This is a genomic window from Staphylococcus nepalensis, from assembly GCF_014635045.1.
GTDB lineage: Bacteria > Bacillota > Bacilli > Staphylococcales > Staphylococcaceae > Staphylococcus > Staphylococcus nepalensis.
The window spans coordinates 57,672-115,342 of the sequence record NZ_BMCF01000005.1; the positions used below are offsets into that span (position 1 = coordinate 57,672).

The 57,671-nt window shown below is 33.4% G+C and carries 61 protein-coding genes (1 of these 61 only partly in view); 18 read left to right on the forward strand and 43 right to left on the reverse strand.

Going from position 1 to position 57,671, the window contains the following annotated elements; translation table 11 throughout:
- Positions 1 to 22 precede the first annotated feature (22 nt).
- The 9 genes from IEU88_RS08595 to IEU88_RS08635 all read right to left on the reverse strand — a co-directional run bounded on the left by IEU88_RS08595 (position 23) and on the right by IEU88_RS08635 (position 8,486).
- Positions 23 to 910, reverse strand: coding sequence for an ABC transporter substrate-binding protein (locus tag IEU88_RS08595; RefSeq protein WP_103372862.1), 888 nt, complete (start codon positions 908 to 910; stop codon positions 23 to 25).
- Positions 911 to 986: 76 nt separating this feature from the next.
- Positions 987 to 1,622 (reverse strand): endonuclease III domain-containing protein, encoded by a 636-nt coding sequence (locus tag IEU88_RS08600; protein ID WP_103372861.1) that lies wholly within the window; start codon positions 1,620 to 1,622, stop codon positions 987 to 989.
- Positions 1,623 to 1,782: 160 nt separating this feature from the next.
- The gene (gene argS, locus IEU88_RS08605) at positions 1,783 to 3,450 is read right to left on the reverse strand and encodes an arginine--tRNA ligase (protein ID WP_103372860.1); all 1,668 of its coding nucleotides are present in this window, start codon (positions 3,448 to 3,450) and stop codon (positions 1,783 to 1,785) included.
- Positions 3,451 to 3,864, reverse strand: a complete 414-nt coding sequence (locus IEU88_RS08610) for a YwiB family protein (RefSeq protein WP_103372859.1) — start codon at positions 3,862 to 3,864, stop codon at positions 3,451 to 3,453.
- Between the two features lie 304 nt (positions 3,865 to 4,168).
- Positions 4,169 to 4,681 carry a YwhD family protein gene (locus tag IEU88_RS08615; RefSeq protein ID WP_096810826.1) on the reverse strand — a complete coding sequence of 171 codons (513 nt, stop codon included), beginning with the start codon at positions 4,679 to 4,681 and terminating at the stop codon, positions 4,169 to 4,171.
- Positions 4,682 to 4,837: 156 nt separating this feature from the next.
- Positions 4,838 to 6,154, reverse strand: coding sequence for an HD domain-containing protein (locus tag IEU88_RS08620; protein WP_174221772.1), 1,317 nt, complete (start codon positions 6,152 to 6,154; stop codon positions 4,838 to 4,840).
- 17 nt (positions 6,155 to 6,171) lie between these two features.
- The gene (locus IEU88_RS08625) at positions 6,172 to 6,651 is read right to left on the reverse strand and encodes a GNAT family N-acetyltransferase (protein WP_103372857.1); all 480 of its coding nucleotides are present in this window, start codon (positions 6,649 to 6,651) and stop codon (positions 6,172 to 6,174) included.
- A 132-nt stretch (positions 6,652 to 6,783) separates the two neighbouring features.
- Positions 6,784 to 7,329 (reverse strand): flavodoxin family protein, encoded by a 546-nt coding sequence (locus IEU88_RS08630; protein WP_096810829.1) that lies wholly within the window; start codon positions 7,327 to 7,329, stop codon positions 6,784 to 6,786.
- 221 nt (positions 7,330 to 7,550) lie between these two features.
- Positions 7,551 to 8,486 (reverse strand): aldo/keto reductase, encoded by a 936-nt coding sequence (locus IEU88_RS08635; protein WP_096810830.1) that lies wholly within the window; start codon positions 8,484 to 8,486, stop codon positions 7,551 to 7,553.
- Between the two features lie 852 nt (positions 8,487 to 9,338).
- Here IEU88_RS08635 and IEU88_RS08640 point away from each other — a divergent pair.
- Genes IEU88_RS08640 through IEU88_RS08650 form a run of 3 tightly spaced genes read left to right on the forward strand, consistent with a single transcriptional unit; the run spans position 9,339 to position 13,035 of the window.
- Positions 9,339 to 10,934, forward strand: a complete 1,596-nt coding sequence (locus IEU88_RS08640) for a xylulokinase (protein ID WP_103372856.1) — start codon at positions 9,339 to 9,341, stop codon at positions 10,932 to 10,934.
- A gap of 51 nt (positions 10,935 to 10,985) precedes the next feature.
- Positions 10,986 to 12,233 carry an MFS transporter gene (locus tag IEU88_RS08645; RefSeq protein ID WP_318270843.1) on the forward strand — a complete coding sequence of 416 codons (1,248 nt, stop codon included), beginning with the start codon at positions 10,986 to 10,988 and terminating at the stop codon, positions 12,231 to 12,233.
- 19 nt (positions 12,234 to 12,252) lie between these two features.
- Positions 12,253 to 13,035 carry a glucose 1-dehydrogenase gene (locus tag IEU88_RS08650; protein WP_103372855.1) on the forward strand — a complete coding sequence of 261 codons (783 nt, stop codon included), beginning with the start codon at positions 12,253 to 12,255 and terminating at the stop codon, positions 13,033 to 13,035.
- Between the two features lie 180 nt (positions 13,036 to 13,215).
- Here the strand turns inward: IEU88_RS08650 and IEU88_RS08655 are convergent, their stop codons facing one another.
- The 5 genes from IEU88_RS08655 to IEU88_RS08675 form a co-directional block, all read right to left on the reverse strand.
- The gene (locus IEU88_RS08655) at positions 13,216 to 13,554 is read right to left on the reverse strand and encodes a YuzB family protein (protein WP_096810833.1); all 339 of its coding nucleotides are present in this window, start codon (positions 13,552 to 13,554) and stop codon (positions 13,216 to 13,218) included.
- Between the two features lie 276 nt (positions 13,555 to 13,830).
- Positions 13,831 to 14,799 (reverse strand): sugar phosphate isomerase/epimerase family protein, encoded by a 969-nt coding sequence (locus IEU88_RS08660; RefSeq protein WP_096810834.1) that lies wholly within the window; start codon positions 14,797 to 14,799, stop codon positions 13,831 to 13,833.
- Positions 14,800 to 14,812: 13 nt separating this feature from the next.
- Entirely contained in the window at positions 14,813 to 15,859 is a 1,047-nt protein-coding gene (locus IEU88_RS08665; RefSeq protein ID WP_096810835.1) for a Gfo/Idh/MocA family protein, read from the reverse strand.
- Positions 15,860 to 15,874: 15 nt separating this feature from the next.
- The gene (locus IEU88_RS08670; RefSeq protein ID WP_103372854.1) at positions 15,875 to 16,588 is read right to left on the reverse strand and encodes a ThuA domain-containing protein; all 714 of its coding nucleotides are present in this window, start codon (positions 16,586 to 16,588) and stop codon (positions 15,875 to 15,877) included.
- A 12-nt stretch (positions 16,589 to 16,600) separates the two neighbouring features.
- Entirely contained in the window at positions 16,601 to 17,683 is a 1,083-nt protein-coding gene (locus IEU88_RS08675; protein WP_103372853.1) for a Gfo/Idh/MocA family protein, read from the reverse strand.
- Between the two features lie 162 nt (positions 17,684 to 17,845).
- On the opposite strand from IEU88_RS08675, the gene IEU88_RS08680 reads away from it, so the two are divergent.
- On the forward strand, positions 17,846 to 18,595 hold the full coding sequence (locus IEU88_RS08680) for a MurR/RpiR family transcriptional regulator (protein WP_096810838.1): 750 nt from the start codon (positions 17,846 to 17,848) through the stop codon (positions 18,593 to 18,595).
- 60 nt (positions 18,596 to 18,655) lie between these two features.
- On the opposite strand, the gene IEU88_RS08685 is transcribed toward IEU88_RS08680, so the two are convergent.
- From IEU88_RS08685 to pta, 6 genes are all read right to left on the reverse strand, one after another.
- A complete protein-coding gene (locus IEU88_RS08685; RefSeq protein ID WP_096810839.1) occupies positions 18,656 to 20,260 on the reverse strand; it encodes an alpha-glucoside-specific PTS transporter subunit IIBC in 1,605 nt (534 codons plus the stop codon).
- Between the two features lie 704 nt (positions 20,261 to 20,964).
- A complete protein-coding gene (locus IEU88_RS08690; RefSeq protein ID WP_103372758.1) occupies positions 20,965 to 22,041 on the reverse strand; it encodes a phosphomevalonate kinase in 1,077 nt (358 codons plus the stop codon).
- Positions 22,042 to 22,053: 12 nt separating this feature from the next.
- Complete coding sequence (gene mvaD / locus IEU88_RS08695; protein ID WP_103372757.1) at positions 22,054 to 23,037, reverse strand: diphosphomevalonate decarboxylase; 984 nt, start codon at positions 23,035 to 23,037, stop codon at positions 22,054 to 22,056.
- A 5-nt stretch (positions 23,038 to 23,042) separates the two neighbouring features.
- A complete protein-coding gene (gene mvk / locus IEU88_RS08700; protein WP_103372756.1) occupies positions 23,043 to 23,966 on the reverse strand; it encodes a mevalonate kinase in 924 nt (307 codons plus the stop codon).
- Positions 23,967 to 24,523: 557 nt separating this feature from the next.
- Positions 24,524 to 25,360, reverse strand: coding sequence for a lipoate--protein ligase family protein (locus IEU88_RS08705; protein ID WP_096810843.1), 837 nt, complete (start codon positions 25,358 to 25,360; stop codon positions 24,524 to 24,526).
- Complete coding sequence (pta, locus tag IEU88_RS08710; RefSeq protein WP_103372755.1) at positions 25,360 to 26,346, reverse strand: phosphate acetyltransferase; 987 nt, start codon at positions 26,344 to 26,346, stop codon at positions 25,360 to 25,362. The genes IEU88_RS08705 and pta overlap by 1 nt, the downstream gene beginning before the upstream one ends.
- 171 nt (positions 26,347 to 26,517) lie before the next feature.
- Here pta and hemQ point away from each other — a divergent pair, with 171 nt between their 5' ends.
- From hemQ to IEU88_RS08725, 3 genes are all read left to right on the forward strand, one after another.
- Positions 26,518 to 27,267, forward strand: a complete 750-nt coding sequence (hemQ, locus tag IEU88_RS08715) for a hydrogen peroxide-dependent heme synthase (RefSeq protein ID WP_103372754.1) — start codon at positions 26,518 to 26,520, stop codon at positions 27,265 to 27,267.
- Between the two features lie 568 nt (positions 27,268 to 27,835).
- Entirely contained in the window at positions 27,836 to 28,603 is a 768-nt protein-coding gene (locus tag IEU88_RS08720; protein ID WP_369967586.1) for a threonine/serine exporter family protein, read from the forward strand.
- A gap of 11 nt (positions 28,604 to 28,614) precedes the next feature.
- Positions 28,615 to 29,067 carry a threonine/serine exporter family protein gene (locus tag IEU88_RS08725; RefSeq protein WP_096810847.1) on the forward strand — a complete coding sequence of 151 codons (453 nt, stop codon included), beginning with the start codon at positions 28,615 to 28,617 and terminating at the stop codon, positions 29,065 to 29,067.
- Positions 29,068 to 29,118: 51 nt separating this feature from the next.
- Here IEU88_RS08725 and IEU88_RS08730 read toward each other — a convergent pair whose 3' ends face one another.
- The 7 genes from IEU88_RS08730 to IEU88_RS08760 all read right to left on the reverse strand — a co-directional run bounded on the left by IEU88_RS08730 (position 29,119) and on the right by IEU88_RS08760 (position 34,288).
- A complete protein-coding gene (locus IEU88_RS08730) occupies positions 29,119 to 29,316 on the reverse strand; it encodes a hypothetical protein (protein WP_103372752.1) in 198 nt (65 codons plus the stop codon).
- 305 nt (positions 29,317 to 29,621) lie between these two features.
- Positions 29,622 to 30,785, reverse strand: coding sequence for a chromate efflux transporter (gene chrA / locus IEU88_RS08735; protein WP_096810849.1), 1,164 nt, complete (start codon positions 30,783 to 30,785; stop codon positions 29,622 to 29,624).
- 11 nt (positions 30,786 to 30,796) lie between these two features.
- Positions 30,797 to 31,099 (reverse strand): PadR family transcriptional regulator, encoded by a 303-nt coding sequence (locus IEU88_RS08740; RefSeq protein ID WP_103372751.1) that lies wholly within the window; start codon positions 31,097 to 31,099, stop codon positions 30,797 to 30,799.
- 218 nt (positions 31,100 to 31,317) lie between these two features.
- Positions 31,318 to 32,805 (reverse strand): APC family permease, encoded by a 1,488-nt coding sequence (locus IEU88_RS08745; RefSeq protein WP_096810851.1) that lies wholly within the window; start codon positions 32,803 to 32,805, stop codon positions 31,318 to 31,320.
- A gap of 63 nt (positions 32,806 to 32,868) precedes the next feature.
- Positions 32,869 to 33,231 (reverse strand): DUF423 domain-containing protein, encoded by a 363-nt coding sequence (locus IEU88_RS08750; protein WP_096810852.1) that lies wholly within the window; start codon positions 33,229 to 33,231, stop codon positions 32,869 to 32,871.
- Positions 33,232 to 33,255: 24 nt separating this feature from the next.
- Positions 33,256 to 33,627: a DUF5327 family protein gene (locus tag IEU88_RS08755; protein ID WP_096810853.1), complete on the reverse strand. Its 372-nt coding sequence runs from the start codon at positions 33,625 to 33,627 to the stop codon at positions 33,256 to 33,258.
- Between the two features lie 4 nt (positions 33,628 to 33,631).
- Entirely contained in the window at positions 33,632 to 34,288 is a 657-nt protein-coding gene (locus IEU88_RS08760) for a uracil-DNA glycosylase (protein ID WP_096810854.1), read from the reverse strand.
- A 316-nt stretch (positions 34,289 to 34,604) separates the two neighbouring features.
- Between IEU88_RS08760 and thiD the strand changes: the two genes are divergently transcribed.
- Positions 34,605 to 35,435 carry a bifunctional hydroxymethylpyrimidine kinase/phosphomethylpyrimidine kinase gene (gene thiD, locus IEU88_RS08765; protein WP_103372750.1) on the forward strand — a complete coding sequence of 277 codons (831 nt, stop codon included), beginning with the start codon at positions 34,605 to 34,607 and terminating at the stop codon, positions 35,433 to 35,435.
- 387 nt (positions 35,436 to 35,822) lie between these two features.
- A complete protein-coding gene (gene vraX, locus IEU88_RS08770) occupies positions 35,823 to 35,993 on the forward strand; it encodes a C1q-binding complement inhibitor VraX (protein ID WP_096810856.1) in 171 nt (56 codons plus the stop codon).
- 254 nt (positions 35,994 to 36,247) lie between these two features.
- On the opposite strand, the gene IEU88_RS08775 is transcribed toward vraX, so the two are convergent.
- The 9 genes from IEU88_RS08775 to nagB all read right to left on the reverse strand — a co-directional run bounded on the left by IEU88_RS08775 (position 36,248) and on the right by nagB (position 44,241).
- Positions 36,248 to 36,688 (reverse strand): ASCH domain-containing protein, encoded by a 441-nt coding sequence (locus IEU88_RS08775; protein ID WP_103372749.1) that lies wholly within the window; start codon positions 36,686 to 36,688, stop codon positions 36,248 to 36,250.
- 222 nt (positions 36,689 to 36,910) lie between these two features.
- On the reverse strand, positions 36,911 to 38,323 hold the full coding sequence (locus tag IEU88_RS08780) for an MFS transporter (RefSeq protein ID WP_096810858.1): 1,413 nt from the start codon (positions 38,321 to 38,323) through the stop codon (positions 36,911 to 36,913).
- A gap of 169 nt (positions 38,324 to 38,492) precedes the next feature.
- On the reverse strand, positions 38,493 to 38,774 hold the full coding sequence (locus IEU88_RS08785; RefSeq protein WP_096810859.1) for a hypothetical protein: 282 nt from the start codon (positions 38,772 to 38,774) through the stop codon (positions 38,493 to 38,495).
- 1 nt (position 38,775) lies between these two features.
- On the reverse strand, positions 38,776 to 39,138 hold the full coding sequence (locus IEU88_RS08790; protein WP_096810860.1) for a VraC family protein: 363 nt from the start codon (positions 39,136 to 39,138) through the stop codon (positions 38,776 to 38,778).
- Positions 39,110 to 40,252 (reverse strand): thiolase family protein, encoded by a 1,143-nt coding sequence (locus IEU88_RS08795; protein ID WP_103373394.1) that lies wholly within the window; start codon positions 40,250 to 40,252, stop codon positions 39,110 to 39,112. The genes IEU88_RS08790 and IEU88_RS08795 overlap by 29 nt, the downstream gene beginning before the upstream one ends.
- Entirely contained in the window at positions 40,253 to 41,611 is a 1,359-nt protein-coding gene (locus IEU88_RS08800; protein ID WP_103373393.1) for an AMP-binding protein, read from the reverse strand.
- A 602-nt stretch (positions 41,612 to 42,213) separates the two neighbouring features.
- The gene (gene hxlB / locus IEU88_RS08805; RefSeq protein ID WP_096823941.1) at positions 42,214 to 42,762 is read right to left on the reverse strand and encodes a 6-phospho-3-hexuloisomerase; all 549 of its coding nucleotides are present in this window, start codon (positions 42,760 to 42,762) and stop codon (positions 42,214 to 42,216) included.
- 1 nt (position 42,763) lies between these two features.
- Positions 42,764 to 43,396, reverse strand: coding sequence for a 3-hexulose-6-phosphate synthase (gene hxlA / locus IEU88_RS08810; protein WP_096810864.1), 633 nt, complete (start codon positions 43,394 to 43,396; stop codon positions 42,764 to 42,766).
- Between the two features lie 116 nt (positions 43,397 to 43,512).
- Positions 43,513 to 44,241 (reverse strand): glucosamine-6-phosphate deaminase, encoded by a 729-nt coding sequence (nagB, locus tag IEU88_RS08815; protein ID WP_096810865.1) that lies wholly within the window; start codon positions 44,239 to 44,241, stop codon positions 43,513 to 43,515.
- Positions 44,242 to 44,601: 360 nt separating this feature from the next.
- Here nagB and IEU88_RS08820 point away from each other — a divergent pair, with 360 nt between their 5' ends.
- From IEU88_RS08820 to IEU88_RS08840, 5 genes are all read left to right on the forward strand, one after another.
- Positions 44,602 to 44,961 (forward strand): YojF family protein, encoded by a 360-nt coding sequence (locus tag IEU88_RS08820; RefSeq protein ID WP_103373392.1) that lies wholly within the window; start codon positions 44,602 to 44,604, stop codon positions 44,959 to 44,961.
- Positions 44,962 to 44,973: 12 nt separating this feature from the next.
- Positions 44,974 to 45,639, forward strand: a complete 666-nt coding sequence (gene bshB2 / locus IEU88_RS08825; RefSeq protein WP_103373391.1) for a bacillithiol biosynthesis deacetylase BshB2 — start codon at positions 44,974 to 44,976, stop codon at positions 45,637 to 45,639.
- Positions 45,640 to 45,653: 14 nt separating this feature from the next.
- Entirely contained in the window at positions 45,654 to 46,532 is an 879-nt protein-coding gene (gene folE2 / locus IEU88_RS08830) for a GTP cyclohydrolase FolE2 (RefSeq protein WP_103373390.1), read from the forward strand.
- 1,139 nt (positions 46,533 to 47,671) lie between these two features.
- Positions 47,672 to 48,172: a helix-turn-helix transcriptional regulator gene (locus IEU88_RS08835; protein WP_142758157.1), complete on the forward strand. Its 501-nt coding sequence runs from the start codon at positions 47,672 to 47,674 to the stop codon at positions 48,170 to 48,172.
- A gap of 27 nt (positions 48,173 to 48,199) precedes the next feature.
- Positions 48,200 to 48,538: a transcriptional regulator, SarA/Rot family gene (locus IEU88_RS08840; protein WP_096810870.1), complete on the forward strand. Its 339-nt coding sequence runs from the start codon at positions 48,200 to 48,202 to the stop codon at positions 48,536 to 48,538.
- Between the two features lie 166 nt (positions 48,539 to 48,704).
- Here IEU88_RS08840 and IEU88_RS08845 read toward each other — a convergent pair whose 3' ends face one another.
- The 3 genes from IEU88_RS08845 to tadA all read right to left on the reverse strand — a co-directional run bounded on the left by IEU88_RS08845 (position 48,705) and on the right by tadA (position 50,741).
- A complete protein-coding gene (locus tag IEU88_RS08845; RefSeq protein ID WP_096810871.1) occupies positions 48,705 to 49,271 on the reverse strand; it encodes an NADPH-dependent FMN reductase in 567 nt (188 codons plus the stop codon).
- Between the two features lie 18 nt (positions 49,272 to 49,289).
- Entirely contained in the window at positions 49,290 to 50,162 is an 873-nt protein-coding gene (locus IEU88_RS08850; protein WP_103373460.1) for a Cof-type HAD-IIB family hydrolase, read from the reverse strand.
- A gap of 69 nt (positions 50,163 to 50,231) precedes the next feature.
- Complete coding sequence (gene tadA / locus IEU88_RS08855; RefSeq protein ID WP_103373459.1) at positions 50,232 to 50,741, reverse strand: tRNA adenosine(34) deaminase TadA; 510 nt, start codon at positions 50,739 to 50,741, stop codon at positions 50,232 to 50,234.
- Between the two features lie 64 nt (positions 50,742 to 50,805).
- On the opposite strand from tadA, the gene IEU88_RS08860 reads away from it, so the two are divergent.
- Positions 50,806 to 51,423: a deoxynucleoside kinase gene (locus tag IEU88_RS08860; RefSeq protein ID WP_096810874.1), complete on the forward strand. Its 618-nt coding sequence runs from the start codon at positions 50,806 to 50,808 to the stop codon at positions 51,421 to 51,423.
- A complete protein-coding gene (locus IEU88_RS08865; protein ID WP_096810875.1) occupies positions 51,416 to 52,078 on the forward strand; it encodes a deoxynucleoside kinase in 663 nt (220 codons plus the stop codon). Before IEU88_RS08860 ends, IEU88_RS08865 begins: the two co-directional genes overlap by 8 nt.
- 452 nt (positions 52,079 to 52,530) lie before the next feature.
- Here IEU88_RS08865 and IEU88_RS08870 read toward each other — a convergent pair whose 3' ends face one another.
- Both IEU88_RS08870 and IEU88_RS08875 read right to left on the reverse strand, forming a co-directional pair.
- Entirely contained in the window at positions 52,531 to 52,920 is a 390-nt protein-coding gene (locus IEU88_RS08870; protein WP_103373458.1) for a UCP033725 family protein, read from the reverse strand.
- Between the two features lie 81 nt (positions 52,921 to 53,001).
- On the reverse strand, positions 53,002 to 53,691 hold the full coding sequence (locus tag IEU88_RS08875; protein WP_096810877.1) for an HAD family hydrolase: 690 nt from the start codon (positions 53,689 to 53,691) through the stop codon (positions 53,002 to 53,004).
- Between the two features lie 180 nt (positions 53,692 to 53,871).
- On the opposite strand from IEU88_RS08875, the gene IEU88_RS08880 reads away from it, so the two are divergent.
- Positions 53,872 to 54,375 (forward strand): cupin domain-containing protein, encoded by a 504-nt coding sequence (locus tag IEU88_RS08880; RefSeq protein ID WP_103373457.1) that lies wholly within the window; start codon positions 53,872 to 53,874, stop codon positions 54,373 to 54,375.
- A gap of 246 nt (positions 54,376 to 54,621) precedes the next feature.
- Here the strand turns inward: IEU88_RS08880 and IEU88_RS08885 are convergent, their stop codons facing one another.
- Both IEU88_RS08885 and IEU88_RS08890 read right to left on the reverse strand, forming a co-directional pair.
- Positions 54,622 to 55,698 (reverse strand): branched-chain amino acid aminotransferase, encoded by a 1,077-nt coding sequence (locus IEU88_RS08885; protein ID WP_096810879.1) that lies wholly within the window; start codon positions 55,696 to 55,698, stop codon positions 54,622 to 54,624.
- Between the two features lie 385 nt (positions 55,699 to 56,083).
- The gene (locus IEU88_RS08890; protein ID WP_103373456.1) at positions 56,084 to 57,040 is read right to left on the reverse strand and encodes an NAD-dependent epimerase/dehydratase family protein; all 957 of its coding nucleotides are present in this window, start codon (positions 57,038 to 57,040) and stop codon (positions 56,084 to 56,086) included.
- A 409-nt stretch (positions 57,041 to 57,449) separates the two neighbouring features.
- On the opposite strand from IEU88_RS08890, the gene IEU88_RS08895 reads away from it, so the two are divergent.
- Positions 57,450 to 57,671, forward strand: the beginning of a protein-coding gene (locus IEU88_RS08895; RefSeq protein WP_115359583.1) for a FusB/FusC family EF-G-binding protein. Its footprint extends 423 nt past the window's final position; the window shows 222 of its 645 coding nt (coding positions 1-222); its start codon is at positions 57,450 to 57,452; its stop codon lies beyond the right edge, outside the window.

Genomic DNA, 57,671 nt, shown 5'->3' on the forward strand with positions numbered 1-57,671 from the left:
TTAGTTGCCGATTGCTTACATTTTATTTGCCATATATAGCTTCTTTTAAAGCTTCCAAACCATTGTCTATACGCGGGCCGGGCCTTGAAATTTCATCTCCATTGACAGATTTCATCTTGTTGTTTTGTACGGCATTAATTTGGTTAAATCCGCCACGTTTATCGATTATCTGTTGGTATTCAGAAGTTGAAACACCCATCGTCGATATCATTATATCAGGATTTTGTTTAATAATGTCTTCTTTACTAACCTTTTGCCACCCGTCTAAATTAGAAAAACTATTTTCTGTCTTTAATTGGGTTAACATATCATCAAAGAACGTATTTTTTCCTGCAGTATATATTTCTGGTTCAGAGGAAATTTCCATAAATACTTTTTGTCCTTTAGCATCTTCCGGTACTGATTTTTTCACTTGATCGATATTATCTTTCGTTTCTTTTACAAGTGCATTAGCTTCTTTTTCTTTATTTGTCACTTTACCAATTTGTTTAAAAGTAGCATACATTTCATCAATAGATTGTGCATCTTTCACATAAATTACTTTTACGCCACTATCTTTTAAGCTTTTCAATACTTTATCGTTAGTGGCCTTTTGAGATTCATGGGCCAATATTAAATCTGGTTTAGCTTTCATCAGTGATTCTTTGTTAAGTTTCATCGCATCAAATTGTTGTTTATCTTTAACTGTCTTGGGATAATCGTCAACAGTTGAAACGCCTATGATATCATCACCTAAACCAAGTTCATACAATATTTCTGTATTGCTAGGCATAAGAGAAATAATGCGTTTATATGATGATTGGTTATCAGATTCTGTATCATTTTTAGGTTGCTCTGACTTAGTGCCACAAGCAGTTAATACAACAACAAAAATGAGTAAAAGATACACTAATTTATTCCATGTTTTCATGACTTTAACTCCTATCCTTTATTTGCTTTTATCTTATCAAAAATTCATCTACTTAACGACATCATTTTTATGAAATTTATATTTTAAAATACTTATCTAAAAATGTATATTTCTTTTCATTTTTACTACTAAAGTAATTTTTTCCGAAGTTATCTAATAAAGCATGAAATTCATTGGCATCCTTATTTGTAAAAAATGTAGGCAGTTGGACATGTTGCTTTAACTTTTCATAACTCTCTGTATGCTTGTAGCCTAACTTAGCATAAATCCTTCTAGTATAGCTATCTGGTATAAATGCCACTTCTTCGAAAACATACACTAACAAGACATCAGCAGTTTCACTCCCAATCCCTTTTATTTTTAATAAGGCGTTACGTAATTGAGATTCGTAATATAATTGTATTTCTTGGAAATCAAACTCAAATCTTTTTAACCAATTGAGCACAGTTAATATAGTCATGGCTTTATTTTTATAGAAACCGCTAGATTTTATTATTGTTTGTAGCTGTTCTAACTCCAAAGTTAATATACATTCTGGGTCAAAGGCTGTCTCTTTCTTTAAATTTTGAAGCGCATACGCCGCATTTCTCCAGTTTGTATTTTGCACTAAAATGGCCCCTAATATCACTTCCATTTTAGATTCGGCAGGCCACCAATTTTGCGCACCCATATTTGAATATAACGTGCGATACAACGACTGCGTGTCTAACATATATAACCCCCCTATCCATTAGTTTTAAAATATTATATGTGCAAGACAATAAAAAAAAGTAAGCAAGGTTTAGTCTTAGAAATGATGATATCCCATCAAACTGTTAGACAAACCTCATACTTACTTTTCGAAATCCGATTATAATTATAAACAGATTTATTTACATTGATTCTGGGGCAGTGACACCAACAAGGTTCAATGCATTGTGTAGTGTAATTCTCACTGCATCAATTAATGCAATCAATGCTTTTGTTTTTTCTACATCATCTGTTAACACTTTTTCATCGTTATAAAATTTATGGAAATGTGCTGCTAAATCCTGAATATAGTTTGTAATTCTATGTGGCGCTCTATGTGTTGCTGCACTTTCTATAGAAGTTTCAAAGTCCGCTAATTTTTTCAATAGTTCTATTGCTTTGTCATTTGTAATAAGTGCATAATCTGCACTAGTTGAAGGTTCAATACCTCTTTCTTTAGCTTGCTTTAAAATAGAACAGATACGCGCATGCGCATACTGTGCATAATATACTGGGTTATCTTGTGATTCTTGTTTTGCTAACTCCATATCAAAATCAAAATGCGTATCTGGACTGCGCATTGTTAAGAAGTAACGCGCTGCATCTACGCCTACTTCATCCATGATTTCACGTAAAGTAATGGCATTGCCTGTACGTTTGCTCATTTTTACTTCTTGGCCATCTTGCATTAAGCGCACCATTTGCATAATTTGAATTTCAAGACGTTCGCTATCTACGCCAAATGTTTCCATTGACGCCTTCAAACGTTGTATATAGCCATGATGATCTGCACCAAATAAGTTAATTAAGATATCATTGCCACGTTCAATTTTATCATAATGGTAAGCAATGTCTGGTAAAAAATATGTGTAGTTACCATCTTTTTTAATCAATACACGATCTTTATCATCAGAAAAATCTGTTGTACGTAGCCATGTTGCACCATCTTCTTTATACGTATAACCAAGTTCCGTCATTTTATCTAACACTTTTTGAATTTCACCTGACTCGTAAAGCGTCGTTTCGCTAAACCAGCTGTCATAATGCGTATTGAAATCGGCTAAGTCTTTTCTTAATTTTTCCATTTCATAATCAACGCCTAATTGTCTAAACGTTTTTATACGTTCTTCTTCTTCTAAGTCTTTTAATTCTGGTTGTTTTTCTGCTAAATCTTTACCAATATTGATAATATCTTTACCGTAGTAGCCGCCTTCTGGCATCTCGAAAGAATCGTCGCCAAGCGCTTCAAAGTAACGTGCTTCAATAGAACGTGCTAAGTTTGTAATTTGGTTACCAGCATCATTTATATAATATTCTCTTGTTACATTGTATCCTGCTGCTTCTAAAATATTAGCTAATGTATCACCAACGGCTGCGTTACGTGCATGGCCTATATGTAAATCACCTGTAGGATTAGCAGATACATATTCTAATAAAATACTTTCCCCATTTTTTATCTCTTTTTGACCGAAATGGTCTCCTTGATTGATTGCTTCAGTAATAATAGCTGTTAAATAAGCATTATCTAAATAAAAATTAATAAAACCTGGGCCCGCAATATCTACCTTTTCAACTTGCGCAGCCGTCGTATCTAAATGGTCTACAATCGCTTGAGCAATTTCACGTGGATTGCGTTTCGCAATTTTTGTTAAAACCATTGCAATATTTGTAGAATAATCACCATTTTTATTATCTTTTGGTATTTCAATTTTTATTTCAGGAATTTCATTCACTTCAGCAAGTTGCGCTTTTTGAATACTTTTTTGAATTTCTTCAACCAACGTTTGCTTGACTTGTTCAACTATGTTCATTTACGGCATCTCCTTGTAAGTAATTTCATATTGATAAGACCCCATCTTCTCTTCATCTTGAATTAAATCATAATGCACTTTCAGTTTACCACCGTTATCATTTACAAAATGTAAAATAGAATGCGTATGAACCGTGAGTGGGATACGGCCACCACTAATTTCATACAAAGTCATTGTATCTTCACCTTCTACAAAGTGAAGATTTAATTTAATGTCGCCATTTCGGATAATTTTTACGCCTGAGTTTTCAATTTTAACCGTTACATTAACTGTAGCGCCATCTATCTCTTCCTGATAACGTATAAAATCAGCTTTACGTTTTTGCCAAGACCCTTTAGTAGATAATGAGAATTTTTCTTTGTTATCGAATTGTTTAACAACTTGTTTCGTTTGGATTTCAACATTGTTTTCCAATGTACGTTTCACCCTAATCTTTAAAATAATACACATCATTATAGCATACTTGAAATAAGCAATACAGTTGCTAAAATCATTTTAAATATATAATTTTTATTTCTAAAACTTAATCCGTCAAACGGCCTTATGACTTAAACAATTTCATCATAATAAAAGAGCAGACACACAAAATCAAAATTCCAATCTGACTTCGCATCTCTGCTCTTATTAAAGTGAGCTATCCTCAAAAAGTAAACGATAAAGATACTTTGACATCCGTACTCACCATGTCTAATACATCTGTTCAAAAATCATTTGAATCTTATTTAGACTTTAATGCTTCACGTAGTGCATCATCTGAGTTATTCCACATATCTAAATCATGTGATTTGAGAAACGCTTTTAATATTTGTTTATTGTTATCGCCAATATGGTCAATGTCAATTAAATGTTTCATAGATTTATCCATCATATTAACATGCTCTGGCATACTCTTATACCCTCTACGGATACTTCTATTAACTAATAAATAACATGCTGTAAGGCCTGCATAGTATGGTCCGTTTTCTCCACGTTCAGTAGTTACCCAACATAACCAATATGGTTTAGCTTCCTCGCCTTCAACTTTTTCTTTATCTTTGATCCATTTAACGCCTTTTTCTACGCTTGAACGTGCATGCATACCAGCAATATCGATAAATGCTTCTTCATTTTCAACATCAATAAAAACAGGCGCAACATTATCCAAGCTAATAGACCCAATATTGGTACCTTTATGTCCATCTAACGGGTCATTTTTTATAATATTAAATTTAAATCCTTTATTCTCAGCCATCCGTGTACACCTCCTATATTAAAATCAGCAGATACACCATATCTTAAAAGCTGCCCAGCTATACTGACTATACTAAAATTTTGCCACATTCATCAATGAGTGAAAAGTAATCAATTTATAATCCTATCTCAATACGTTAAAAATATCATCCTAAAATTAATTCAATTCATCTAATATGCTATTAATTGCATTTCTGACCTGATCATCTTCAATATCAGATATAAATTCTTTTGGATAATATAATTTATAATCTTGCCTATTAATCCCCGTTATACTATGAATAACCAACGACTGGCTACTGATTTCTCTTATTTTGCCATTACGTCTTAATAAATGAATTGGTTGTCTATCTGATCCTGGACGATCATAATCATATGGCAAGTCCGAAAATGATTCGCTTACAAAATAATAAGTCGGGTCTATACCAGCTTGTATAAACAAATCAGTTAATTCCGTAATTGTAATAATAGAACCATCGAACGGCATATATTTAAATAAGTCACGATTAATAAATCTACGTGATAAATCACTTAATATTTCATCATCTTCATTAATCCATGCTTTTAAATAATATACAACTATCGCTTCATCTAAATCTACATATTGTTCAATAGTCACAGATTCCTCAAAGAATGGAACAAAATCAGTAGGGTATTTCTTAAACGTGTACCCTTCATTATATAGTTGTTTAGCGCGTTTCAAACAATTATTGAGTAATACTTCTCCACCCCGACTAACTGGATGGAAGTAGACTTGCCAATACATTTGATAACGACTCATAATGAAGTTTTCTACTGCATGCATACCACTTTCTTTAATAAGCACTTCATCTTTTGAAGGTCGCATTAATCTCAATATACGTTCCATATCAAATTGACCATACGTAACACCTGTGAAGTACGCATCACGTTGCAGATAATCCATTCTATCAGCATCTATTTGTGACGAAATCATAGAAATAACCAATTTATTTTCGTGCGTCTTGTTGATGACATCAGCCACTTGCTGAGGGAAATCTTCAGAAACACGTCTTAATACACTATTCACTTCCGTTGGTCCAGTAATAATTTTCTGTGTAAAACGTTCATGGTCTGTGTTAAAAATTTTTTCAAAACTATGTGAAAAAGGTCCGTGCCCCAAATCATGTAATAGCGCAGCACATAATGCAAGTGGTCGGTCATTGTTATCCCAAGCTTCGCGACCGTTAAATGAATCATCAATTAATCTACGAACAATTTCATATACACCTAAAGAATGTCCAAATCTACTATGTTCAGCGGTATGAAATGATAAATACAACGTACCCAATTGCTTTATACGTCTTAAACGTTGAAATTCTTTCGTTTTAATTAAATCCCAAATTACTTGATCTCTTACATGTATATATCTATGAATGGGGTCTTTGAATACTTTTTCTTCAGGTAATTTTTGTGTAGCATATGTTGTCAATGTCAATGTCGTCCTCCTGTTCATACCATATTGATGGACAATTATCTTAAAGTTTTACGCATCAGTGCCAAATCCATTTCTTCCCCATACATAACGTGCACATAGGAGCGCACTCTTTCAAATCCTTTTTGCTCATAAAATGACACTGCTTCGTCGTTCTTATTATCTACTTCTAAGAACACTTCGTTGTATTCATCTTTGAAATACGCTAAGCCTTCTTTTAATAAATCAGAGCCATAGCCATGATGCTGCCACGAAGGCCTTACATAATGTGCTGATAAAAATAATTCAGTACCATATATAAAATTGGCAAAACCAATAATACACTGATCTTCTTCGATAACTAAAAATAATTGTTCTTCTAATCTTTTAAGTAAATGTTGTTCATTATATGAAGCAGCTAGCAACTCATTTACCGTTTTAGCTGCATAAATATTTAAGTACGTATTATACCAAGCTTTTGTTGCTACATCTCGGATGCCTACAACATCATCTGGCGTTGCTTTTCTAACTTTATGCATGTTGATTTCCCCCTATTTATGATAGGTAATAATATCTATATTATAACATAATTTTAGTATTCAAAATACTTTATCTATTCAAATGAAAATAGCTTGGACAATATATAACAATTGACCAAACTATCTGTAAAATTATTCATTTCTGCTTAATGTTTCTTGCCATTCTTGAGCACGGTCCAAAGCATACGAATCTTTTTTAATATCTCCAGGTTTCTCTGCAGTGCCAATAATATAACCAGATAACGTACCACCTAAAAATTCTAAACTATATTTCATTTGGGTGATACATGGTTTAGCTTTAACTTTAGGAAAATCACCGCCAACGATAATAAGTCTAAAATCTTTCTCAGACATTTTCGTTTTGAAGTCTCTGTAATCAGGGTCCATCAATGTTTCAGACCAATGATCAATGAAAGCTTTTAACGACGCTGACAAACTATACCAGTATACAGGCGAAGCAAATATAACTGTATCACTGGCTAATACTTTATCTATGATTTTTTTATAATCATCTTCGTATACGGTGATGACGCTTCCATCATGTCTTACATCTCTAACTGGGTTTAAGCGATATTGCGTTAAATCAAACCATTCGTAATCGTGGCCCTTTAAGGCCATTTTAGTCAATTGAGCAGTGTTCCCCTCTGGGCGACTACCCCCGAATAAAACTGTAATCATAACAATCTCCTTTTAATACTTTTCATATATTCTATTAAAACCTTAAAATTAAAATATTTTAATAATTTTACATATTTTTTCATAAATATAATTTCTCTTAGTAAAATTAAATTATAGCATTAAATGATTTGTAAGAAAATTCTAAATTCTGTATATTACAAAATTAATTCAAAAATCTATAAAATATAGATGTGCATAACATAAAGCACATCTACATTTCATTATTTTCTAGGAAATAATTGGTTTATTTTTTCTATTTCTTCTTTAGTTAGTTTAACGTCTAACGTAGTTAAGTTATCTACGACTTGGTGGGGTTGCTTAGCCCCGGGAATCACTACATCCAATGATGGTTGCGTCAAATAGAACGCAAGTACCACGTGTGCTACATCAACTCTATGATTGTCTGCAATATCTCTCAGCTCATCTATTTTCTCTAAATTTTCCTTGAACCTATCACCTTGAAATTCAGGATTTTCAGCACGCAGATCATCAAATTTTGTATTTTCAGTATACTTCCCAGCTAAAAGACCAGATACTAAAGGGAAATAAGGAATAAATGTAATTTGGTTTTCTTTTGTGTAGTCAAATACGGCTTCATTTTCGCGATTCAGCAAATTGTATTCCATTTGTACAACATCTACGTGCCCGTCTTTATTTGCTTCTTTAATTTGTTCTAAACTAAAATTCGAAACACCAATTGCTTTGATTTTCCCTTCATCTTTTAATGATTTCAACGCTGCAACCGCTTGATCTTTAGGTGTCGTTTCATCTGGAAAATGAATATAATACAAATCAATATAATCTACCTTTAGTCGTTTTAAACTTTGCTCTACTTGGTTTCGCAGAAAGTCAGGATCATTCGACATTTTAACATTGCCTTCTTCATCAAAGTAATGTGCACCTTTTGTGGCAATTGCAAATTCATCTCTTGCAAATTCCTTAACTGCTTCTCCAACAAGTTCTTCTGAACGTTCTGGTCCATAAATATAGGCCGTATCTAAAAGTGTAATACCGTTTCTAACAGCTGTACGTACTGTTTCTTTACCCTTTTCTTCGTCTAAATTATTATATAAATTATGTCCGCCTACCGCATTTGTACCTAAAGCAATCGGTGACACCATAACATTTGATTTGCCTAACTGTACTTTTTTTGTCAAATCTGTTCAGCTCCTTTTGTACTATAAATAAAACTTAATTGATTTATCATTCATTTAAAAATAGGCTTGTTCGTGATAACCATCAAACTCAAATATTTAAATGAGGTTTAATCATTTCTAAATTTCATAATATTCATTTACCCTATTTAGCCCACTTTAATAATATTCTTTTGAATAAAATTCAACTCATTTTATAATTCAAATAAGCAAACGATATATACATCAATATTTCATGTCACGTGCGCCGTACTTTGAGTATAAAAAATCGAAATTCGCTATATGCATATATTTCTAGCACTCAATTTCAAACCAATATAACGTAACGAAAGATGACATAAAATAGATACATACCTTACGCTCATCTAAAATGTAGCAATTTCTATATTAAAATTGTAATGAATTGCTTAAAAAGCGACCAGAAACTCATTTCAAATAGATAACTAGCCTTTTTCACTGTCTATGTATAACCTACACAATGGCAGGAAAGAGGCTATATTTCATACAATAAATCCTTTCTCTCACCAAACTTTTAGTGATCGAAAAAACTTTTAGATTACACCGATTACTTGATCTAAAACCATTCCACACTTATCGCTATAAAACCTTTTTATAATTGCATCCCCAGCCATTTACTAGCTTAATCATCATGACAGTCACGATAATATTTATCTCTATCACCTTTCACATCAATATAAAATATTAAAAAATAAATCTATATTAAACTTTTAATAAATAAATATAATTTAGCAAATGTACTAATTTAGTAATTTGATTTAATTGACTTTTATCTCTTTTTAAATTAATATTCATTTTTGTTAGCGGTTACACAATTTGATGAAAAGGAGCAAGAAAATGGAAAGTGATGATATCAAGCACTTGGTTGATTCAGGTCAACTGTCTGTAGGAATCGAACTAGGCTCTACGCGTATTAAGACAATTGCTATAGCACCTAATTGTGAAACAATTGCAACAGGTGCTTTCGAATGGGAGAACAAGTACGAAAATGGCTATTGGACTTACTCAATTAATGATGTGTGGGTAGGTATCCAAAAAAGTTATGCTGAAATGTCAGAAGCCATCCAAAATCATTGTCATACTCAAATCAAGTCAATAGCATCTTTAGGAATTAGCGGTATGATGCATGGTTATTTAACATTCGATGAAAATGATGACTTGTTGGTGCCCTTTAGAACTTGGCGAAACAATAATGCTAACAAAGCTGCTCAAATCTTACGCGAAGATTTTAAAGTTAATATCCCTGAGCGCTGGAGTATAGCACAACTTTACCAATCAGCGATAGATGGAGAAGCACATGTCAAAAAAGTAAACTATATGACTACCCTATCTGGATATGTTCATTGGTATTTAACTGGTGAAAAAGTGTTAGGCATTGGAGATGCCTCCGGTATGTTCCCTATCGACAGTGAGCATAAGTGTTTCCGTCAAGATTTGTTAGAACGTTTTAATTCATTATTTCAAAAATCAGGTTACTCACAAGATATTAACGAAATATTACCTAATGTCGTTGTAGCTGGTGAAATCGCCGGTTATTTAACTGAGACAGGTGCAAAACTGTTAGATCCAAATGGTGAATTGGAACCAGGGTGTCCCTTGTGTGCACCAGAATCAGATGCTGCTACAGGTATGGTAGCAACGAATAGCGTAGCGCCAAAAACAGGAAACGTGTCAGCTGGAACTAGTATTTTTTCAATGATTGTACTAGAAAAGCCAATCGTTCATGTTTATCCTGAAGTCGATATTGTAACGACCCCTGATGGCTACGACGTTGCAATGATACATGCAAATAACTGTACTTCCGATATCAATGCTTGGATAAATTTATTTGAAGAAGTATTTCAACTCATGAACGTAAAATACGATAAAAATGAACTCTTTACCAAATTATTTGAAAGCGCTTTTAACGGAGATGAAACATTAGGTAAATTGTTATCTTATGGTTATGTTTCAGGTGAATTTATAACTGATGTAAAACAAGGTTATCCGATGTTTTTACGTCACGTTGATAGCGAATTTAATATAGCGAACTTTATGAAAACACATATTTTCAGTGCTTTTAGCACTTTAAAGATTGGTATTGATTTATTGAAAGAAAAAGAAAATATTCAAATCGATAGCATGCTGGGCCATGGGGGTATTTTTAAAACAGAAAAAATAGCACAGTCATTTTTAGCTGCAGCGCTGGAAACGCCTGTTAGTGTTATGACAACAGCAAGTGAAGGCGGCGCATGGGGTATCGCTATTTTATCTCGTTATTTACTAGAAACTCAGTATTCAAATTTGGCCAATTACTTAAACGTTAAAGCTTTTGACAATACTGAGCAAATCACATTAAACCCTAAGGAAGAAGATATCGAAAGTTTTAGGCATTATATTCAAAACTTTAAGTCGTTATTACCTCTCCAGCGACAAGTAAATGATTATATTTAAGCAATATCAGCAGTTTAGAAACAATATTTTTATAGAGTAGGAGAGATTATTGTGAACTCACTAAGTACAAATAGCTCTAAACAATTTTTAGGACTGCCTTTAACTTTAATTTGGGGCTATATCGCAGTTGCTGTTTTTATGACTGGCGATGGTATTGAACAAGCCTTTTTATCAAAATATATCGTTAGTATTGGATTTGAAGCACACCAAGCATCCGCTGTACTCACACTATATGGTCTGGTAGTTGCAATTGCATCCTGGCTTTCTGGTATTTTGGCAGAAATATTTAGTCCAAGGAAAGTAATGGCATTCGCATTTATTATTTGGATCATTTTTCATGTTGGTTTTTTAACTTTAGGGTTAGAACAACAAAGTTATCCAATGATGCTCATCATGTATGGTATCAGAGGCTTTGCTTATCCTATGTTTATTTATAGTTTCGTTGTGTGGATTACTTATTCTGCTCCGAAACATCGTTTAGCTTCAGCTATGGGGTGGTTCTGGGCAATGTACTCCGTTGGCATCGGATTTTTAGGAACATATTTGCCAAGTTTTACCATCCCATGGATTGGTTTTATGGGGACATTATGGTCATCAATTATATTCATTTTAATTGGTGGTTTAATGGCAATGTTTTTAGTTAAAGATAGAAAAGGCTCTGAGAAAGAATCAGATAAGTTAACTCCAAAAGAAATATTAATTGAATTTGCTAGAGGTGTAACGATTTTAAGAAATCCTCAAGTAGCCATTGCTTGTGTAGTTAGAATAATTAACCAATTGGCCCTGTTTGGACTCGTTGTCATTATGCCAATCGTGTTTACTGATACCGTCGGGTTTACTACTTCAGAATGGTTGAGAATTTGGGGATTGATGTATATTGTAACTATATTCACCAACCTATTTTGGGGTGTTATAGGAGATAAAATTGGTTGGGTACGACAAGTCCGCTGGTTTGGTTGTATAGGCATGGTGCTTTCTACATTGGCCTTTTACTACTTACCTATTTGGACCGGACCTAACATTTGGGTTGCTGGCGCTGTTGCAGTTATATTTGGGTTTGCTGTTGCTGCATTTGTACCCATGTCAGCAATTTTCCCTATACTAGAACCTAACCATAAAGGGGCTGCAGTTTCTATTCATAACTTATCAGCTGGTTTAAGTAACTTCGTAGGGCCTGCAATTGCAACCATAACTGTTCCAATAGGTGGTCCTGTATTAACCATTTGGACTTATGCAATCATTTATTTTATAGGGTTTATTTTAACTTTCTTTATGAAAGTGAACCAACCAAATCATTAAAAAGGAAAGGTGTTTTAACATGACAAATATTTTAGAACAATTTAAATTAGACGAGAAAGTAGCAATCGTAACAGGAGGCGCTATGGGATTAGGTAAAGCCATGGCTACTGCATTAGCACAAGCTGGTTCTAATATTGTAATTGCCGATATTAACAAAGAAATAGCGGACGAAACAGCCAAAGAAATTAGTGATAACGAAAATGTAGAAGCAATCGCTATAAAAGTTGACGTGACAAACCCAGAAGATGTCAATCAAATGGTCGAAGCAGTAGTTAAACAATTTAAAAAAATAGATATTTTAGTTAACAACGCTGGAATGACAATTAATGCAAAAGCTGAAGAGATGTCATTCGAGGATTGGAATAAAGTCATCAATCTAAACCTAAACGGTATATTTTTAGTTGCACAATCAGTCGGTCGTGTAATGATTAAACAGGGCTACGGTTCCATCATTAACACATCTTCTATGTCAGGACTTATTGCTAACAAACCACAAGAACAATGTTCATATAATGCTTCTAAAGCCGGGGTAATCATGTTAACGAAAAGTTTGGCAATGGAATGGTCAAAATATAATATAAAAGTGAATACAATCGCACCAGGTTATATGAAAACGGAACTTACTAAACCTTTCTTTGACCAAGGTGGAGAAATGATTAAAGACTGGATGGGATTCACACCTATGGGCAGACCAGGCACACCAAATGAACTCGGTGGTATTGTTGTATATCTAGCTTCTGATGCTTCTTCATTTGCCCAAGGTAGTGTGTTTACAATTGATGGTGGCTATACAGCACTTTAAACTTTAATAATAAATAATGTTATATTTTCAAATAAAATAGAATTAAAAAACACTTTCGTACCAATCTCATATTACATGATGAAATTAACGGAAGTGTTTTTAATATTCATTCGTACAAACAATCATCAAAACGCAACACATAGATTAACCCTCTCTTGTATCTTCGATTTTTGGTGTTTATCATTTACTTTTCTTCTTAGCTAATTTTTCTTTTAATTTGCGGTCTTGTTCTTCTTTTCGTCGTTTACGTTCTTCGTTACGTTTTCTTAAGCGTTCTTCTTCTTCTGGATCTCTTGGTTTTTGTAATTGTTTTTCAACTTTTTCCAAAAGTTCCTCTTCAGTTAAGGCTGCGAGTGGCCGATTATTAACAAATGCAAAAGTTTTACGTCGACCAGGCCCACAATAGGATTGACAACCGATTTCTATTTCAGCATCAGAATCTAATTTTGTAAGTTTTTTCTCTAAAGATTTACAATTAACACCCTGACAATCGTCACAAATCAAAAATTTATTTTGCAAAACCACCCTCACCTTTCTAAAATTTTATTATAAATTCAAAACCGCTTCATTTTATATAAAGTATGTATATAAACCATATAAAAACTAATTTATCCTCATTCATGTCTTACATTTATAACTCTAATTATTTTACTCTATTTATAAAAAAATTCAAGTTCCACATCATAAAATAATGTAAATAACTTTTTTGTCAAATAACTAAAAAACAGCGTAGAAACCTTTTGTTTCTACGCTGCATTTACATTAAAAATCCAGTTACTACATCATTGAAACCAGCTACGTCCACCATAAATCTGGGGCAGGATGTTCAATGTTGATTGATTTTAAATTATTAACAGCTTTGACAAATCCCTCTTCAATAGACATAATTGGATCTTCATGTTCTATACTAATTACATAGTCATACCCATTGATTCTTAATGCACTAACCATTTCTCCCCAAACATTAGGACTATGCCCATAACCAACAGTTCGGAATGTCCAAGCTCGAGTGTTAACGTTACTATAGGGTTGCATATCAGTTAATCCATACATATTTACATTTTCTTGATCAATGTATGTATCTTTTGCATGAAAATGGTGTATTGCATTCTCTTTACCTAATATTTTAATCGCAGCTATTGGGTCAATACCTTGCCACCAAAGATGACTTGGATCAAGATTTGCGCCTATAAAATCATTTGTCACTTTTCTTAATTTTAATAATGTATAAGGCGTATGAACTAAAAATCCTGCATGTAATTCGATCGCAATCTTAACTCCCTGTTCCTTCGCAAATTCGCCAAGTTTTTTCCAGTAAGGTATAAGTTTTTCTTCCCATTGCCACTCCAAAATATTGGAATAAACAGTTGGCCATGGGGTTACTGGCCAATTAGGGAATTTTGCTGTTTCATCTGAACCAGCTACACCTGAAAAAGTATTAACTACTGGAACATTTAATAAAGCTGCTAGTTTAATGGTTTTAATTAACGTTTCATCTGATTTTGCAGCAGTTTCATTATTAGGTGATATAGGGTTATTATGACAACTAAAAGCACTTATACTTAACCCTCTTTTATGAATCGCATCGATATATGCCTTACGTTTTCTTTCATCTTCTAATAAATCATCTAAAGGGCAAAATTGGTTACCAGGGTTACCGCCTGTCCCAATTTCAATCATATCTACACCGGCATCCACAACATAATCCAACATCTCTTCAAATGTTTTATCTTGAAATAATACAGAAAATACTCCGATTTTCATAAAAAATCACTCCTTAAACGTTTGATAATCTTATACTACGGCCTTCAACACTACTTTTATATATCGCATCGATTATTAAACTGGTACGCTGTGCTTCTTCAGGTTTCACTACTAAATCTGCTTCGCCCAAACAACTTTTCACAAAATTTGTCGCTTGTCTTTTTGCCGCTAATGTTTCATCGTGGTCCACTACCGCTTTTTCTGTAAAGCATGTCCCATATTTATGCTGATATAATTCAAAAGGATATAAACTGATACCACCATCAACACCTGAAATACTTAAATGTTTTGAGTCATCTTTGATATTGGCTGCCCAAGAACACTCAAATTGCATTGATGCATTATCTTTAAATATAATAAAGCATGAGACATGATCATCAACATCAAATGTTTCATGATTAAATGTTCCCCAGTCATTGATTTGATTGGGCGTTTTACTCAATCTATTGTAAGTTTTAGCTAAAATTTCCACCGGTTCATTATCTTCTAATAGCCATAAAGAAAGATCAAGTAAGTGGCACCCATAATCAATTAAGCTGCCTCCACCTTGCAACAATTTATTAGTAAATACACCCCAACCAGGGACTTTTCTCCTACGCAATGCTTGTGTACGAATAACTAAAGGATCTCCTACTGCACCATTTAAAATAGCTTTTTTGGCAGTCATAGCAGCGTCTGTAAATCTATAATGGTAACCTATTGCTAATAATTTCCCAGAATGATTTGCAGCTTCCACCATCCTTTCGCATTCTAATTTATTCAAAGCCATCGGTTTTTCACAAAAGACGTGAACACCAGAATTTAATGCTGCTATACTAATTTCAGCGTGAAATTTATTGGGCGTGCATACTGCGATAGCATCAACTAATTCAAACATCTGTTGATAATCTTCCATTACAAATTCAATATTGTTATTTTCTGCAACATTTTTAGCCAAATCATAATTAATATCATGCACTGCCACTATGTCAGTAATTTCGTTTAATTCTTGAAATGCTGGTATATGTCTATTTCTAGCAATACCTCCACAGCCCACAATTCCAATTTTTAATTTATTCAAATTGTCACCCCCAAATCATTTTTCTGATATATCCTCCAGTGGTTTAACATTGCCATAATCATGTGTTGGTGCATGGTTACGCTTCGCCCACTGAACACCATTTTTTATAACTCGTTGAATCTCTTTATTGTAATAAGTTGGATAACTTTCATGCCCTGGCCTAAAATAAAATATTTTTCCTTTCCCTCTTTTAAAGGTCACACCGCTTCTAAATACTTCTCCCCCTTCAAACCAACTTATAAAAATTGTTTCATCAGGCGCAGGAATATCAAAATGCTCTCCATACATTTCTTCTTTATCTAATTCAATATAACTATTCAGCCCTTCAGTGATTGGATGTGTAGGGTCTACTACCCATAACCTTTCTTTTTCATCTGCTTCTCTCCATTTAAGATCACACGTTGTTCCCATCAATGATTTGAAAATCTTAGAAAAATGTCCAGAATGTAAAACAATCAACCCCATACCTTCCAATACGTGTGATTTTATTTTTTCACAGATTTCGTCTTGGACTTCATCATGCGCTTTATGCCCCCACCAAATTAAAACATCTGTTTTATTTAAATTTTCGTCCGATAGACCGTGATGTGCTTCGTCTAATGTTGCAGTTTCAACATGATGTTCTTCTAAAAATGATGCAATCGCCTTATGAATACCTTCAGGGTAAACTTTTCTCACTTCTTCATTTTCTATTTCATGTCTATATTCATTCCAAATTAGGATATTCATAACATTGCCCCTTTAATTATTGCTTAAATATATTGCTTCTCCTGTTTTAGCTGATTGATAAATTGCTTCCAGAATTTGAGTAACGACAAACGCTTCCCTAGGTTTTACTACCGGGTCTGTATCGTAAAGGATATTGTTTATCCAAGAACGAGCCTCTTCTTCAGCTTCATCTACAGACTCGCTTTCAAAAAAATCCACACCTGGGTTATCATATTCAATTTTCGAGGTAAATAAAGTGCTTAAATCTTCTCCATGAATTCTCAATCCGTCTTTCATATCAGCGCCACCTTCCGTTCCTGATAGTGAACATTTGGCTTCATCCACTTCTAGGCTGTTAAGCGCCCAACTGGATTCTAAAATAATTGTTGCGCCATTTTTCATTTTTATAAATCCAAATGCAGAATCTTCAACTGTAAATGTTTCTGTATCCCAAGACCCCCAAGCATTTGCGGCATTTTCTTTTTTTCCTAATTTATGGAATGTAGAACCCATCACAGATTCTGGTTCATAGTTATCCATCATCCATAATGTTAAATCTAAGGCGTGTGTGCCTATATCAATAAGCGGGCCTCCGCCTTGCTTTTCTTCGTCTAAAAATACACCCCAAGTTGGCACGGCACGTCTTCGAATTGCATGTGCTTTACTAAAATAAACTTCTCCTAAATCCCCTCGTTGACAAATTTTATGCAAATGCTGGCTATCAGCTCTAAATCTATTTTGGTAACCTATTGTTAATTTTTTATTATTATCTTCTGCCGCTTTTATCATTTCTGCCGCTTCTTCAGAAGTTTTTGCCATCGGTTTCTCGCACATAACATGTTTGCCTGCGTTTAATGACGCCACAGTTATGTCTTTATGTGTATTATTAGGTGTACAAATATGTACTACGTCAATTTTGGGATCTTTCAACAATTCATGAAAATCTTCATAAACTTTTGAATTTTCCATTCCGTATTTACTAGCTGATGCTTTCGCTTTTTGAATATCTATATCACAGAAAGCTTTTATCGATACTTCCGGTATTTTTTCTAAACTGGGAAAATGTTTACCATTTGCAATGCCTCCACAACCTATTACGCCAATATTTAAATTCATAGAACCAGCTCCATTCTTTTATTTAAAAAACAAAATTATTATTTTTATTAACAAAATATAAAAACAACTATTAAATTTGACTTATTAATAATTTATATATTAACATTAAGCTATATTTTCAATATTCGGAAATTTTTCCAATGGACAGGTGGCATCGAAAATATGGTACTTGATGATTTAATTAATAAACACTTTAGTCATTTGACTGAAAATGACTTACATATTATTAGTATTATTCATAAAAATATAGATAAAATAACAACTATGAAAATCTATGACTTAAGTTTATTGACGCATACCTCCATATCGACAATTCATAGATTAGTCAAGAAACTCGGTTTCGAAGGTTACAGTAATTTTAAATTTTATATAAAAATGCAATCTAACCATGAACCTACTAAATTAGTAAATACAGACCCAATTATTGAAGACGTACAGCGAACCCTAGAACATCTCGAAATGTTTGATTATAATTTGCTCATTAAGTTAATTGAATCAGCCCCAATTATTTATATTTTTGGGACAGGAATGGCTCAACAAAATGTAGCTAGAGAAGCTCAGAGACATATGTTATCTATTTCAAAAAAAGTTATTGTTTTAAATGATGAAAATGAGTTCAAATTAGCTATAAATCAAATGGATGATGAAGATTTACTATTTATTATTTCTTTATCAGGCGAAACGAAAAAACTAAAAGAACCGATTCAGTTGATAAAATCGCGTGAACTTAAATTTGTTTCCTTGACTACGCTTCATGACAATTACATTGCTCAAAATGCAAACTTTAATATCTATGTTAATAGTTCACCTATACAATTTTTTAATCACATTGATTATTATAGTTTCATCCCTTATTACGTCGTATTTGATTTTATAGCTAGGGCCTACCACAATTACATGATTTCCAAATGATATGTTGGCGATGAATTATTTTCCAAATTCGATTTATAATTCATCGCTTTCTTTGTAGTTTTACTCATTTAATAATTGTTCTACAGATTCTCTGACTTGTGGGACAGAAAGCCCTACAATGACTTGCACATTTTTGCCACTTTTAACCAAACCATGTGCGCCCCCGACTGTTTTAAAGAAGTCATCTTCTTTTATTTCATTTGGGTTTGCGACAGTTACTCTTAATCTTGTAGCACAATTAGTAACATCAACGATGTTTTCTCTACCACCTAAACCTTCTATATAAATCGCAGCTTTATCATCGTATTCACTACCTTTTTTATTATTACTATCTTTCTTTTTATTAGATTGGTAATCTTTTTTTGTATATAATTTTGTATCTTTATTATCTTCCTTTTCTCGTCCAGGCATAGGTATATCCAATTTCAATATAATAAACCTAAATAAATAGTAGTAGATAAAAATAAATATGATACCGATTATAAATTGAGCTACATAAGTCCCCCAATGAGAACCAAATAGAGGAATCCAATTGGTAGCTGCTATTTCAATCAACCCGCCACCTAAGTTACCAACTAGCCCAAAAGCGTGCATAATTGTTACCATTGTTGCACCGAGAACAGCGTGTATTAAGAATAAAAACGGTGCTATAAAAATAAATGTAAATTCAAGCGGTTCAGTGATGCCCGCAAAAACGGCTGTTAACGTCGCAGCTAGTAATAAAGCACCAACTTCTTTCTTTTTATCAGCTTTAGCAGTTGAATATATCGCAAGCGCAATACCAATCGAACCAAACATTTTAATGTTACCTTGTAATAAAAATCCTCCCCCTGGGAAAATTTCTTTTAATGACTTATTGGTCTGTGAATATTCATTTAAATGGGAGATCCAAAACGATTTAATACCTCCATCAACAACTGCTGGTCCATATTCAAATGGTGTATATATAAAATGATGTAAACCTGTAGGTATTAAAATTCTCTCTAAAAAGTGGAATAACCACACCCCTACATAACTTGATGAAGCTAAAAATGTTTGCAATGAAGCTATCCACCCTTGAACGATTGGCCATCCCCAACTCGTCAACAACGCCATCGGAATCATACAGAAAAATGAAATCATAATCACGAAAGGAGAGCCTTGAAAAATACCTAATGATTCAGGTAATTTTTTATCATAATATCTATTATGTAACCATATTGCTATACCTGATATAATGAGCGCTCCAATAATATTAGTATCAAGTGTTTTTATACCTACTAACTCCGTTATACCAGTACCCTCTCCTATATTGCCTTTAAAATCAACACCAAAAGCAGGGCCCCAAGTAGTTAAAATACTATTAATAAAATAATTAAACATTAAGTACGTAACTACAGAAGACATAACGGCGTGACCAGCTGATTTTTTAGCCAATGAAATAGGTAAACCTATTACAAAAATAAGTTCTATATTTTGAAAAAGTGTCCAGCCACCATTTTCAATTAAAGTCCATATTTGATACCATAAACTATCAGGATTTGCTATCCCCCCCATAATAGCCTCATTTTTAAATAATGTAGCTATCCCAACAATGATACCGAAAAATGGAAAGAGAAGCACTGGTACAATCATAGCACCTCCAAATCTTCGAATTGCGTTTCCAAAATTTCCTCCGAATTTCATATAATCACCCTTTTTCAAAACGCTTATTGAAAGCGCTTTCTTAAATGAATGATATATCTTAAATCATGTTATTTCAATGCTATAGCAAGATTTAGATACGCTATATCTACAAAAGAAATCATTTCCATTTAAAGGTAAATTTTCCTGGAAATATAGCGCTATTTCTTTCATCATCGTAAAAAATCAAAAAAACAGCGCTTAAATCTTATAATTTAAGCACTGTCCCACGGTAAGCTACATTTTTTCTATTTCTTTAATGATTTGTTCTATTGATTTGATGGTCCATCATCTTTGTATAAGTAATATTTTCACTAAAATGTCAGGCTCTATGGATGACCAGCCATGATTAAGGCAATACTTATCTTTGACAAGTTCATAAGGAAAATTTAAATCTAATCGTTTCATCTATTTTAGGTGATAAGTGAATTCAGATATAGAAATCATTTCATATTGTTTTTTTATCAATTGCTTTATTCAACATTATAAATGTCATCGATATTCATTTTCATATCTCATAATATTTTGGTTTAATATTGTCAGTTATTTATGTGGCACTACGCGTACAGTACTAGTCAAAGACTACAAAATGAGGCATTGCCATAGAAAACGTGTATAAAAAACTGCCAACAAAGTCGGAGACTTTCTCGACAGCCTGAACAGCACTTGAATCTTACAATTTAAGTACTGTCTCATTATTTACTATTCTATTGTCCGTGATAAATATTAAATTCTAAAGGTTTTACTTCATTTTCTAACCATTCTTTATAAATAGACTGTTTGTCAACGCCGTTATTAACGATTGTGATACCGCAATCACCGCCGCCTGCGCCAGATGTTTTAGCAGCACCACCATATTTTTCAGCTACAGAACACAATACTTTCAAATGTGAAGTTTCTATATCTATCGTCGCTTCTTTATCCATAGACTGAATAATTTCACGGTTGATACGAATCATCTGTTGCACACCTTTAATGTGATTCGTTTTAAATGCATGTATTAATTTTTCCACACAAGCGTGAGAACGTTCTAAAAATTTCCCATAAAAAGTAGGATCTGATTTTAAACGCTTTACTTCACTAACTAAATGATGTGATGAAGCAGGCGATCCTGTCCACCCTATTAACACTTGCATATTTTCTGGTGGTTGCAAGGGTTCGATGTGCAATCCAGGCCAGTTTTTATTCAATACTTCATTGACTGAAGTATCTTCAATTTGTTGAGAAACCCATTCATGATCAAACGTACTATAAGCAAGCCAACCTGTGTATACACTTACGGCAATGTCCCCACATGAACTTAAACTTTGTAGTTTCATATTGGCGATAACTGCGAGTTTATAAATATAAAGGTTCGATAAATGCGTTTCATAAAACTCATTTAAAGCTTTTACAACTGACACAAGCACTGCTGCACTCGATCCTAAACCATATTTATGGCCGTTAGCGTCATCTAAATTACTGTCTATAGTTAAGTTAAAATGTTTTAAATTGATACGGTTGCTGCTAACAAATTGTTCAAAAACTTCTATAGCTGTGATGACATATTTCAACTGTTTAGCTGCATGTAAATCAGATACTACAATCTTATCTTCTTCTCTTTGAAAAGTGACCGGTTCATGATGTAAAGTTTTAGAATGTATCGTGCCCTCTGCCGCATTAGAATCTTCAATTGTAGCTGTTACAAATCGATTTACAGCAATCAAAACAGATTTATATCCAGGTTCTGTAACGGCGTATTCACCTGCAATATAGAGTTTACCTGGAGCTTTTACTCGAATCATGTTATCTCTTCCTTACTCAATAATTTCAACGTTTGTGCGTGTAATGTCACTCGCGATAATTTGATGATCCTCAAACGATTTCTGTAGTGCATCAATCACTGCTTGTTGATTTTTCTTCTCTACTAAAATTTTAACATTAGGCCCTGCATCCATCGTAAAGTAGCATGGATAACCAGCTTCACGACATTGGTGCACGATGTCCATTACTAAGTAACTGTCTTCAACCATATATGTAAATGGTGGTTGTGCACCTAAATTTGTAGCATGCATTCTTAAACCATTTGCTTCAATAACCTCACCTAAATATTTAAAATCCTTGTCTTTAATCGCATGCTTAACTGACGCTATATCCTCATCTACGTGGTCTAACCAATATTGGTAAAAACGAGAAGTATCACGTGTATGTGACATACCGGCACGACTGGATACTTTTTTAGTTTTATTATTTATCACTACAAAAATCATGGCTAACTCATCTTCCCAATGGTCTGCATCAATAGGAAAACTGTATGATGTTGCATCATCATAACCTTTTTCCCATTCTACAAAACCACCATAAATACTCCTAGAAGCCGATCCTGAACCCCTTCTAGCAAGTCTAGATAGTTCTTTACCCGTTAATTTAAGATTTAAAGCTTCATTACAAGCTGCTGCTAACGCGGCATAAGCACTTGCTGATGATGCTAATCCTGCAGCTGTTGGTACGAAATTGTCACTTTCAATATATGCATACATAGACGTACCTGCTATATTTCTAACAACATCCATAAATCGACGTATTTTAGCCGCTTCCGAATCATCTACTGTCTGCCCATTTAAAACAAGCACATCTCTGATATATTCTTCAGAAAATGTCACTTTAGTTTCTGTATAAAAACGATCTAATGTTACCGACAAACTATTATTCATCGGAATAATATACGCTTCATCAGCCTTGCCCCAATATTTAATCAATGCAATATTTGTATGTGCACGTGCTTTGCCACTACTAACCAACGTTCCTAACCTCCTAAATATTCAATCCATGTATGATGCGCGCCTAAGCTTTGCGCGCTTTGAGCAATTTTTTCAGCTACGTCTATAGTCGAAGCAAGGACAATCATACTACCGCCTCTGCCTCCACCAGTTAACTTACCAGCGATAGCACCCTGTGCTTTGCTTATTGTTAACAACTGCTCAATTTTTTCATGACTTACTGTGAGCGTGCGTAAATTTTCTTGGCACAAATCAAACACAGAAGCGAGTTGTTCAAAGTTATGATGTTCTATAGAGTCACGTGCTTCATGGACCAGTTTACCGATATGTTCTACATAGCTAAGGTATGAACTATCTGCTTTGCATAAATGATGTACGTCTTCTACTGCTTGTTTTGTCGATCCTCGTATACCAGTGTCTATGACAACCATATAACCATTTAAATCTAATGGTTTTAACGTTGTGACTACGCCATTTTGAAACCAAACGGGCTTATTAGATACAATCGTTTGTGTATCTATGCCACTTGGTTTACCGTGCGCAATGCGCTCTGCCCAATTCGCTTCTTCAATCAACATTTCATCCGATAAGGGTTTGTTTAAATAATCAAAGCTCGCACGTACAAATGCTACAGCCATTGCAGCACTAGAACCTAATCCCCTTGATGGCGGTAAGTTTGTATCAATTGAAACTTTTATTGGTGTTTGAATATGATATTCATTTATAAATCGTGTTATCACTGATTTTAAGTGTTCAGGTGCATAAGTTAATTCACCATCATAAACTTCACTTTTAATATAAGAAGATTCATTAACATTTAAGGATTCTATTAAAGCTCTTACTCTTCCAGTAGTAAATGGAATCGCAATTGCAGGCTCTCCAAACGTCACCGCGTGTTCTCCTATTAAAATCACCTTACCATTTGCTTCCCCATAACCTTGTTGTGCCATATTTTCAATCACCTTTAGTATTTTCTTTAAATTTAAATAGTATATGCCTTACACTGCGATTGCCTTTTATTAATTACTTTTTATTGATAGCCATATAACATTTCCCAGGAAATGCTCCACTTAATCGCATTTTCGCTATAGTGTTCATATCTTCTCATTTTTAATCAAGAAAAAATTACGTGCATCTTATTTACACAACTTAATCAAATTTCACACAAATCAAACTATATTATCTCATAATTTTCATATATTAACATACGACTCGAGTCATAGTTTTAATTTTTTTACTCAAATTGGGTAAAATAAGTTATAAATAGTTAATACCTGCTACTAATTGTAATCAATACTTATCTAGTATAAAACGCTCTGGCTTATTATTCAAAAACTTCACTTTATCTTACCCAATTTATTTTCAATTTTTCAACGTATACTTTCACTATATTACTTATTTCATTACTATAATTCAACAAATATAACAATCTCTTTAATTATTTAACGTATTAAAAAAGCCAGAAACGATACATTTAATGTTGTATCATTTCTAGCCTTCATTTTAACTAGTCCATTTTTTGATTAACTTTAGCATTTCGTTCAATCATTTTTTCAAAATATCCTTCATAACGTTCCCACTCATCATTAGTAATATCGTCCATTGTTAAATTGGCACCTAAATCTTTAAGCGCGTATAATAATTGGAACATAACATCTTGAACTGTTAGCTGTTTATCTAATAGTTGCTCTAACGATGCCATACATTGAGGATTAATATTTGGATATTCAAATTTTGTTTGTTCACCTTTTAAAGCTCGCTCATAAAAAGCTTTCATTAAAGCAGCGCGTTCACTGCCATCTCCTTCAACACAAAGGTATACTTGAACAGCAATACCTCCACGCACACGTCTTTGTGAAATCCCCGCAAATTTTTGCCCATTAATACTCAAGTCGAATTTTCCTGGGCAATAAGATTGTTCAATCTCATAAGTCTCAATTTCAACATTTTCATCTTCAAACATTTTGGCTACTAATAAATACATCACTGAAAATGCTTCATCAATCGTAATGTCATGTTTGCCTTTAAAAATAAGAGAAATATTGAGTACGCCTTGGTCCAATACTACGCCAAGACCACCTGAGTTTCTCACAATTGCATTATAACCTCGTTCTTCTGTCAAATAGCGAATGCCATCTTGTAAATACGGTAACCTAGAATCATGTATACCTAAAATAATAGTATGTTGATGTATCCAAGTACGTACAATGCTACTTGACAAATCTTTACCAACACTTTCCGATAACGTATCATCAAAAGCAAATGATTGCATTGGCGCTAAACCAGAAGAATGATCAACATAACGCCAGGTGGTACTGTTAAAATATTTGCTAGCTAAATCCATTATTGTAAAGCTTGTGCAGCAGTGATGATTGATAAATTATACACGTCTTCAATTGAACAACCACGTGATAAATCATTCACTGGTGAATTAAGACCTTGTAATACAGGGCCTACCGCATCATAACCACCTAGACGTTGTGCAATTTTATAGCCAATGTTGCCAGCCTCTAAACTTGGGAAGATAAATACGTTAGCATCTCCTTGAATTTTTGTATCTGGCGCTTTTTTCTTAGCTACTTCTGGTACAATTGCAGCATCAAATTGGAATTCCCCATCAACAATAACATCTTCAAGTTGATCAGCTTCAACTTTCTCTTGAGCCAATTTTACAGCGTTTGAAACTTTTTCAACATCGTCAGATTTCGCAGAACCTTTCGTTGAAAAACTTAACATTGCTACACGAGGTGACATACCGAAACTTTGGGCAGATTTTGCGCTTTCTACTGCAATTTCAGCTAAATCTTGCGCTTCTAATGTAGGGTTGATTGCACAATCACCAAAGATGTATTGTGCTTCGTCTTTAATCATAAAGAAAATACCTGATGTTTTGGATACGCCTGGTTTTGTTTTAATGATTTGTAGTGCAGGACGTACCGTATCACCAGTTGAATGTGCAGCACCACTAACAAGACCTTCAGCTTTGCCTGTATACACAAGCATCGTGCCGAAATAATTGACATTTTTTAACATTTCTTGAGCTTGTTCTTCAGTCGCTTTACCTTTACGGCGTTCAACAAAAGCTGTAACTAACTCTTGTTTTAATTCGCTTGTTTCAGGGTTAATAATCTCTAAGTTTGAAATATCTAAACCGTTATCTTCAGCTAATGCATTAATATTTGCTTCATTACCCAATAGTACTGGTGTGACATAATCAGTACTTTGTAATTGTGTCGCCGCTGTTAATACACGTTCATCTTCTCCCTCAGGTAAAACGATTTTCACATTTTTTCCTGACAGTTTTTCTTGTAATACATCTAATAAAGACATAGGGGCCTCCTCTAATTTTTAATACTTTTATTTTTCCAATACTATTATACGTCATTTTTTTATATAATTCCATGTCACCAATTTGTAATCATTTACTTATGTTTTACAGTTACCTTTATGATAGAATTTTTAGTGGAGATATAGAAATTTTTCATAAAGGAGCGATTCAATATGCCACAAGCACCAGAAACTTTAGATGGTTGGTATAGTTTACATTTATTATATGCTATCGATTGGGCTAGTTTACGTTTAGTTCCAGAAGAAGAACGACAAACGTTAGTTGAAGAGTTACAAGCCTTTTTAGATAAACATGAAGAAGCACGTACGAATCATGCAGGAGATCATGCGTTTTATAATATTACTGGTCAAAAAGCAGATATTCTTTTATGGGCTTTACGTCCTGAACTAAAAAATCTTAATGCTTTTGAAAATGAATTTAATAAATTGAAAATCACTGACTTTTTAATCCCAACGTATTCATACGTTTCTATTATTGAATTAGGTAATTATTTAGCTGGTAAATCTGATGAAGATCCATACGAAAATCCTCACATTAAACCGAGATTGTTCCCAGAATTACCACAAACTGAGTATATTTGTTTCTATCCTATGGATAAACGTCGTAACGAAACATATAACTGGTATATGCTACCATTAGAAGAACGTCAAGCGCTAATGTATAACCATGGTAAAATTGGTCGCCAATATGCTGGTAAAATCAAACAATTTATCACAGGTTCTATGGGGTTTGATGATTTTGAATGGGGTGTTACGCTATTTGCTGATGACCCACTTCAATTCAAAAAAATTGTTTCTGAAATGAGATTTGATGAAACAACAGCACGTTATGGTGACTTTGGCAGTTTCTACGTAGGTACCATCATAACTAAGCATAGTCTACCGACGCTTTTTGAGGTGTAAGATAGAGATAATTGCAGATTAAGTGAAGCATAGGTCAGAACCCTAACTTTTTCTACATTTGTATATTAATCCATTCATAAAAGATTCAGAGGCATTTTACGTGCCACTGAATCTTTTTTTATACTTTTCTTTCATTTCCTAATTCTCTTCTTCTTGGTTGGCATACTCCGACATGCATAACTCTCTCTAACCCCCTACTTCGTAGGAAGAAAACAACTAAAAGGCACACTTGAAGTTAAACAAGTGTGCCTGTCTGAATGTAGTGTGTTTGGGAGAACTTTAATCACTACTTAATTTAAGGGTTAACTGCTAAATATTGTCGCTACTCAATATTTTTTGTAACAGTCAACTAATACTATTTTAACCTATTTGAAACATTTGAAACATAATTGAATTGCTAAAATTGTATAAAATTCAATTTTTTAAAATTTAAGCAGTGTTTTTTTACCAACATATCAACTGAATAAAGTGTTACAATAAACCATATTAACTTACTAACTTATAGTGCTATGACATAGAATATACGCATAGTTTAGTTAAATAAAGTATAATTGGTGATTAAATGACAATAAATAATCAATACTCGGAAAGTTATGATGAAAGAATGGCAAAAGATGTCATTATCTTAGCCGGAAGAATTTTGCTTGAATCTGGCGCAGAAGGCTCCCGCGTTGAAGATACAATGACACGCATTGCCTTTACTTTAGGTTACACGGAAAGCAATAGTTTCGTTACGAATACGGTTATTAACTTTATGTTACATAACGAATCTTATCCAAGAATATATAGGATTAGAACAAGAGACACCAATCTCCATCGTATATCAAGAACCAATCGTGTTTCGAGACAACTTTCTGATGGTGCCTTATCAGTTGAAGACGCGTTCCAAGAGTTACAAAAAATTTATAATGAACAAAGTATTAAACATGATTTATTTTTCAAATTTATTGCAGCTGCTATTATCTCTATTAGCTTTCTATATTTACAAGGAGGCTACTTAATCGATATATTTACAGCGCTCATTGCAGGAGCCTTTGGTTATCTTGTCGTAGAAATTCTAAGCAGACACTTACATGCCAAATTCATCCCAGAATTTATGGGTGCGCTCGTCATCGGTACAGTGGCAGTGCTTGGAAGTTCTATCATACAAGGTGGCTCTATTTCAGCGATTATTATTTCATCAGTCATGCCGATTGTACCTGGTGTTTTAATCACTAATGCTATTCAAGATTTATTTAGTGGCCATATGTTAATGTTTACAACGAAATCATTAGAAGCATTGGTAACAGCTTTTGGTATTGGCGCTGGTGTAGGTACAGTACTTATTATTTCTTAGGAGCAATGTCTATGTTTTGGATTTTAAATTTAATATTTAGTTATACCGCTTCATTATTCTTCGGTATTATATTTGATGTTCCAAAATATTTATATAATGCTGTTGGAATTGTTGGTGCATGTGGCTGGATGGTCTATACGTTAGTTTATGATGGTTTTCAACTTCATACCATTTATTCAAGTTTCTTCGGAAGCCTAGCATTGGGCTTATTGAGTCATGTGATGGCTCGCTTAAAAAAAGAACCAGTTATTTTATTTATGGTGCCTGGCATTATACCATTGGTTCCCGGAGGATCAGCCTTTGATGCGACCAAAAATCTTATTTTATTAGAATTTAGTAAAGCGATTAATACTATGTTAGAAGTAACGCTTATTGCAGGGGCAATTGCTTTAGGTTTGTTATTCGCCGATCAAATTTCTAAACTGATTGTTTCTGGTACAAAATTCAGTAAAAAACATATATAATTATCAAATTAATAAACATCTGAGCGTCAATTTAAGAGGCACAGATGTTTATTAATTCGATGTATTATATTTCCATTTTAAAAAACTAGCAAAAATAAAGCGCACCATTAATGCAATGGTTGATACTAAGAGACCTGCATGATAACCAATTATCGCTTGTTCCGATTGCATTGAAATACGATTGGTCACTGTAGCTACAACTATTGCAACGAAGGCTGTACCGAATCCAGACCCTATGTTTTCAATCATATTTATACTCACACCTGCTGCTGGTAACTACTTATTTTTCAAATCATAATAAGTACTTGTCGTTAACGTTAGCGTCGCCTCTCCGACCGCTCATCCTCTTACGAACAATATTAATCCAAGTCAAATTATCGACGTATCACCATTAATAAATATAAACGGAATCGAAACTAATAATGAGAGTAGCGAAGCAACCATTACCACTAATTTTGCCCCGAATTGATCTGTAAAACATTCAATGAGCGGGCGTGTAACTAACATATATATTAACTTAGAATGGCTCCTTATTTATTAAAACAAATACATCATCAATATAGTATAATTCCAAATATTAATCCCAATATGACAACTCCCCATGAAGGGCATTTATAATACATAAGTAAGATGAATAACACACTTGCTAACGCAAAGTCTAATTCTGTATTAATTGTCGATTTCCAAATCGGATTGTAAAAAGCTGCAATTAATATACCGACTACACCAGCGCTAATCCCTTTTAAAAACGCGTTTACATAGACATTGGATTTGATACTATCCCAAAAAGGTAATACGCCATATAACAATAAAAATGCTGGTAAAAAAATAGCAAATGTCGCTAATACCCCCCCTACTATGCCTTCTATTGAAGTGCCAATATAAGTAGCAAATGTAAATAATGGACCCGGAACACCTTGTGCTGCCGCATAACCAGTTATAAATTGTTCAGAAGAAATAAGGTTTTGTGGTACAAACTCACTTTCTAACAATGGTAAAACGACATGTCCGCCCCCAAAAACCAATGCGCCAGAACGAAAGAAACTATCCATCATTTGAACCCATACATTAGTGGTTATAGAACTTAAAATAGGTAAAGTAATAAGTAACGAAAAAAACAATAAAAGTGATATCACACCTATGCTTTTAGGAACCAAAAACAGCTTATCTCTTTTCCCTACATTACTGTCATCTTTACTTTTTAAGAAAAATGCGCCGTATAATCCTGTGAAAATCAACGCAATAACTTGAATGTATACACTATGGATGAGCAACGTAAGCAGTAAGACAAATAATGCTAACGTGATGGTTGTTTTAGTATTCGTTAATTTCTTCCCCATGCCAATAATAGCTTGAGCCACAATAGCGACAGCAACCAATTTCAAACCTTGAATCCATGAAAAAGTAGTTTGACTATTTGTAAAAACAAGCACAAATACCATTAACATAACTGCAGATGGGAGCGTAAACCCTATAAAAGAGATAAAACCGCCAATCATACCCCCTCTAATCGTCCCTATACCTATACCAACTTGACTGCTAGCTGGCCCCGGCAAAAACTGACATAACACGACTAGCTCAGAGTATTCTTGTTCATTTAACCATTGCTTCTTTTTAACATATTCATCATAAAAATATCCTAGATGGGCTGTTGGCCCACCAAAAGATATGAAACCAAGTTTAAAAGCCACAATAAAAATCTTGAAATAGTTAGACATTTTAAGTCTCCTTAAACTTCATTTATCAGCTCATTTAGTTTTTGCTTTGTTTCAGTTAAAAAAGTTTCTCCACTAACAGTAATAGTATAGTACTTTCGCTGTTTACCATTAATAGTTCTATGCTCGCTTTTCAACAAATCTTCTTCTTCCATTGTATGAAAAATTGGGTATAGCGTGCCTGGGCTCATATGATAACCATGCGCTTCTAATTCATTAATCATCCAAGAACCATAGATAGGAGCTTCTTTAGCATGATGCAATATATGAATATAGATAAAACCTAAAAATACTTTTCGTTTAATTTTATGTTCCAATTAATTACCCCTTTCATTAAAATCGGAATTCGATATCTGTTTTCGATTTTATATTATCTCTACTTTTTCGTCAATTTTAAACTCACAATAAAAAAAGCGCCTTTCCATATTCGTATATCTTGCGAATATGGAAAGGCGCTACTTTATTTTATATCATTTTAAAAATATTATCTTTAATAAGATATATGTTTCTTTCATAATTTACTTTTTAAGTTTGTCTAACTTTTTGATTCACTTGTTTTATTTTCATTAATAAGATCTACTACTTCATCTTCTGAACGGTTTAAGATAAGTTTACTTAATTTATCATTATCCATTTGTTTTAATTTTGGATAACGAACAATGAAAAAGATTAATCCTATAATTAACCAACTGAACAACGCGATATATGATGGCATTGATAAACCAGCTGGTGAACTTGGAATGAGTAGCAATAATAAGAAAATAAATGACACAAACGTACCTAAGATTGCTAATGTTTTATATACTGGCCCGTAAGTATTGCTTGTTTTATCATAACTAAATAATCGTGCGGCTGATAGACAAGTGATAAAGTATGCAATCGATACACCAGTAGATGACATATCAACAATCCATGTTAAAGCTGTGCGGCCTAACCACGGCGCTATTAATGTAATTGCAACTAAGAAAATAATAGCGACATAAGGTGTTTTATATTTACTGTGTAATTTACTAAATACTGACGGCATAATACCAGAACGTCCCATTGAGAACAATAGACGACTTGAACTCATTAAAAATCCATTTAATCCAGTGAAAATACCCATAATAATAGCAATCGATAAAATTGCTAGACCTATATAGCCAAATGCGCCACTTGTTACAGCGCCTGTTAACCACAGTTGGCCATTCAAACCATTCGCTGAGCTACTTAACCATCCTGTATACAGAATCATGAGTACATATGTGATTGCTGCGGCTAACAAACTATATACGATTAATTTAAATGTTTTGTTTGGAGAAAAATCAAATTCTTCTGCAGTTTGTGGGATATTATCAAATCCTACATAAGCCCATGGCGCTACAGCGACAATCATAATAATAGATGTCATCCACCCTTTTTCTTTATTCGCTAATGGTTGTAAATTTTCTAAAGAGAAGTTACTACCAAAGAAAGAACCGAAAAATAATATTAAGACTGTAATCACCAATGCTACACAGAAATAAAATTGTAGTGATCCTGAGATACTTGTACCTTTAATTGCAATAAACATAAATATAACTAATAATAATGATGCAATTAATATTTCCGTGATATAGACATCCCATCCTGCAATGGTATACAGTTTACCTGTTTCTAAAATATCAGGTAATAAGAATTTAATTAATAAACTAAATGCAGTTGCGTTTAAAGCTACTACACATATATAACCAAAAGTTAAAAACCATGATGAGAAAAAACTAACATATCTACCAAAACCTAAAAAGCTAAATGCGAAAGCGCCCCCTGAAACTGGAAAACGTTCAACGAGTGCTCCATAACTGACCGCAATTAAAATCATTAGTAAGGCGCCAATAACGATACCAATAGCAGCGGGAATAGGGCCAGATTGACCAATCCAATCACCAGGTAAAATAAATGCGCCCCAACCAATACATGAGCCATAAGCAATTGCCCATACAAATTTCTCAGATAAGTTTTGTTTTAAATCTCCTCTATCTACTTTCCTATCATTTTTTCCCATAAATAAAATTCACCTCATGGATTGTATTATACCCCTAAGATGAATTCTATAACAATTATAAATTTATATTTTAAATGTACCTATAACTAACATCAACCAACCTACGATAAATAAAACGCCGCCAATTGGTGTAATTGCGCCAAGTATACGAATTTGCGTTAGCGCTAAAATATAAAGTGAACCACTAAAAAATACAATACCTAAAAATAAAAGCCAACCTGCCCAATTTACATTGATTGATGTTGTACCGCTAATAACGCCGATCAATAATAAACCAAGACCATGATACATTTGATAAGTTGTTGCCTTTTCCCATACAGATAAATATTTGTCTGAAAGTTTCCCTTCCAAACCGTGCGCCCCAAAAGCACCAGTACCAACTGCCATTAAAGCATTTAAAGCACCTAAAATAATGAATATTTTCATCAAAATGGACCCTTCCTTCCTTTACTAAAAATCAAAAATTGAATCACCATTACCAATTTCATCATCGGTGACTAACTTATTGGTATTTAATGAATGCTTATTATGTGTATTTTGAGCTGAGGATTGAGACACCTTTCCTCCCATCGCTTTTATTTCTTCAGGTGAAATATCTTGTTTTTTGCCAGACGCATGTTGCGTTACATTTCGTGCTGATTGAAATGATGAAGACAGCGAATACGTGTTGTCTCTATAGTGTTGCTTACTATTTGAACTAGTCACTAACGACGTTAGTGTGTGTATCGCATAAATATGCTTTTCAAATTCTGCGTCGTTCTTAGCTTCATCTGCTTGAACTAATTCTTGTTCAATAAGTTGAACAATTTTATCTTTTTCCATTTATTTATGACCCGCTTTCACACCAATTTACTGGTTCAATACCATTTTTTTGTAAATATGAATTTGCTAAAGAGTATGGCTTTGAACCAAAGAAACCACGATATGCAGACAACGGACTCGGATGTGGTGATTTAATGATATGATGCTTAGAGGTGTCAATGAGTTTAACTTTTTGTTGAGCTGGCTTTCCCCATAAAATAAACACAACATTTTTCAAATTTTCCGAAACCATTTTAATGACTTCGTCCGTAAAAATTTCCCACCCGATATTTCTATGAGAATGAGCTTGTCCTTGTCGTACAGTTAAAACCGTATTTAATAATAAAACGCCTTCTCTAGCCCAATCTTGTAAATGTGGCGATTTACGAACACATCCTATATCGTCTTCAAGTTCTTTATACATATTTCTCAATGATGGTGGAAATTTAGCGTTGGGCTGTACAGAAAACGCTAAACCGTGTGCTTGGTTAGGCCCGTGATAAGGGTCTTGACCCAAAATAACAATTTTCACTTTTTCAAAAGGCGTAAGATCAAATGCTTGATATATATTTTCTCTATCCGGATATACTGTTTCTGTAGTATATTCATTTTCTAAAAAATGATGCATTTCGCTAAAATCATGTTCCGTAGTTATTTTTTGAAAAACATCAGACCATTCCATATAACACTTCACCTCGATTAATATAGTAACATAAAGCACTACTTTCTCGCTTGCGGGATTAGTAGTGCTTATGCATGAGCTTCTGCTCAGGCCTTCCTTTAAACACATTCTGTAAGCAAGTACAGTAAAATTTATGCATCATTTGTAAGAAACTATACTTAATTACTTCCTATTTTAATATGCAAATAGAATGTATGCAAAATAATGTAATAACTTACCCATAATGTTAATCCCAATACATTACAAACGTCGTTATTTAGAATAGTCGACAAACGTGATATGATATGATTAAAAGAAATTTTAGGAGTGAAAATTCATGGCATTGAAAAAAACATTAACCGTTGCAGGTTCAGACACAAGTGCTGGCGCAGGTATGCAAGCAGACTTAAAAACGTTCCAAGAGTTAGGAACTTACGGTATTGTTGCCTTAACATCTATTGTCACAATGGACAAAGAATCTTGGTCTCATGATGTTACACCGATACCGTTTGACGTATTTGAAAAACAATTAGAAACAGCAATTTCAATTGGTCCAGATGCTGTGAAAACAGGGATGCTAGGAACACAAGAAATAATCAAACGCGCAGGAGAAGCATATGTAGAATCAGGCGCTAATTACTTTGTAGTCGACCCAGTTATGGTATGTAAAGGCGAAAACGAAGTCTTAAATCCGGGGAATACTGATGCTATGATTGAATATTTATTGCCAAAAGCGACAGTGGTGACACCAAATTTATTTGAAGCGGGCCAACTAGCAAATTTAGGTACACTAAAATCAATTGAAGATATGAAGAAAGCTGCTGAAATTATTCATAACCAAGGTGCTAATCATGTAATCATTAAAGGCGGCAAAGCGTTAGATCAAGCCAAATCTTATGATTTATATTATGATGGTGAACATTTTTATCAATTAACTACGGATATGTTCCAACAAAGTTATAATCACGGCGCTGGTTGTACATTTGCTGCTGCCACTACAGCGTATTTAGCAAATGGTAAATCTCCAAAAGAAGCGGTCATTGCTGCTAAAGCATTTGTTGCTTCTGCAATTAAAAACGGATGGAAAATGAATGATTTCGTCGGACCAGTAGATCACGGCGCTTATAACCGTATTGAACATATAGACGTTGAAGTAACTGAAGTATAAGTTCTCACGATAAGTAAAAAAAGCTGAAGCATGGTTATAACTAACGATGCTTCAGCTTTTTTTATTGCTTCTTTCATCATACAGATTCAATCACAAATTTGTGAGAAGTGAGACTTTATATTTTTATTGTTCTCATTTACTGTCTACATCATCTTCATAGCTGAGACATTATGGATATTCCTGTCCCTATTCAAACCGTAATTATTTATACTCGTTTGTAATGTAGATAAATAATTTTTTTCTCATATTTAATTAATATATTCAAATGTTTCAGTCTCAAAACGAATCAGACTAATGTCTGATTTGAATTTGATACTACAGGCCCATGTTATTTTTTAGTATTTCTATTATTATAATAAGTGTAGAGAGACAAGGAGGTATGACATCATGATTATCTACAAACAGTCTTTTGAAAATGGTAACCCTATATATGAAATTATCACCAAGACTTTTAAAACGATTTCTGTTAAATGCGATGAAAATTTCAGCAAAAATGAATTATATAACTTACTCTCTCTACTTGAAGGTGATATCGATAACTTAGCATTAGGTTATTAATCACATTTCAATACATCGATGATTAAACAGAAATAGAAGCGCAAGCCCAAGACTAAAATTCAGAAGAAACAGAACAATGAACTCCCCTTTAGAAATATGAATCATGTATATGTAACTGTCCCATTATATATATATGAAGTAACACATCCCTTATAAACACTCACCCAGAAGCGGCACATAGTTAGGCAAAGATTGTCCCCTTTGCTTGCTTGGAGAGCAAACTCGAAGCTACCCTAACTATTGTGCCGCTTCACTTATACGTATAAAACTTTAAATTCTTCACATACCATTATTTCAGATTCATCAAAATTCAAACCTAATGACTGATAATAAGGTTCAAAAAATGCAATATGCGCTTTTTTCCAATAATTTAAGGATTTATCTCCCTCCCCTTCGAGATATGCATGACGTTCAGAAACTTCATTAAATGGCACTTGGTATATATGTGTAATTTCTATAATACATTGAGGTTCCCCAGCCTTATTTAGCACAATACTCACTTCTCCTACTTGAGGTAGTTTTTCGTTTTCAACTCTATATGAGCTATATCCACTTGTTGTAGCAGTTTTTTCACCTTTTCTAACTAACGTTGCTAATTTATCTTCATCTACGCCAAACGACCATGCTTCATATGTTTTATTTTGATATTCTGGAAATAATTCAATAAATCCTTCCCAATATTGTTCTATAGTCATGTTTTCTTCCCCTTTTATTATGTATGATTAATAATTTATTTAAAAATAACATAACAAAAAGTAGGACAAAAACCTAATTTTTAATGTAGACTTTTGTCCCTTTTATTCAAAATATTAAAAAAAATGATACGAACTATTTTATATCCACCCAAACATTTTTAATAACAAAAAGTGAGACATTTAATTTATTATGCCTCACTTTTTTCTTTCATTTATATCAGTTTATTTATGTTTATCGTTTGCCCACCACAATGCTTCATTAGGGTGATTAGTGTAATAGTCGTGCGCTTCATCACTTTGTACATTGGGATAAGAGCCTTTCAGCGATTTACCAGCTGTACTGACATGTAACAACGAAATGACAATAACGCCCACTACACTCATTGCTGCTAAGTAATAAGCTGGCGAAAGCGGGTCTCCTGTTTTTGCAACTAGTGAAGATGCTATTAACGGTGTGGTGCCACCAAACAGTGAAACTGACACATTAAATGTTACTGCTAACGTTCTATACCTAATATGTGTGTAGAACATAGTTGGTAATGAACCCGGCATCGTTCCTTCATACGTAGATAAGAAAAAGCCTAAAATGAATATACCTAACACAATTAAGATTAATGAACTTGATTGAAACAGTGAAAATGCCACAGTGCTGAAAATAGCTGTACCAATTAATCCAATCAAGAAAACTTTTTTCTCTCCAATTCGATCTGCAACCCTACCAAATGTTAAAGCTAATGGTATCATAAACGCCATAACAAGCGTTATAAGCACAGACACTGTTGTACTATCTAATTTAATAATCTGTTGTAAATAAGATGGCATATACGAAGTTACCATGTAATTCGTACAATTAAAGAATGCAACAGCTACGAAACACACAATAATATCTTTGTAATAATACCGTACAATGGTGAAGAGTCCAATATTATCACGCTTAGGTTGTGTTGCAATTTCATTTTCATATACAGGTGACTCTTCTAATTTTCTTCTTAAATAAAAACCAAATATACCTAAAAACAGTCCTAAAATAAATGGAATTCTCCAACCCCATGTTGTCATTTGTTCATCATTTAAAAAGAAAAATAGCAAGCCGCTTAAAACTGAAGCAGCGATATAACCAGATAGTGTACCGATTTCTAATCCTGAGCCAAGTGTATTTCTTGTTTTATCTGGTGAAGATTCTGCAACGTATACCATGGCACCTGCATACTCTCCGCCCGTAGAAAAACCTTGAAGTACCCTACCTAATAAAAGTAAAATGGGAGCCCAAACACCTATTTGATCATAAGTGGGTAATAAACCAATCAGCAATGTAGAAAATGCCATCATAATAATGGTTGTCGTCAAAACGACTTTCCTGCCAAATTTATCACCAATCATACCAAATATAATACCGCCTACAGGCCTTAATAAAAAAGCAATTGCAAATGTGGCAAATGTGAATATCGTTTTAAGTTGATCATTTTCGACTGAACTAAAAAAGTTTTGTCCTAAGATAACTGCTAAATAGGAATAAAGTCCAAAATCGAACCATTCCATAGCATTACCTATGCCAGTCGCAAAAACAGTTTTTTTAGCGGTCCTGGGATTTACTTTGTTTATATTACGTTCATCGAAATCCTTTTCATAATCCATGACTATGTCACTCCCTTAACATGTTAACTTATTATACTTAGTTAAGTGAGTATGTCAAATTGATTCATAGTTTTTTATTTTCAATTTTTAATTTTTATACAAAAATCGGAAACATCTTTTAAAATAATAAAATTTATTTTATCCTTAAATTTTTTATCATTTTCTATAATTAATAAACAGCGCCTAATTCATTCTTCAAAACAATAATCTTAACTTTATCGTTTTGATTTTTTATAACTAATTTGTTTTTATTTTCAAAGTCAAACTTAATAAATTCATATACCTCAACTACTTCAACATAATTCACTTTATAGGATGCCCAGTTGAGTTTGTTGTGCACCAATGCAATCTGAACAATCATTTGGCCGGGCGCAATATACTGATGTATAGGATTTACATCGTTAACAAGAGATAAATATGTCTCTATTTGTTTTGGTAATATCTCTATCATTTTATACCCTCTCCAAAAATGTTTGTTTAATATATATACATTTCACTCTATTTTTATTTATTTTCATTTCAAAAACATATTTGACAAATTGTCTTACCCTTTTCTGCTCAATCAATGATAATTGAACATCGTAAGTCATCTCAGTTTTCAAGGCATGTAAATATTCTATTTCTGTTGATTTCAATAACAGATTACGGGCAATAAATGGTTGGAACAATTCAAATTCAGGCCACAAACTTGCGCAATATAATGGCGATATGAAGGTTTCTAACTTTTGCTCAAATAATTGATTATAAGCAACGACGTCGCCTTTATGAAATACCATTTGTTTGTCTTCATGACCATCTTTCAAATAATGTTGCATTGCCCATACCTCCTCCAATGCCCATTGTAGCTATTGTTCTATATTTATGTTGCATATAAAATAACCTAGCAACAAGTGCAGCGCCACTTGCACCATAAGGGTGCCCAGTTGCAATCGCACCACCATAGATGTTTAACTTTTCATCTGAAATGTGCAATGCCTTTTGGCTCGCTAATACTTGGGAGGCAAATGCTTCATTCAATTCAACTGCATCAATATCTTTTACAGAAAATGCTTGTTTGGCTAACAAATTTTTTACAGCAGGCACGGGTCCTATGCCCAATACATTTGGGTCTACTCCGGTGCTTACATGATCAACAAATGCTAAACCAGTATATAATCCGTATGATTCAGCCACTGATTTTTCCATTACCAACAATAATACGGCGCCGTCGTTTTTCATACAACAATTACCAGCAGTGATAGTTCCATTTACTAATAATGGCTTTAAACGACTCAAGACGCGTTGATTTAACTGTGGTTTAATACTCTCATCATATTGAAATATGCCCCCCTTTATCTTAAATGGTAGTATTTCTTGGGGAATAAGGTTTTGATTATATGCTTCAATCGTTTTTTGATGACTTTGCCACGCAAAGGTATCTTGTTCAATTCGAGATATATCGTATTGTTCAGCTACATTTTCGGCCGCTTGTATCATAGAAGGATCTTGGGATTCTGGTGCGAATGGTGCTCTTTCGTAAAATTCCGGCAGATGTGTATCATAGAGAGATTGAGGGCGTTTGATTTTCCAAGGTGCTCTACTTGTACTTTCTACACCGCCCGCAATATATACTGTGCCAGCCCCTGCTTGAACCATTCTGCAAGCTTGATTCACTGCTTCTAACCCTGAACCACATTGGCGATCAATTATCATACCTGGTATTTGGTGCTTGAGTCCTGCTTCCAATAATGCTTTCCGAGCTATATTACCACCGTTTCCTACCACATTTCCTAATATAACATCATCGACATTGTCCATAATGCTGGTATAGTGTGTATTAAAATAGCTAAATAATGGTTTCAATAACCCTTCTGGCTCTATATGTCTCATTTTACCACCATATTTTCCAAATGCAGTACGTTTGGCTGCAACGATAACTGCTTCTTTCATTTACAATTCTCCCTTTAAATAATATTGTTTCATATGACTACGCGCAATTTTACCACTTTGCGTATACAACATGCGTTTAACTTTAAATATTTTAGAAGGAATTTGATATCGAGCTAAACGTTGCATCATTAATGATTTAAAGTACTTATAGGTCACTTCTTCATCCCCTGTATACAGTAATACAGCAATTTCTCCAAATTTTGAATGTGTTTCATTTATGACGATTACTTCATCAAATATATGTAATTGTTGTGCACTGTTTTCAATTTCAGAAGGATAAACATTGCGTCCACCAATAATCATACGGTCATGTTTTCTACCGCGTAAGTATAAATAGCCATTGTTATCATAAAAAGCGAAGTCACCTGTTTCAATCCAAGTATAGTAACATATCCCTTCTTCAACATAACCACTAAAAGCCAATTCACTTTGTATCTTTAATACACCTATGCCTAATTCATCGGGTTGATCAACATTCATTTTTACACTTTGGAATAATTTTCCAACTGATTCTGATGGTGCGCTATTATTAAAGTTATAACTTATAAAACTAGCTTCTGATGTCCCAAAGAATTCTATTAAATCACTATTAGGAAAAAATGTGTTAACCCGTTGACGATGATATAATGTCAGTTTATCTCCCGTACTCAAAATATAATGATTTCCTTTTATACATATTTGAGTTGAAAGACAAGCTTGTATCATCGTCGGAACTAGAAAACAAGCTATATTGTCTAGTCTCCCTTGTATATTTTTCATTATATTTTCAGCGTCAAAATATTGTTGCCCAATAAAAGCTCTTCCTGTATATAAAGCGTAAATACAAGCATATAATGATAACGAGTGTGATAAAGGCCCAGGTGCAATGATGGTACCAATTGCCCTTTCGAATAATTGCTCATTTTCAATAAATGACTTAACCCAAGATTTTTCTCCTCTATAATAGGCTTTTGGTATCCCAGTCGTTCCAGATGTAAAACCAATATGCAATAAGTCTTCATTAAAGTCCAATTTATCATTGTTGGCTTTAGTATGTATTAAGTGATGGTCTTCATACATCAAATAAGGGATTCCATATTTTTCTACTAAATTATTAATCTGTTCTTTCGTCCATCGATAATCAAAAACACACGGGACACAATCCCTTTTTAATAATGCTAAATATAAGGAAATTGTGGTTTGGGGGTTTTGAATAACCAATCCAACAAAGCTATGTTTGGGTATAGACCAAAATAATGTGCTTTTTATTTTCATGTCATTTTCTAATTCAGCATAAGTCATATGTTGTGCATTAAATGTCAGTGCTATGTGATGTGGTTGAGTTCTAGCTTGATTTTCCACTTTTTCTAAAATCTCCAACGTTATGACAACTCCCTTTGTTAACTTTTATACAAAATATATTAACATTTAATATATAAGATGCTATAACAAAAACACTTGGGTTTTAAATGACAAGTTTATCCCAAAAATTTAAAAGTTTCTCAAACTTTTTATCATTTATACCTTAAAAGTTTAAAAAATAGATAGAAAATGGGTAATAATCCCATTTTTTTCAAATAAAGAGAACAAATGAAATACCAATAAAAACAAGATAATTTGCTAAAGATACGTTGTGGTCCAATATGAACTATTGCCTTATTTATATGCTTTATTGATAAATGCTCTTTTATTTGAATTAGCTCATACAAAATAGGTAAGTTTCAGTAGTTTTATCTACTGAATTTAGCATACATATTCATTCTGTATAACAATTTTTTATCATTTTTGTTAAGAAAACTGCCTATTCATATAACAATGTAGTATCTAGGTTTGTTATATGGTTGCTTTTAATTTGTATATCTACACATTTAACCATTAGCGAAAAAAACGGAGAAGAAATCTAATTTTTAATAAGATTTCTTCTCCGTCCTATTGTATAAATCACATACGATTATCGTAATCAATGTAAGAAATGTTAACTATTATTCTAAATTAGCATGATTTCGTTGCATTGTTTCTTCATCGACTTTAAGTTCTTTCATTAAATCAAGTACGATACTGTCTAGAAAAACTTGTGCAGCTTGTTCGAAAAGGCTTCCTAAGGGTTGTGATGATCCCTCTGCGTCATACTTTGTTCCAGCAGGCAATTCTATCACTGTATTAGCAAGTGCTCCAATAGCTGAACTTGGGTTTGTGGATAATAACACAACTTCTGCATCTACCGACTTAGCTTTTTCCACTAATAATCTCAAATGTTCCGTTGAACCTGAGCCTGAAATAACGATAAACAAATCATTTTCAGTAATCGAAGGTGTTGTCGATTCACCAATAACGTAGGCGTATTTTCCAAGCTGGTTCAAGCGCATCGCAAAGCTATTCGCTACAAACCCTGAACGTCCTTTGCCTGCTACAAATACATGATTTGCTTTAATCACTTGTGATAAAAACGCCTGTGCTTCACTATCTCTCACGTGTGAAAGTGTATGATCTAATTCATCTAAGATTAAACGATAATTTGTAATTTCAGTCATACTATCTGCCTTCAATCGCATCTTTACATTGTTTTGCAGCTGCTACTGGATCGTCTGCATTTGCGATACCGCCGCCAACGACAACTAAATCTGGCTCTTCTGCCACTACTTCCTTAATTGTATCAGGTTTAATACCACCAATTACTGCTACTTTAGAGTTTGTAATTACTGACTTCACCTGGCGTAAACTTTCCAATGGAGACTTGCCTTCAGCTTGTAAGTCATAACCAGTATGCACTGCGATATAATCTGCGCCTAATTCATCAAGTTCTTTAGCACGTTTTTGTAAATCTTGCACTGCAATCATATCCACTAATAATTCTTTATCATTTTTATGTGCTTCTTCTACTGCAGCTTTGATTGATGCATCTTCTGCAACTCCTAAAATAGTAACGACGTCAGCACCAAATTTAACCGCTTGGCTCACTTCATAATCTGCCGCATCCATAATTTTAAGGTCAGCTAACACTTTAACACCATCAATATTATCATTTAAATGTTGTACCGCTGGCAAACCTTCATTAATAACGATTGGCGTACCAATTTCTACGATATCTACATAATCTTTAACTTTATTTGCAAGCTCTGTAGCTTGCTCTTTATTTAATAAATCAATTGCTAGTTGTAATTCCAATATGATCATCCCTTCTTGAATTAATTATAGCCATGATATACATGAGCTAATTTACTTTATTTAAAAACTTACACATATACATGTTTACCCATTCAGAGATGATTTAAACTGAAAGTTTAAAAGCGTGGTGCCGCTTCATCGTCTACATAAATTTCTACATCTGGATGTGCGTGTAAAATTGTAGCAGGTACTTGTTTATCCACTTCATTTTTCGCTAATTGTTCTATTGCTGCCCTTTTTTTCTCGCCAAAAGCCAATAAAATAATTCTTTTTGCTTTCAAAATAGAAGCTAGACCCATTGACACAGCTTGTTTTGGCACTTCATCTTCATTATCAAAATAACGACTATTCGCGTTAATTGTACTTTCAGTCAAATTAACGACTTGAGTCGTACTATTCATATCTGTACCTGGCTCGTTAAAGCCGATATGACCATTTTCCCCAATACCTAAAATTTGAATATCTACTGGTCCTTGTTGGTTGATTAAATCTTCATATCTTTTAGTTTCCGCTGCTAAGTCATCTGCGTCACCGTTCGGGACATGAATCAAAGATTGCGTAAAATATGGATAACGCTCAAATAAAATATCATTCATATAACGGTGATAACTTTGTTCATGTGATGCCGACAATCCGACATATTCATCTAAATTAAATGTTTCGATACCTGAAACATCTAATTGGTTCTTTTTGAGCAAATCTACTAAAAATGCATACACATCAACCATAGTTCCACCTGTAGCTAAGCCTAATTTACTGTGTGATTGTTGGCTCATTTGTTTAAATAATTCACATGCAACATAAAATGAAGCATAGTCACGGGATCCTAAATTTGTAATTTTCATTTACCGTTGCCCTCCTTATGTCATTGATTTTTGTTTGCAACAAATAAAACATTATTATACTTCTTATTATACGTTTTTTCTATATTTTTTACAGAAAATGAATCCCCAATAATTTCCCATTATAAATTTTAAGCTCAAAATACCAAATGAGCAGACTGATACATTTTTCAAGGCTTTTTTAGTAAAATAGAAAGATAATCAAAATATTACGTACAAATCTAAGATAAAATTCATTTTTCAGGTAGAAAATGTGTTTAAGTCAGTTTACACTAAAGGTTAGACTGATTATTTTCAATGACACTTGTTTAAAACAATTGATATCATAAAAGTTTTGGGGTTTGGAATCAAGGAGGCAAAAGTTTGGAACAAATAATTGATGAAAAAGTACAAACATTACTATCTTCATATGAAGATAAACCTGTGTATTTACATGTCGAAACGACTAACGGCGCATACGCTGCTCACTTTGACCAACGTGTATTTAACGCAGGCACTTTTTTAAGAAACATTCAAGTAACTTTTGAACATGCACAGCTTAAAGGCGGCAATAAAGACCCGTATCGCGTAGGATTAAAATTGAAAGATGGCGGTTGGGTCTATGTGCAAGGTTTAACACATTATGAAATAAATGAGCATGGTGAGCTTCTATTAGCTGGCTTTAATTATGAAGGACAATTGGCGGCAGCATTAGAAATAAGTACTCAACCATTTAACGCATAAGGAGGATGAATCATGACAGAGGAGAGCCATGTATTAGTTATTTTTCCACATCCAGATGATGAATCATTCTCATCTGCAGGCACATTAGCACGTTATATAGATAACGGCGTACCAGTCACATACGCTTGTTTAACACTAGGTCAAATGGGGCGAAATTTAGGTAATCCACCATTTGCCACACGTGAATCTTTACCAGATATTCGTGAAAAAGAATTAGAGAATGCAATGGAAGCAATTGGTATAACTGATTTACGTAAAATGGGTTTGCGTGACAAAACGGTAGAATTTGAACCACATGATGAAATGGACGAGATGATAAAATCATTAATCGATGAATTAAACCCATCAGTGATCATTTCATTCTATCCTCAATTCGCAGTGCATCCTGACCATGAAGCTACTGCAGAAGCAGTTGTTAGAACTGTTGGACGCATGAAAGCAGCGGAAAGACCCCGTCTACAACTTGTTGCATTTAGTAATGACACACCCGAAAAATTAGGTGAACCAGACATTCTAAATGAGATCAGTGATTATAAAGAGGTTAAACTTCGTGCATTTGAAGCGCACGCATCTCAAACAGGGCCATTTTTGAAACAACTTGCTACACCTGATGTATCTGGAGAAGCGCAAAGCTTTTTAGAAGTTGAACCTTATTGGACTTATAACTTTGAATCTTAAGTGGAGGCAATATCATGACAGAATTTGATTTATCAACTCGAGAAGGTCGATGGAAACATTTTGGCTCTGTTGACCCAATCGAAGGGACAAAACCAACCGTTAAAGAAGAAATGAAAGATTTACAAAGCACAAACAAAAATTTCTTGTTTGAAATTGAAGAAGTAGGTATTAAAAATCTTGTATATCCGGTATTAGTAGATCGTTTTCAAACAGCTGGAAATTTCAGTTTTTCAACAAGTCTTAATCAAGATGAAAAAGGTATTAACATGAGTCGTATCTTAGAAAGTGTTGAAAAGCATTATGACAATGGTATTGAATTAGATTTCGATTCTTTATATCGTCTTTTACGAAGTTTGCAAGAACGCATGGAACAAAACGCTGCCGGACTTGATGTATCAGCTAAATGGTTCTTTGATCGTCATAGCCCAATTACAAATATTAAAGCTGTAGGTCATGCAGATGTAACTTATGGTATGGCTATAGATAAAGAAAACGTTACACGTAAAGAAATTACACTTCAAGTCGCAGTGACAACACTTTGCCCTTGCTCAAAAGAAATCAGCGAATACTCAGCACATAACCAACGTGGTATTGTAACTGTTAAAGCTTATTTAAGTAAAGACGCTAATTTAACAGATGATTATAAAGAAAAAATCTTAGATGCCATGGAAGCCAATGCAAGCTCCATACTTTACCCTATATTAAAACGTCCAGATGAAAAAAGTGTTACAGAACACGCTTATGAAAACCCTAGATTTGTCGAAGACTTAATCCGTCTGATTGCTGCAGATTTAGTCGATTTTGATTGGATTGAAGGTTTTGACATTGAATGTAGAAATGAAGAATCAATTCATCAACATGATGCTTTTGCAAAATTAAAATACAGAAGATAACGCTATGAAATAAAATGGATGATAAGTGGAAAATATTTTTAGAGTCGACTATAATCGACTCATATTATTATGCATCAATAACGATATATGAAAAGTGACGCTTTAGAAGACATCATTTTTATAGACTATCAGAGACCCAGCTGGGTCTCTTTTTTTATTTAATGCATTGCAATATTAAATATAAGGTTTAAAATTTTATAGCAAATATCCCAAAATGACACCTTATTATAAAATATTAATAACCATAACTCTATTTACAATGAGTAACAATATGAACTATATATGTCTTACTAAAAATAAACGTCCCACCCATATAAACATACTTAAATAAGACTACTTTGAACAACAATTATACGCGGCGTAGGATATTTTTAGACAATATGTATCTTCAAATTGGGAATTTTTGGAATACCAACATAGGGTTTCTATTTTTATTGTAGTGTACGCCAACAGTTAAATTTAAAATTTCAACTGTTGGGACTTGACTCCTTTTGAACAGAAAAACATTTTAATTTTGTATACGGATATGCGTGTCCCATTTCTTAACCCTTATTTAATCTACTTTCAAAATATTTTGTCAATGTAAATATTGCACTATATAAATTAATTTTTCTCCCAATCATTAATCAAATGTATAATAGTAAAATTTTAATGGTTCATTTAAAAATATTACTACTAAATACGTCCATATATAACTAATTATAAAATATTGTGTATTAACTGTTAAATTTTATTAATGTTCTATATACAATTTTCATATTAAAATAATGACTGTAGTAGTTTGAAATTAATTTTTATTTGATGTAAGTGGTGAAAAAGACAAAATGGATTACAATTTAAATATATATTATACTACGCATGCCCCGCTTAACCAATTAAGCAAACGACACTGCTTCAATATTTTTTTAATATTAGAAGGCACTTTAATCATTTTAAAAAACAATACTTTTCATCATTTTAAAGTGGGCGATATATTTCATATCCACGACTACGAATGCGTTAAACATATCTCTTTTAATGGCACTTTAATTTGCTTATCTATCAATAATTTTTATTATTATCAGTGCAGCTCTCACCAAAACGATAAAAATAATACATATATCCCAGAGAAATACGATTTACACATCCAATTTTCCGATATGATTAAGGCGATTCAACATAAATCCAACCACCGTTTTAATCAATCCATCAATCGATTAATCAAAAGTATTTATGTTTTAGATGATGGCGCTTCTCAATACACTGAAATTCAAAATAATTATAAACATCGTTTAATTAAAGACGTGGTTCATTATGTAAACACACATTTAACCACGAAAGTCTCTTGCCAACAAATCGCTAATCAATTTTTTGTAAATAATAGTTTTTTATCAAGAGAATTTTCAGCATTGATGGGTTGCAAACTATCTAACTATATAACGTCTTCTAAAATCCACGCTTCCATTTGTGATTTACTTGAAGACGATCAATTAAATACAATACAACAGCGTTATGGTTTTCGTACTCAAGATGATTATTGCTATCTTTTTAAACGTTTTATAGGTTATCAACCTTCTGAGATTCATAAGTATAGAAACCCATGGCGTGATATCCAACACATAACATTCGATTTCAATCATCGTTATCAAACTAAGGTGTAAATGTCATTTTAAAAAGGGTGTGATAATATGAACACAATTATTTATGAAGAAAAAAGAGGTCTCATAAATAAAGTAGTAAAACAGAATTTGAACCTTACTATATCTGAGATTATTATTTTAGATAAATTACGCTACCTTAATAAACGCAAAATGAATGCATTAGATTTAAAGAAACAATTACAAGTTCAAAACTCACCTATCTCTATGCAAATCAACCATTTCATAGAACTCAATCTTTTAAAAAAATCAAGAGACCAATACGATGAAAGATGTATCTACTTACACGACATCGACTTAGAAAAAATCAAACACATTATTGAACAATACCATTTAATTGTTGATTCAATGCTTCATTCGTCATCTTAATTAACATACCAAAAAGGAGAGCATATAAAATGAATCGTCATTAAAAATGACTTTGATTTTATATGCTCTCCTTTAAAAACTTGATTATTTTCCATAAAAAAATAGATATGCTATTATCCGTTTTAATATCACTGCAACCTAATGCGTAATAGATATGCTATACGTGCTATTTCAAGTGTTCATATGGACTATTATTCGCAAAAGCAATGATTTGCTCCACAAATAATCTCGCGCGTAATTGAAATTCTTCATTATCTAAATAATATGTAGCATCATCCAATTTATTATAATCTGTATCATGCGTCGCAATTTGTGTTGGCACTGCAATTCCAAGTAACGAACGTACAATCAGACGTAAATGGGATAGTGGTTCAGCACTTACAATGCCACCACTGTTCCCTATTAAGCCAACTGGTTTCATTTTAAAGTCATCCATCGTTAAATGGTCTAGTGCGTTTTTTAAAATACCAGAATACGACCCATGATAATTTGGTGTACCTAAAACAAAGAAATCTGCTTCTCTAGCTTTAGTTTGTAGCATTTTCAAGTTATTTTTATATACTTCGCTTGGCTTAGATACGCCAGAAACATCAAGTTGATGAATGGGTTGCTCTGCCAGATCAAATATTTCCGCTTCAAAAGATTGGTCTTTAAAATGACCTTTCAAATAATGAGCCAGTGCATTAGTATGAGAGCCCATTTTAGCACTACCAACAATGATTAATCCTTTCATTCCCTCTTTCACCTCATGCTATATTTTGTTGTTTTCTTTAAGTAACGTCATAATTGCTTTTCCTACACCACTGTGTTCATTAGAATCTGTTTGGTATTTCGCAATCGCTTTGACTTCTGGCGCTGCATTATCCATAGCGACTGAATAGCCGACACGCTCTAACATAGATACATCATTCATGTTATCACCAATCGCCATAACATTTTCCATATCAATATTCAGGCGTTCTGCAATCGTGTTTAATGCGATGCCTTTTTGAGCATCTGAATGTGTAATTTCAATATTCCCCCTAGAAGAAGAAGAAACTGCTAAACTTCCAGATTGCGCTAAAATTTCACTAACTCGATCAATTTTTTCTAAATCACTATCAAATGCTAATATTTTCATGACGATTTCACCTGGAGTATCCTCAATTTTGTCGTAATTATCAACAACTTTTAAAGTCCCGTTATCTATACGTTTTTGAATACCACTTTTTATTTTTTCAACATCAGCCTCTTGACCCGCGCGTTGAGCGATATCAATATAAATTTCTAAGTCACGTAATGGGTTTTCTGTGTAAATACCCAAATTAGTATATACTTGGTAAAAAATATTTTCTTTATTTAGTTCATCAGTAATTCGATTAATGAGTTCTCTATTTAAATTTGAAGTACTCATAATATTAAATGATTCATCTCGTACTTCTGCACCATTCAAACATATATAGGGCACTTTTAAATCAGTTTGATTGATTGGTGCATTGGCTTCATAAAATGCACGCCCAGTAGCGATAACTACCGTAATACCGTGTGATTGTGCATATTTGATAGCTCGAATATTTTCATCTGATATTTCGTGCGCAGCGTTCAATAATGTACCATCCATGTCTGTTGCAATTAAATTTATCATTTATTTACCCCGTTTCATCTATATCTCAAAATTACACATCTATCATTTGCCACAATTTTGTAACACATTTCATATTCTACCAAATGTTTCATTATTTGTATTATCCTCTGTTCGTATGAGTTTTTTCTTTTGTCTAATATCTTTAAAAAATGCTTTTAACAATCCACTACATTCTTCTTCTAATATGCCGGTTTTAACGTTTGCTCGATGGTTAAATCTAGATTCCTGTAAGAGGTCCATAAGACTCCCTGCACAGCCACCTTTTGGGTCCTTTGCTCCGTATATGACTTCAGGAATACGACTCATCACTATAGAACCTGAACACATTACACAAGGTTCCAAAGTAATGTAAAGTTTACACCCTTCTAATCTCCAACTTTTAAGATATTGAGATGCCTTTTGAATAGCGATATGTTCAGCATGTGCTGTAGGGTTTTGAGTACTTTCTCGCAAATTGTGTGCTCGTGAAATCACTTCTCCATCTCTCACAATAATTGCTCCAATCGGTACTTCTCCGATATTGGCAGCCTTTTTAGCCTCTTCAATCGCTATTTTCATATAAAATTGGTCAGTTAACATGTGTCTATCACCTCACATATGGTACAATATTTATTGTCTATTTTAACATTGGAGCGGTAAAAACATGAAAAAACAATTTATTGCTGTAGAAGGCCCGATTGGCGTCGGTAAATCTTCGTTAGCACATAAACTTAGCCAAACTTTTAATTATTATGAAGAAAAAGAAATTGTAAACGAAAACCCCTTTTTATCTGATTTCTATGAAGATATCTCCAAGTGGAGCTTCCAAACAGAAATGTTCTTTTTATGCAATCGTTATAAACAATTTCAAGATCTTGCATCAATTTCTACTGGCATCGTCAGTGACTATCATATTTATAAAAATAAAATATTTGCAAATAACACTTTAACTCCTACTGAATTTAGCAAGTTTTCAAGAATTTATGATATTTTAACTGAAGACTTAGAAATGCCTAATATCATCATCTTTTTAGATGCTGATTTAGAAGTTTTAAAAAAACGTATTGCATTACGTAATCGTAGTTTCGAACACCAGATCGAAGATGACTATTTGCTTAATCTAAAACGAGATTACAATGCCTATTATAGTTCATTAGAAGCAGACGGCGAGCGCGTTATTCACATAGATACAACTGATTTAGACTTTATGAAACAAGAAAATGATTATAACTATATATTAAACTTAGTGAAACCATTGATCGGAGGAAATGAGCATGAATAAATACGGTATACCTCAAGATGCTGTAATTACAATCGCTGGTACAGTCGGCGTTGGTAAATCTACATTAACCAAGGCATTAGCTAAAAGGTTAAATTTCAGAACATCTTTTGAAAATGTAGACCAAAATCCCTATCTAGATAAATTTTATAATGACTTTGAACGTTGGAGCTTTCATTTACAAATTTACTTTTTAGCGGAACGTTTTAAAGAACAAAAACGTATGTTTGAATACGGTGGCGGCTTTATCCAAGATCGCTCTATCTATGAAGACGTGGACATCTTTGCTAAAATGCATGAAGAACAAGGCACTATGAGCCCAGAGGACTTCAATACGTATTCAGAATTATTTAATGCAATGGTCATGACTCCTTACTTCCCTAAACCAGATGTGCTTATCTACTTAGAATGTGACTATGACGAAGTCATTGATCGTATTAAACAACGTGGCCGTCAAATGGAAATTGAAACGGATCCTGAATATTGGCAGAAATTATTTCAACGTTATGAAGATTGGATTAGTGAATTCAATGCTTGTCCAGTCGTTAGAGTAAATATCAATGAGTATGATTTACATTCAAATCCCGAATCGTTAAACCCAGTGATTGATAAGATCCGTCATATCATTGATACTTATCGTAGTGTTGACCAACGCTAGTTTGGTTAATTAAACACATCCGACAGCTATTCACAATTCGGATTCAAATATGTTATAAACCATAGCTAACGTAATACAGATGTATATTGATTTTATGGTTTCTAACGCTCTTTGCCAATACTTGGTGAGAGAAGCAGAAACCATATTTTTATAAAATAATTTTGTTGTTCTACTTTGGCAAAAATGACTAGAAAAAATATAAACGCTGCTAAGATTGCGAGCTACAATTCATATGTAGTGTACTATTAGAGCCCAGTAGACTACATAAACTTAGACTCATGCATAAGTGCTACTAAGCTTCGTAAATGAAGAAGTAGCACTTTATTATATTTTCATTTCAGTCATCTGCTGCTGATATCATAAGCAATGTCAAAACATTGCTTATTTTTGAACCTCTTTTTATTTAAACAGCGTAAATATGCTATAACTGATGCAAAAGCATAGACTTGCATTTACTCTATATGATTTCTATAAATAATTTTTTCTATTTCATCTTCATCAACGTATTTACTAAAATAATATTCATCTGTTTGACTGAGTCCAAATGCACTTGCTTTATCTTCGTCTTCTGTGCCTATATACAATTGGCCATCCACGTCTTGGTACAAGTCAAATATGGCACCACTATATCTCGCTTCTTGATAGAGTTCATACAATTCATCAATATCATCTCTTGCTACATGTTTGTAATATAAAGTGTGCGTCGTGTGACGATTGGTTTGCGCTTCAAAACCAAATGCCGTCGCTTGTTCATCTTCAGTTACTAATAACACTTCATTACTTACGATTTCTACAACTTTATAAATTTCTCCGCGATAATCTGCATATTTCCCATCAATCATTCAATCACCCCCATACGTTTCAAATAAAAAAATCATAATATACGTTACGTATATTATGACATATTTTATATACCTATCCTATTATTTTAATACATCTACAATATCATTTACATTGTCAAAAATGTAATCTGCTTTAGCAAATTCTTCTTCTAACCCAACGCCTGTTAAAACCGCAATTTTTAAGCCTAATTGTGCATTTACACCTGTTTGAATATCGTTAGCAGTATCCCCGACAATAGCAACATCTTTAGGATCTACTTCATATCTATAAAATAGCGAATTGAGTACTTCTGGGTTTGGTTTTTCTACTGCATCTGCTTCTGTAGAAATTACAATATCAAAAAAACGCTCAAATTGTGTATATTCTAAAAATTGTTCTACGCCCTTTTTAGAATCGCTTGTAACAATTCCCATTTTATAGCCTCTTTGTTGAAGTGTTTCTAAAGTTTCGTTAATTCCTTCTACTAATACATTTTCTGGGACTCTATTATCAACAAGTGTTTGGCTCCTTTGTTGTGCCCACTGCGTCACATCTTGATTTGCAATTTTACAAAATGCTTTAACCATCTCGTCTAATGCGCCCGATGCCATAATTGTCCCAGGTTGGATTTCACCGTCTACTACACCTAAATATGCATAACTTTCATCAATATTATTAATATCTTCTTTATATTTTTCCATAAAATCTTCTACTAATTGTAGTCCTATTTTCATCCAACTACGATCAAAATAGATAATTGTGCCATCTTTATCAAATAATATCCATTTCATGTTCTGAACAGCTCCTATGTATTAACAGTATGTATAATCTAATCTGCTTGTTTATTTTAATATAAAAATAGATTAAGGAACAAATTATGTACCTGATGCTAAGATTATTTACTGTGGTTTAAAATATTAACATCTCGGTAATGAGATATAGTAATAATAGCTAAAGAGGTGAAACCAATCATGTCAGATAAAAAAATTGAAGTCGAAACGATTTTTCGTGACCAGGATGGTGCCATTCCAAACAACGCTCAATATCCCTTATTATTATACAAAAATGTAATCAATGATGTGGACAGCCCTCTAGATATTTTAAAATTTAATAACTGGTTAAATACTTGGCGTGGGGGCATATTTCCAAAACATCACTATCATAGCAATACGCATGAAGTGTTAGTGGTTGTTTCAGGTAAAGCGACAGTTCAATTAGGTGGTGAAAATGGTCCTAAAACCGGTATTCAATATGGTGATGTTGTCATACTTCCAGCGGGATTCGGGCATAAACTTATTGATAGTCAAGACGCATTTGCTGTGATAGGTGCGTATCCAAACGGTGCTGATTATGACTTTTGTACTGGGCAACCGGATGAATGGCCTCAGAATTTAGAAAATATTAAAAGTGTAGGCTTACCTCAAACAGACCCAATATATGGCAATGATGGACCGCTATTTGATTATTGGAAGTAATATTCTTTATAATTTCTGAATTTGTGTCGCATTGTTACATGTTATACAAAGATAACCTAACATGACTGTGAGCTCAAACGTACCATTCATAAAAGCTATCTATTTAAATTAGCACCATATAAAATAATCAAATACCCATTCATTTTCCAATGAGATATCTGCTGCCTATATAAAATTCGAGGTTGAGACATTATTTTTATGCCCCAGCCTCGAATTTTGCATAACAATCGATTAGTTTTATATAAATTAATATCTAGGTACAACTACTCTCCAACCCTGTGGGTCTGCAAGTTTACCGCTTTGGATACCAGTATAATTGTCATATAAATCTTGTGTAATTTCACCTGTTTCGTTATTGTTAATAACGATTTCAGTGTCACCATATTTCAATTGACCTACTGGAGAAATAACTGCTGCAGTACCTGTACCAAATACTTCTGTCAGTTCACCTTTATGATGCGCTTCAATAAGTTCATCAATAGAAACGCGACGTTCTTCTACTTCATATCCTAAATTTTGTGCTAATTCAATTACTGTTTTACGCGTAATACCTGGCAAAATACTACCGTTTAATGCTGGTGTGACAAGTTTACCATTTTCTACAAAGAAGATATTCATGCTTCCTACTTCTTCTACATATTTTTGTTCCACACCATCTAACCACAATACTTGATCATATCCTTGCGCTGAGGCATTTGTTTGTGCTAATAAACTAGCAGCATAATTGCCTGCTACTTTAGCATGGCCTACGCCACCGCGTACTGCACGTACATATTCATCTTCCACATAAATTTTTGTTGGGCTTAATGATGCGCCACCATAGTATGAACCTGATGGAGATAAAATAATTAATAATTTATATGAATATGAAGGGCGGACGCCCAAGATACCTTCAGTAGCGAAAACATATGGACGTATGTATAATGACTGGCCTTCACCTTCTGGCACCCAATCACGTTCTATATCAACTAATTGTTTTAACCCTTCTAACAGTACCTCTTCATCAATTTTCGGCATATCCAAACGCGCCAATGAATTATTAATACGTTTAAAGTTCTCAGATGGACGGAATAGGTCTACTTCGCCATCATGTTTGTAAGCTTTCAAACCTTCAAATACTGCTTGGCCATAGTGTAATGCTTGAGCTGCTGGAGAAAGTTCAATTGGTCCGTAAGGCACAATCTTCAAATCATGCCATCCTTGATCAATATCGTAGTCGAAACTTAACATATAATCTGTGAAGTATTGTCCAAATCCTAATTGACTTGGATCTGGTTTTTCTTTAAGTGTTTCACGTTGCACAAAATTTATTTTTTCTGACATGACTATATCCTCCCAATGTTCTATTATTAAGTAATATAATAAAGTATATCAATCAGAATAGTTTCGTTCAATAATTTTCAAAAAATTTAAAAAATATTAATATGAAGTATGTTCACTATTTAAGCTTGATTTATAAGCTAAATGGAACATCAATATGACAAAATAAGCAAAACAAAAAACCGCTTTTTTCTAAATTAATTTCGTTGTCCAACCCACATCCCACAGGTGAAGCATCTTTCATATCTTGATATAAATACTTTAACAAATGGATTCAGCTATTACTGATAACATAAAAAAACCTTCTAAAGTGCCAACTTTTTAACGTCTACTTTAGAAGGAGCATATCATTTGGCCTAGTCACTCATCCTATTGAGTGCTCACAGGCTTACCTTACTTTATTTTTTTTTGCAATTTCATTTAACATAACTTCAGTCATTTTATTTAAATCATATTTCGGGTTAAAGCCCCATTCTGCTCTTGCACAACTTATATCGATATTATTTGGCCAACTATCGGCAATATTCTGTCTTATAGGGTCTACTTCATAATCTAATTGAAACTCTGGATAATGCTCTCGAATTGCTTCTTTTACCATTTCAGGTTCGATACTCATCGCGCTTAAGTTATAAGCATTACGGTTAATCAATTTCACCCCATCTGCTTCCATTAATTGGATAATCGCATCAATTGCATCTTCCATATACATCATATCCATAAACGTGTCTTTAGCAATATAACTTGAATAGTGTCCTTCTCTAACTGCTTTAAAATAAATATCAACTGCATAATCTGTTGTGCCCCCACCTGGCTCTTTAATATGTGAAATTAAACCGGGGAATCTAACACTTCTTGTATCCACTCCAAATTTATCAAAGTAGTATTGGCATAATAACTCACCAGCAACTTTATTCACACCATACATAGACGTTGGTCGTTGGATTGTAACTTGTGGTGTGTTCACTTTTGGGGTCGAAGGGCCAAATGCACCGATAGAGCTAGGGGTAAAGAATTGTAAATGATATTCTCTAGCTACCTCTAAAGCATTCAATAAACCTCCCATATTTAAGTCCCATGCAAATTGAGGGTTTTTTTCAGCTGTTGCAGATAGTAACGCAGCCATATGCATAAATGTATCTGGCTTAAACGATTCTACAATTTGAGTCATATGATTTTTATCTGTAACATCTAAAATTTCAAAAGGACCCTGAGCAATAGCAGAATCAACGTCTGGCTCTCTAATGTCTGTAGCGAGCACATTATCATTCCCATATAATGTTCTACATTTGATAACGAGTTCTGTACCGATTTGACCTAAAGCACCTGTAATCATTATTTTTTTCATAATTAAAAACTCCCTTGTCTATTACAGAAACTGCAATGTATTTTCGTAGCGGACAAATATCTAATATTTACATGTATTATACAATAAAAGCGCTTTTTTGTATACTATGTGTGTACAATATATGTAATTTTTCCTTTTATTTCTACGAATTGCTTTGCTTTTATTATTTTAACTATTTAATCTCCACTAAGAATAAGCAGCTATTGATATAACGCCTTATTGACATCCGTTTACTATTTTGGTATAAAGCAATCAAATATAGTATCTGGAGATGATGATATGTTGCATAACCATGCTGTATTATTAATACAAAGTAATGACTGTTTTTAGTTAAGATGCTTTGTTAAAAGTTTCTTTTCACAGAGCGTCTTTTTTGGTTTTAAAAATGAATGTGAAAGGAATTTTAAAATTGGAAAGACAAATCTATCCATATCAATTTAATGATATAAAAGTGCATATCGCGCATTTGTTTAGTGCCTATAAATCTGTTAATGACTTAAATACGATAGCATCCATAAAACAAATGACTAAAGAACAGATTTATAATACTTTTTATGAAACAGACGAGACAATTATTTATGCAGTTGAAAAATTAATGTATATGCAAATTTCAAAGGAGCAAGTAGAAAAA

Bases quoted from the DNA above. Each gene is read 5' to 3' on its own strand.
- nagB (WP_096810865.1), bottom strand. From the start codon at position 44,241: ATGAAAATTACAAATTTAGGATCCCGTGACTATGCTTCATTTTATGTT.
- IEU88_RS08620 (WP_174221772.1), bottom strand. From the start codon at position 6,154: ATGAACAGGAGGACGACATTGACATTGACAACATATGCTACACAAAAA.
- IEU88_RS08680 (WP_096810838.1), top strand. From the start codon at position 17,846: ATGGTACTTGATGATTTAATTAATAAACACTTTAGTCATTTGACTGAA.
- IEU88_RS08730 (WP_103372752.1), bottom strand. From the start codon at position 29,316: ATGATTGAAAACATAGGGTCTGGATTCGGTACAGCCTTCGTTGCAATA.
- IEU88_RS08880 (WP_103373457.1), top strand. From the start codon at position 53,872: ATGTCAGATAAAAAAATTGAAGTCGAAACGATTTTTCGTGACCAGGAT.
- hemQ (WP_103372754.1), top strand. From the start codon at position 26,518: ATGCCACAAGCACCAGAAACTTTAGATGGTTGGTATAGTTTACATTTA.
- IEU88_RS08850 (WP_103373460.1), bottom strand. From the start codon at position 50,162: ATGATAAATTTAATTGCAACAGACATGGATGGTACATTATTGAACGCT.
- thiD (WP_103372750.1), top strand. From the start codon at position 34,605: ATGGCATTGAAAAAAACATTAACCGTTGCAGGTTCAGACACAAGTGCT.
- IEU88_RS08755 (WP_096810853.1), bottom strand. From the start codon at position 33,627: ATGGAAAAAGATAAAATTGTTCAACTTATTGAACAAGAATTAGTTCAA.
- IEU88_RS08875 (WP_096810877.1), bottom strand. From the start codon at position 53,691: ATGAAATGGATATTATTTGATAAAGATGGCACAATTATCTATTTTGAT.
- IEU88_RS08650 (WP_103372855.1), top strand. From the start codon at position 12,253: ATGACAAATATTTTAGAACAATTTAAATTAGACGAGAAAGTAGCAATC.
- IEU88_RS08890 (WP_103373456.1), bottom strand. From the start codon at position 57,040: ATGAAAAAAATAATGATTACAGGTGCTTTAGGTCAAATCGGTACAGAA.
- IEU88_RS08885 (WP_096810879.1), bottom strand. From the start codon at position 55,698: ATGTCAGAAAAAATAAATTTTGTGCAACGTGAAACACTTAAAGAAAAA.
- pta (WP_103372755.1), bottom strand. From the start codon at position 26,346: ATGTCTTTATTAGATGTATTACAAGAAAAACTGTCAGGAAAAAATGTG.
- tadA (WP_103373459.1), bottom strand. From the start codon at position 50,741: ATGTTAACTGACCAATTTTATATGAAAATAGCGATTGAAGAGGCTAAA.
- IEU88_RS08625 (WP_103372857.1), bottom strand. From the start codon at position 6,651: ATGCATAAAGTTAGAAAAGCAACGCCAGATGATGTTGTAGGCATCCGA.
- IEU88_RS08705 (WP_096810843.1), bottom strand. From the start codon at position 25,360: ATGGATTTAGCTAGCAAATATTTTAACAGTACCACCTGGCGTTATGTT.
- vraX (WP_096810856.1), top strand. From the start codon at position 35,823: ATGATTATCTACAAACAGTCTTTTGAAAATGGTAACCCTATATATGAA.
- IEU88_RS08835 (WP_142758157.1), top strand. From the start codon at position 47,672: ATGATTAAGGCGATTCAACATAAATCCAACCACCGTTTTAATCAATCC.
- IEU88_RS08865 (WP_096810875.1), top strand. From the start codon at position 51,416: ATGAATAAATACGGTATACCTCAAGATGCTGTAATTACAATCGCTGGT.
- folE2 (WP_103373390.1), top strand. From the start codon at position 45,654: ATGACAGAATTTGATTTATCAACTCGAGAAGGTCGATGGAAACATTTT.
- IEU88_RS08725 (WP_096810847.1), top strand. From the start codon at position 28,615: ATGTTTTGGATTTTAAATTTAATATTTAGTTATACCGCTTCATTATTC.
- IEU88_RS08615 (WP_096810826.1), bottom strand. From the start codon at position 4,681: ATGGCTGAGAATAAAGGATTTAAATTTAATATTATAAAAAATGACCCG.
- IEU88_RS08630 (WP_096810829.1), bottom strand. From the start codon at position 7,329: ATGATTACAGTTTTATTCGGGGGTAGTCGCCCAGAGGGGAACACTGCT.
- IEU88_RS08600 (WP_103372861.1), bottom strand. From the start codon at position 1,622: ATGTTAGACACGCAGTCGTTGTATCGCACGTTATATTCAAATATGGGT.
- IEU88_RS08840 (WP_096810870.1), top strand. From the start codon at position 48,200: ATGAACACAATTATTTATGAAGAAAAAAGAGGTCTCATAAATAAAGTA.
- IEU88_RS08745 (WP_096810851.1), bottom strand. From the start codon at position 32,805: ATGGGAAAAAATGATAGGAAAGTAGATAGAGGAGATTTAAAACAAAAC.
- IEU88_RS08785 (WP_096810859.1), bottom strand. From the start codon at position 38,774: ATGATAGAGATATTACCAAAACAAATAGAGACATATTTATCTCTTGTT.
- IEU88_RS08690 (WP_103372758.1), bottom strand. From the start codon at position 22,041: ATGATTCGAGTAAAAGCTCCAGGTAAACTCTATATTGCAGGTGAATAC.
- IEU88_RS08595 (WP_103372862.1), bottom strand. From the start codon at position 910: ATGAAAACATGGAATAAATTAGTGTATCTTTTACTCATTTTTGTTGTT.
- bshB2 (WP_103373391.1), top strand. From the start codon at position 44,974: ATGACAGAGGAGAGCCATGTATTAGTTATTTTTCCACATCCAGATGAT.
- IEU88_RS08670 (WP_103372854.1), bottom strand. From the start codon at position 16,588: ATGAATATCCTAATTTGGAATGAATATAGACATGAAATAGAAAATGAA.
- IEU88_RS08795 (WP_103373394.1), bottom strand. From the start codon at position 40,252: ATGAAAGAAGCAGTTATCGTTGCAGCCAAACGTACTGCATTTGGAAAA.
- IEU88_RS08845 (WP_096810871.1), bottom strand. From the start codon at position 49,271: ATGAAAGGATTAATCATTGTTGGTAGTGCTAAAATGGGCTCTCATACT.
- IEU88_RS08780 (WP_096810858.1), bottom strand. From the start codon at position 38,323: ATGGATTATGAAAAGGATTTCGATGAACGTAATATAAACAAAGTAAAT.
- IEU88_RS08640 (WP_103372856.1), top strand. From the start codon at position 9,339: ATGGAAAGTGATGATATCAAGCACTTGGTTGATTCAGGTCAACTGTCT.
- IEU88_RS08685 (WP_096810839.1), bottom strand. From the start codon at position 20,260: ATGAAATTCGGAGGAAATTTTGGAAACGCAATTCGAAGATTTGGAGGT.
- IEU88_RS08760 (WP_096810854.1), bottom strand. From the start codon at position 34,288: ATGGAATGGTCTGATGTTTTTCAAAAAATAACTACGGAACATGATTTT.
- IEU88_RS08660 (WP_096810834.1), bottom strand. From the start codon at position 14,799: ATGAAAATCGGAGTATTTTCTGTATTATTTCAAGATAAAACATTTGAA.
- argS (WP_103372860.1), bottom strand. From the start codon at position 3,450: ATGAACATAGTTGAACAAGTCAAGCAAACGTTGGTTGAAGAAATTCAA.
- IEU88_RS08775 (WP_103372749.1), bottom strand. From the start codon at position 36,688: ATGACTATAGAACAATATTGGGAAGGATTTATTGAATTATTTCCAGAA.
- chrA (WP_096810849.1), bottom strand. From the start codon at position 30,785: ATGTCTAACTATTTCAAGATTTTTATTGTGGCTTTTAAACTTGGTTTC.
- IEU88_RS08790 (WP_096810860.1), bottom strand. From the start codon at position 39,138: ATGCAACATTATTTGAAAGATGGTCATGAAGACAAACAAATGGTATTT.
- IEU88_RS08860 (WP_096810874.1), top strand. From the start codon at position 50,806: ATGAAAAAACAATTTATTGCTGTAGAAGGCCCGATTGGCGTCGGTAAA.
- mvk (WP_103372756.1), bottom strand. From the start codon at position 23,966: ATGGCACAACAAGGTTATGGGGAAGCAAATGGTAAGGTGATTTTAATA.
- hxlB (WP_096823941.1), bottom strand. From the start codon at position 42,762: ATGACTGAAATTACAAATTATCGTTTAATCTTAGATGAATTAGATCAT.
- IEU88_RS08750 (WP_096810852.1), bottom strand. From the start codon at position 33,231: ATGAAAATATTCATTATTTTAGGTGCTTTAAATGCTTTAATGGCAGTT.
- IEU88_RS08675 (WP_103372853.1), bottom strand. From the start codon at position 17,683: ATGAATTTAAATATTGGCGTAATAGGTTGTGGAGGCATTGCAAATGGT.
- IEU88_RS08870 (WP_103373458.1), bottom strand. From the start codon at position 52,920: ATGATTGATGGGAAATATGCAGATTATCGCGGAGAAATTTATAAAGTT.